General features: G+C 62.4%; 54 protein-coding genes, 2 tRNA genes and 1 pseudogene (1 of these 57 only partly in view). 29 read left to right on the top strand and 28 right to left on the bottom strand.

The window, feature by feature from the left end; translation table 11 throughout:
- On the bottom strand, positions 1 to 1485 hold the 5' portion of the coding sequence (locus ACCO56_RS09330; RefSeq protein ID WP_433639972.1) for an AAA family ATPase. 93 nt of this gene lie to the left of the window's left edge; only the first 1485 of its 1578 coding nucleotides appear in the window; the start codon lies at positions 1483 to 1485; the stop codon falls past the left edge of the window.
- Between the two features lie 321 nt (positions 1486 to 1806).
- Between ACCO56_RS09330 and ACCO56_RS09325 the strand changes: the two genes are divergently transcribed.
- Entirely contained in the window at positions 1807 to 2637 is an 831-nt protein-coding gene (locus ACCO56_RS09325; protein ID WP_433639971.1) for a universal stress protein, read from the top strand.
- A gap of 70 nt (positions 2638 to 2707) precedes the next feature.
- Positions 2708 to 3544 (top strand): universal stress protein, encoded by an 837-nt coding sequence (locus ACCO56_RS09320; protein ID WP_433639969.1) that lies wholly within the window; start codon positions 2708 to 2710, stop codon positions 3542 to 3544.
- A 66-nt stretch (positions 3545 to 3610) separates the two neighbouring features.
- On the opposite strand, the gene ACCO56_RS09315 is transcribed toward ACCO56_RS09320, so the two are convergent.
- The 10 genes and pseudogenes from ACCO56_RS09315 to ccoN all read right to left on the bottom strand — a co-directional run bounded on the left by ACCO56_RS09315 (position 3611) and on the right by ccoN (position 12265).
- Positions 3611 to 3934, bottom strand: coding sequence for a type II toxin-antitoxin system PemK/MazF family toxin (locus tag ACCO56_RS09315; protein WP_433639967.1), 324 nt, complete (start codon positions 3932 to 3934; stop codon positions 3611 to 3613).
- The gene (locus ACCO56_RS09310; protein WP_433639964.1) at positions 3931 to 4167 is read right to left on the bottom strand and encodes an antitoxin MazE family protein; all 237 of its coding nucleotides are present in this window, start codon (positions 4165 to 4167) and stop codon (positions 3931 to 3933) included. The genes ACCO56_RS09315 and ACCO56_RS09310 overlap by 4 nt, the downstream gene beginning before the upstream one ends.
- A 128-nt stretch (positions 4168 to 4295) precedes the next feature.
- A pseudogene (gene ccoS / locus ACCO56_RS09305) lies at positions 4296 to 4439 on the bottom strand (cbb3-type cytochrome oxidase assembly protein CcoS); the annotation flags it as partial.
- Positions 4436 to 6709, bottom strand: a complete 2274-nt coding sequence (locus ACCO56_RS09300; RefSeq protein ID WP_433639963.1) for a cation-translocating P-type ATPase — start codon at positions 6707 to 6709, stop codon at positions 4436 to 4438. The pseudogene ccoS and the gene ACCO56_RS09300, both read right to left, overlap by 4 nt.
- Positions 6706 to 7203 (bottom strand): FixH family protein, encoded by a 498-nt coding sequence (locus ACCO56_RS09295; RefSeq protein WP_433640852.1) that lies wholly within the window; start codon positions 7201 to 7203, stop codon positions 6706 to 6708. The genes ACCO56_RS09300 and ACCO56_RS09295 overlap by 4 nt, the downstream gene beginning before the upstream one ends.
- Positions 7194 to 8753 (bottom strand): cytochrome c oxidase accessory protein CcoG, encoded by a 1560-nt coding sequence (gene ccoG, locus ACCO56_RS09290; RefSeq protein WP_433639961.1) that lies wholly within the window; start codon positions 8751 to 8753, stop codon positions 7194 to 7196. Before ccoG ends, ACCO56_RS09295 begins: the two co-directional genes overlap by 10 nt.
- A gap of 126 nt (positions 8754 to 8879) precedes the next feature.
- Positions 8880 to 9743 (bottom strand): cytochrome-c oxidase, cbb3-type subunit III, encoded by an 864-nt coding sequence (gene ccoP / locus ACCO56_RS09285; protein ID WP_433639959.1) that lies wholly within the window; start codon positions 9741 to 9743, stop codon positions 8880 to 8882.
- A 2-nt stretch (positions 9744 to 9745) separates the two neighbouring features.
- Positions 9746 to 9895: a cbb3-type cytochrome oxidase subunit 3 gene (locus ACCO56_RS09280; RefSeq protein WP_433639956.1), complete on the bottom strand. Its 150-nt coding sequence runs from the start codon at positions 9893 to 9895 to the stop codon at positions 9746 to 9748.
- 11 nt (positions 9896 to 9906) lie between these two features.
- Entirely contained in the window at positions 9907 to 10638 is a 732-nt protein-coding gene (gene ccoO / locus ACCO56_RS09275) for a cytochrome-c oxidase, cbb3-type subunit II (RefSeq protein WP_433639953.1), read from the bottom strand.
- A 10-nt stretch (positions 10639 to 10648) separates the two neighbouring features.
- On the bottom strand, positions 10649 to 12265 hold the full coding sequence (ccoN, locus tag ACCO56_RS09270; protein ID WP_433639950.1) for a cytochrome-c oxidase, cbb3-type subunit I: 1617 nt from the start codon (positions 12263 to 12265) through the stop codon (positions 10649 to 10651).
- 182 nt (positions 12266 to 12447) lie between these two features.
- Here ccoN and ACCO56_RS09265 point away from each other — a divergent pair, with 182 nt between their 5' ends.
- Entirely contained in the window at positions 12448 to 12930 is a 483-nt protein-coding gene (locus ACCO56_RS09265; protein WP_433639948.1) for a hemerythrin domain-containing protein, read from the top strand.
- 9 nt (positions 12931 to 12939) lie between these two features.
- On the opposite strand, the gene ACCO56_RS09260 is transcribed toward ACCO56_RS09265, so the two are convergent.
- Positions 12940 to 13668 (bottom strand): Crp/Fnr family transcriptional regulator, encoded by a 729-nt coding sequence (locus ACCO56_RS09260; protein ID WP_433639946.1) that lies wholly within the window; start codon positions 13666 to 13668, stop codon positions 12940 to 12942.
- 144 nt (positions 13669 to 13812) lie between these two features.
- Here ACCO56_RS09260 and hemN point away from each other — a divergent pair, with 144 nt between their 5' ends.
- Positions 13813 to 15162, top strand: coding sequence for an oxygen-independent coproporphyrinogen III oxidase (gene hemN, locus ACCO56_RS09255; RefSeq protein ID WP_433639944.1), 1350 nt, complete (start codon positions 13813 to 13815; stop codon positions 15160 to 15162).
- 274 nt (positions 15163 to 15436) lie between these two features.
- Here the strand turns inward: hemN and ACCO56_RS09250 are convergent, their stop codons facing one another.
- A complete protein-coding gene (locus tag ACCO56_RS09250; protein WP_433639941.1) occupies positions 15437 to 16579 on the bottom strand; it encodes an HlyD family secretion protein in 1143 nt (380 codons plus the stop codon).
- A complete protein-coding gene (locus ACCO56_RS09245) occupies positions 16576 to 16890 on the bottom strand; it encodes a DUF3302 domain-containing protein (protein ID WP_433639939.1) in 315 nt (104 codons plus the stop codon). Before ACCO56_RS09245 ends, ACCO56_RS09250 begins: the two co-directional genes overlap by 4 nt.
- A 574-nt stretch (positions 16891 to 17464) precedes the next feature.
- Here ACCO56_RS09245 and ACCO56_RS09240 point away from each other — a divergent pair.
- Entirely contained in the window at positions 17465 to 18247 is a 783-nt protein-coding gene (locus ACCO56_RS09240; protein ID WP_433639937.1) for a hypothetical protein, read from the top strand.
- Between the two features lie 246 nt (positions 18248 to 18493).
- Here the strand turns inward: ACCO56_RS09240 and ACCO56_RS09235 are convergent, their stop codons facing one another.
- Positions 18494 to 19267, bottom strand: a complete 774-nt coding sequence (locus ACCO56_RS09235) for a sensor histidine kinase (protein WP_433639936.1) — start codon at positions 19265 to 19267, stop codon at positions 18494 to 18496.
- 236 nt (positions 19268 to 19503) lie between these two features.
- On the opposite strand from ACCO56_RS09235, the gene ACCO56_RS09230 reads away from it, so the two are divergent.
- Positions 19504 to 21525, top strand: coding sequence for a VTT domain-containing protein (locus ACCO56_RS09230; RefSeq protein ID WP_433639934.1), 2022 nt, complete (start codon positions 19504 to 19506; stop codon positions 21523 to 21525).
- A gap of 456 nt (positions 21526 to 21981) precedes the next feature.
- On the opposite strand, the gene ACCO56_RS09225 is transcribed toward ACCO56_RS09230, so the two are convergent.
- Positions 21982 to 23427: an aldehyde dehydrogenase gene (locus ACCO56_RS09225; RefSeq protein ID WP_433639932.1), complete on the bottom strand. Its 1446-nt coding sequence runs from the start codon at positions 23425 to 23427 to the stop codon at positions 21982 to 21984.
- A 32-nt stretch (positions 23428 to 23459) separates the two neighbouring features.
- Entirely contained in the window at positions 23460 to 24251 is a 792-nt protein-coding gene (locus ACCO56_RS09220; RefSeq protein WP_433639929.1) for an IclR family transcriptional regulator, read from the bottom strand.
- 204 nt (positions 24252 to 24455) lie between these two features.
- On the opposite strand from ACCO56_RS09220, the gene ACCO56_RS09215 reads away from it, so the two are divergent.
- From ACCO56_RS09215 to ACCO56_RS09190, 6 genes are all read left to right on the top strand, one after another.
- Positions 24456 to 26144, top strand: coding sequence for a thiamine pyrophosphate-requiring protein (locus ACCO56_RS09215; RefSeq protein WP_433640850.1), 1689 nt, complete (start codon positions 24456 to 24458; stop codon positions 26142 to 26144).
- An 84-nt stretch (positions 26145 to 26228) separates the two neighbouring features.
- Positions 26229 to 27398 (top strand): mandelate racemase/muconate lactonizing enzyme family protein, encoded by a 1170-nt coding sequence (locus ACCO56_RS09210; protein ID WP_433639928.1) that lies wholly within the window; start codon positions 26229 to 26231, stop codon positions 27396 to 27398.
- A 53-nt stretch (positions 27399 to 27451) separates the two neighbouring features.
- Positions 27452 to 28447 carry a Bug family tripartite tricarboxylate transporter substrate binding protein gene (locus ACCO56_RS09205; protein ID WP_433639925.1) on the top strand — a complete coding sequence of 332 codons (996 nt, stop codon included), beginning with the start codon at positions 27452 to 27454 and terminating at the stop codon, positions 28445 to 28447.
- A gap of 87 nt (positions 28448 to 28534) precedes the next feature.
- Positions 28535 to 29032, top strand: coding sequence for a tripartite tricarboxylate transporter TctB family protein (locus ACCO56_RS09200; RefSeq protein WP_433639923.1), 498 nt, complete (start codon positions 28535 to 28537; stop codon positions 29030 to 29032).
- 10 nt (positions 29033 to 29042) lie between these two features.
- Entirely contained in the window at positions 29043 to 30536 is a 1494-nt protein-coding gene (locus ACCO56_RS09195; RefSeq protein ID WP_433639921.1) for a tripartite tricarboxylate transporter permease, read from the top strand.
- Between the two features lie 9 nt (positions 30537 to 30545).
- Entirely contained in the window at positions 30546 to 31670 is a 1125-nt protein-coding gene (locus tag ACCO56_RS09190; protein WP_433639918.1) for an alpha-hydroxy acid oxidase, read from the top strand.
- Between the two features lie 172 nt (positions 31671 to 31842).
- Here ACCO56_RS09190 and ACCO56_RS09185 read toward each other — a convergent pair whose 3' ends face one another.
- The gene (locus tag ACCO56_RS09185; RefSeq protein WP_433639917.1) at positions 31843 to 31974 is read right to left on the bottom strand and encodes a hypothetical protein; all 132 of its coding nucleotides are present in this window, start codon (positions 31972 to 31974) and stop codon (positions 31843 to 31845) included.
- Between the two features lie 268 nt (positions 31975 to 32242).
- On the opposite strand from ACCO56_RS09185, the gene ACCO56_RS09180 reads away from it, so the two are divergent.
- Together ACCO56_RS09180 and ACCO56_RS09175 are read left to right on the top strand one after the other, a co-directional pair.
- Entirely contained in the window at positions 32243 to 33169 is a 927-nt protein-coding gene (locus tag ACCO56_RS09180) for a manganese catalase family protein (RefSeq protein ID WP_433639915.1), read from the top strand.
- Between the two features lie 190 nt (positions 33170 to 33359).
- Entirely contained in the window at positions 33360 to 34748 is a 1389-nt protein-coding gene (locus tag ACCO56_RS09175) for a PLP-dependent aminotransferase family protein (RefSeq protein WP_433639913.1), read from the top strand.
- A gap of 15 nt (positions 34749 to 34763) precedes the next feature.
- On the opposite strand, the gene ACCO56_RS09170 is transcribed toward ACCO56_RS09175, so the two are convergent.
- Genes ACCO56_RS09170 through ACCO56_RS09160 form a run of 3 tightly spaced genes read right to left on the bottom strand, consistent with a single transcriptional unit; the run spans position 34764 to position 37355 of the window.
- Positions 34764 to 34907: a DUF2474 domain-containing protein gene (locus tag ACCO56_RS09170; RefSeq protein WP_433639910.1), complete on the bottom strand. Its 144-nt coding sequence runs from the start codon at positions 34905 to 34907 to the stop codon at positions 34764 to 34766.
- A complete protein-coding gene (gene cydB, locus ACCO56_RS09165; protein ID WP_433639907.1) occupies positions 34907 to 35914 on the bottom strand; it encodes a cytochrome d ubiquinol oxidase subunit II in 1008 nt (335 codons plus the stop codon). The genes ACCO56_RS09170 and cydB overlap by 1 nt, the downstream gene beginning before the upstream one ends.
- Before the next feature lie 4 nt (positions 35915 to 35918).
- Positions 35919 to 37355 carry a cytochrome ubiquinol oxidase subunit I gene (locus tag ACCO56_RS09160; protein ID WP_433639905.1) on the bottom strand — a complete coding sequence of 479 codons (1437 nt, stop codon included), beginning with the start codon at positions 37353 to 37355 and terminating at the stop codon, positions 35919 to 35921.
- A 451-nt stretch (positions 37356 to 37806) separates the two neighbouring features.
- Here ACCO56_RS09160 and ACCO56_RS09155 point away from each other — a divergent pair, with 451 nt between their 5' ends.
- The 3 genes from ACCO56_RS09155 to ACCO56_RS09145 all read left to right on the top strand — a co-directional run bounded on the left by ACCO56_RS09155 (position 37807) and on the right by ACCO56_RS09145 (position 39581).
- On the top strand, positions 37807 to 38238 hold the full coding sequence (locus ACCO56_RS09155) for a DUF983 domain-containing protein (RefSeq protein ID WP_433639903.1): 432 nt from the start codon (positions 37807 to 37809) through the stop codon (positions 38236 to 38238).
- 73 nt (positions 38239 to 38311) lie between these two features.
- Positions 38312 to 39037: a class I SAM-dependent methyltransferase gene (locus ACCO56_RS09150; protein ID WP_433639901.1), complete on the top strand. Its 726-nt coding sequence runs from the start codon at positions 38312 to 38314 to the stop codon at positions 39035 to 39037.
- A 121-nt stretch (positions 39038 to 39158) separates the two neighbouring features.
- A complete protein-coding gene (locus ACCO56_RS09145) occupies positions 39159 to 39581 on the top strand; it encodes a VOC family protein (protein ID WP_433639899.1) in 423 nt (140 codons plus the stop codon).
- 42 nt (positions 39582 to 39623) lie between these two features.
- Here the strand turns inward: ACCO56_RS09145 and ACCO56_RS09140 are convergent, their stop codons facing one another.
- On the bottom strand, positions 39624 to 40373 hold the full coding sequence (locus ACCO56_RS09140) for a 2OG-Fe(II) oxygenase (protein ID WP_433639898.1): 750 nt from the start codon (positions 40371 to 40373) through the stop codon (positions 39624 to 39626).
- Between the two features lie 616 nt (positions 40374 to 40989).
- Positions 40990 to 41226 carry a PepSY domain-containing protein gene (locus ACCO56_RS09135; protein ID WP_433639895.1) on the bottom strand — a complete coding sequence of 79 codons (237 nt, stop codon included), beginning with the start codon at positions 41224 to 41226 and terminating at the stop codon, positions 40990 to 40992.
- Between the two features lie 170 nt (positions 41227 to 41396).
- Between ACCO56_RS09135 and ACCO56_RS09130 the strand changes: the two genes are divergently transcribed.
- The 3 genes from ACCO56_RS09130 to ACCO56_RS09120 all read left to right on the top strand — a co-directional run bounded on the left by ACCO56_RS09130 (position 41397) and on the right by ACCO56_RS09120 (position 42396).
- Positions 41397 to 41654 (top strand): type II toxin-antitoxin system Phd/YefM family antitoxin, encoded by a 258-nt coding sequence (locus ACCO56_RS09130; protein WP_433639892.1) that lies wholly within the window; start codon positions 41397 to 41399, stop codon positions 41652 to 41654.
- Positions 41651 to 42037, top strand: a complete 387-nt coding sequence (locus ACCO56_RS09125) for a type II toxin-antitoxin system VapC family toxin (RefSeq protein WP_433639890.1) — start codon at positions 41651 to 41653, stop codon at positions 42035 to 42037. The genes ACCO56_RS09130 and ACCO56_RS09125 overlap by 4 nt, the downstream gene beginning before the upstream one ends.
- A 230-nt stretch (positions 42038 to 42267) precedes the next feature.
- On the top strand, positions 42268 to 42396 hold the full coding sequence (locus ACCO56_RS09120) for an autotransporter outer membrane beta-barrel domain-containing protein (RefSeq protein WP_433639889.1): 129 nt from the start codon (positions 42268 to 42270) through the stop codon (positions 42394 to 42396).
- Between the two features lie 60 nt (positions 42397 to 42456).
- Here the strand turns inward: ACCO56_RS09120 and ACCO56_RS09115 are convergent.
- Positions 42457 to 42531, bottom strand: a tRNA-Asn gene (locus ACCO56_RS09115).
- Positions 42532 to 42696: 165 nt separating this feature from the next.
- Here ACCO56_RS09115 and ACCO56_RS09110 point away from each other — a divergent pair.
- Complete coding sequence (locus ACCO56_RS09110) at positions 42697 to 42981, top strand: PGPGW domain-containing protein (protein WP_433639886.1); 285 nt, start codon at positions 42697 to 42699, stop codon at positions 42979 to 42981.
- Positions 42982 to 43191: 210 nt separating this feature from the next.
- Positions 43192 to 43704, top strand: coding sequence for an HD domain-containing protein (locus ACCO56_RS09105; RefSeq protein WP_433639884.1), 513 nt, complete (start codon positions 43192 to 43194; stop codon positions 43702 to 43704).
- 71 nt (positions 43705 to 43775) lie between these two features.
- Here the strand turns inward: ACCO56_RS09105 and ACCO56_RS09100 are convergent, their stop codons facing one another.
- The 4 genes from ACCO56_RS09100 to ACCO56_RS09085 all read right to left on the bottom strand — a co-directional run bounded on the left by ACCO56_RS09100 (position 43776) and on the right by ACCO56_RS09085 (position 45634).
- Positions 43776 to 44270, bottom strand: a complete 495-nt coding sequence (locus tag ACCO56_RS09100; RefSeq protein WP_433639883.1) for a DUF2243 domain-containing protein — start codon at positions 44268 to 44270, stop codon at positions 43776 to 43778.
- Between the two features lie 158 nt (positions 44271 to 44428).
- Positions 44429 to 44734 (bottom strand): hypothetical protein, encoded by a 306-nt coding sequence (locus tag ACCO56_RS09095; RefSeq protein ID WP_433639881.1) that lies wholly within the window; start codon positions 44732 to 44734, stop codon positions 44429 to 44431.
- 102 nt (positions 44735 to 44836) lie between these two features.
- Positions 44837 to 45235, bottom strand: a complete 399-nt coding sequence (locus ACCO56_RS09090; RefSeq protein ID WP_433639878.1) for a cupin domain-containing protein — start codon at positions 45233 to 45235, stop codon at positions 44837 to 44839.
- A gap of 177 nt (positions 45236 to 45412) precedes the next feature.
- Positions 45413 to 45634, bottom strand: a complete 222-nt coding sequence (locus ACCO56_RS09085; protein WP_433639877.1) for a hypothetical protein — start codon at positions 45632 to 45634, stop codon at positions 45413 to 45415.
- A gap of 178 nt (positions 45635 to 45812) precedes the next feature.
- Here ACCO56_RS09085 and ACCO56_RS09080 point away from each other — a divergent pair.
- The 7 genes from ACCO56_RS09080 (at position 45813) to ACCO56_RS09050 (ending at position 55124) form a co-directional block, all read left to right on the top strand.
- Positions 45813 to 45886 (top strand) — tRNA-Cys (locus ACCO56_RS09080).
- Positions 45887 to 45967: 81 nt separating this feature from the next.
- Complete coding sequence (locus ACCO56_RS09075) at positions 45968 to 46642, top strand: protein-L-isoaspartate O-methyltransferase family protein (protein ID WP_433639874.1); 675 nt, start codon at positions 45968 to 45970, stop codon at positions 46640 to 46642.
- Positions 46643 to 46813: 171 nt separating this feature from the next.
- Positions 46814 to 48205 (top strand): TolC family outer membrane protein, encoded by a 1392-nt coding sequence (locus ACCO56_RS09070; protein WP_433639872.1) that lies wholly within the window; start codon positions 46814 to 46816, stop codon positions 48203 to 48205.
- 153 nt (positions 48206 to 48358) lie between these two features.
- Entirely contained in the window at positions 48359 to 49063 is a 705-nt protein-coding gene (locus tag ACCO56_RS09065; RefSeq protein WP_433639870.1) for a PopZ family protein, read from the top strand.
- Positions 49064 to 49276: 213 nt separating this feature from the next.
- Complete coding sequence (locus tag ACCO56_RS09060) at positions 49277 to 52060, top strand: valine--tRNA ligase (RefSeq protein WP_433639867.1); 2784 nt, start codon at positions 49277 to 49279, stop codon at positions 52058 to 52060.
- 486 nt (positions 52061 to 52546) lie between these two features.
- Complete coding sequence (gene ilvD, locus ACCO56_RS09055; RefSeq protein WP_433639865.1) at positions 52547 to 54271, top strand: dihydroxy-acid dehydratase; 1725 nt, start codon at positions 52547 to 52549, stop codon at positions 54269 to 54271.
- The gene (locus ACCO56_RS09050) at positions 54258 to 55124 is read left to right on the top strand and encodes a tetratricopeptide repeat protein (RefSeq protein WP_433639863.1); all 867 of its coding nucleotides are present in this window, start codon (positions 54258 to 54260) and stop codon (positions 55122 to 55124) included. The genes ilvD and ACCO56_RS09050 overlap by 14 nt, the downstream gene beginning before the upstream one ends.
- Positions 55125 to 55311 lie beyond the last annotated feature (187 nt).

Genomic DNA, 55311 nt, shown 5'->3' with positions numbered 1-55311 from the left:
GACGATCTCGCCCGGAGTTTCTCTCGCGTCGACTTGGTGCCAGGTGATCTCGCCGAGGTCGCTATCAAGCTGCCGCTGCAGTATTTCGAGAGTGGCATCCGATGGGCCGCCCCGCCGCGCACCCACACGCTGCCGCAACAAAGTAGGTTCGGCCGTCAGCCAGATGCCGGTGAAGCGGGCGCCGACGTGTAGCGCCGCTGCCTCCAACAGGTCGCGTTTGCCGGGTTTGTCGAACACGGCGTCAGCGACCACCGATCCGCCACGCCGAAGGATAGCGCCTGCGCGGCGCGCCATTTCGTCGTAAACCTTGTCGGAAATCTCCGGGCGATAGGCGCTGTCCGGGAGCCGTGTCTCGGTGGACACGCCGTGCATGGCCTTGCGGATTCGATCGCTTTCGACGATGCGCGCGCCGGGCGGCGTACCGATACGGCTGGCCAGCGCTTCGGCGACCGTCGTTTTTCCGGTGCCGCTGAGCCCTCCGATGACCATCAGGCCCGGCGGTGTTTTCAGAAGAAGCCGGCGCGCCAGATCGAAATAGGAGCGGGCCTCGGTCGACAGTTTGCCGGCGGGATCGCCACCTTCGGCCTGTGTGGCTGTGACGTGCGCACGGACCGCGGCGCGCAAAGCCATGAAGAACGGAAGGAGCACGAAACCGTCTTCTTCGTCCGATAGATCGAAGTATCGGTTCGCGACGAGATTGGCGATGTCCTCCAGGCCGCGATGCCAAAGATCCATGAGCAGGAAAGCAAGGTCATAGAGCGTGTCGATCGTCGCGATCTGGTCGTTGAATTCTATGCAGTCGAACAGGCGAGGCTTTCCATCGAGCAGACAGATGTTCCTGAGATGCAGGTCCCCATGGCAGCGCCGCACCTTGCCATCCGTTTCACGGCGGTCGAGCAAGGCGGCATGTTCGTTGAGCGCGACACGGAAGAAGCGGTTGAAGTCCGAGATCTCCTCGGCATCGAAGACGTGGCTGGTGCCGAAACCGGCTTCGTTGATGTCGAGCACGCCGGCGATGTTCGCGGCGCCACCAGTCGCGTGGACGACAGGCGCAGCGTGATGGAACACTACGATCATCTCCGCGACCTCAGTCGCGAGCTTCGGCGTCAACCGTCCGGCGAGTGCGATCTTGTCGAACAGCGCGTCTTGCTCGAACCGTCGCATCTCGACAACCGCGTCGACGAGGTCGCCGGGACCGTCGAATGCGATCTCGCCGTCCTGTTCCTTCGTCAGACGTCGAACTCCGAGGTAAAGCCCTGGCGCCGTTTTCGAATTCAATTCGACCTCCTTGACGCAGGCCTCCAGGCGCAATTCAGGTGTCGAGAAATCGGCGTAGGGCAGCTTCACAGCCCGCTTCATCTTGTAGACCCGATCCCCGACAAGGAAGATCCGGGAGATATGCGTCTCTATCGTCTCGGCTGGCCCAGTGCCGGCGGGCAGAGATTCGACAAAGGAGATCGCCGGCGCCTGGCTTTCGTCGGTCATGATGAAACCTTTCGCTGCGTTTGACGTGAGAAGGCAACAGATGGGGCGTTCAGCTTGCCTGACAATGGCAAGCTGAGGCGCGTTGGTGTCTGGCTTGGCTCATAGTCGTGGCTCTCCTGCATCAGCGGTCGGCGTTTTCATGCACCGCTTTCCTCTGTAGGATTTCCCTGCGAGCTTAATTCCACATCGGGGTCACTCCTTGATGCGGGTCAAGAGCGCGCCAGTTTCTGATTATCGTTCCGGACGGGAGGATTTGATCCAGCGCAAGGATGCGCTCCACCAGCAGATTTAGATTTATGTATAAGCAAAGGAGCAGTCGGCATGGCTTACAAGACTATCTTGAGCGTAACCGGGGTCGATCAAGGGGATCGTGATCTCAAGCTCGCGGCGGAACTATGCGGGCAAGTCGACGCGCATCTCTCTGCGCTCGTCGTGGCGATCGCAGCACCACCTCCCATGGGCGACGCCGTCCTGATGGCCGATGTATGGGCGAAGGAAAGACAGGCCGTCATGGACCGTGTCACCGAGCGGGCATCGGCGGTATCGGCGTTCCTTGCCAAGAATGAGCTCCGCGGAGATGTTTCGTCCGAATATCCGGACATCGCCTGGGTCGACGAGGCCGTGGGACAGAGGGCGCGGTATGCCGATCTGACGGTGATCGGCCCCGAGATCTTGAAGACCGAGACCCTCAAGTCCAAGATCGTGGAGGGTGTGTTGTTCTCGTCGGGCAAACCGCTCCTTCTGGCGCCCGAAGGGTCCCACGCAACTCTGAAACCGAAACGCGTCGTCGTTGCCTGGGACTCGAGCTTCGAAGCCTCCAGGGCGTTGCGCGAGTCGCTCGACATGCTCGACGATGCAGAGGTGCGCATTACGCTGGTCGATCCGATCGCAGACGATCTCGGGCAGGGTGCCGAGCCGGGCACCGATGTCGCCGCCTATCTGGTGCGCCGGGGGATAAAGGTGGATGTCGACCGCCTGCCGAGTTCCGGACGGTCGGTCGCCGAAGTGCTGACGCGCCACGCCGGCGATATGTCAGCGGACCTCCTGGTGATGGGTGCTTACGGCCACTCGCGCTTGCGCGAGCGCCTGTTCGGTGGGGTCACGAAGTCGATCTTGGCGGCGCCGCCGCTGCCGATCCTGCTGGCGCGCTAACAGGGGATGCCGGCTCCATTGGCCGCCGGCTGCCAGGTTGCTGATATTTTGCATATTCAGGAGAATAGCCATGAAACTTCAAGCTGTTCTGCCCCTCGTGACCTACCCGGATCCCAATTCCGACAAGGTCGCGGCAAATGCGGTGGCGGTGGCGCGGCAACTTGGCGCCAGTCTGAATGCGCTTGCCGTGAACGTGGACATCCCCCAGGTCTCCAGCGCGCTGTCACGGGTGTTGCTCGATGTCCCGGCCATGGTTCGCGAGGCTAAGGCGCTGAGCCATGATCGTGGCAGGCATCTGTTGGACACCGTGGTGAAACAAGCCGACCAGGCTGGTGTCGAATTGACCACCGGAGAGATCGCGGCTGCGCCGGCCATGCTCGGCGAATGCGCGGCCACGTCGGTGCGTTATTTCGATTTCGCCCTGATCGGATGGGAAGGACGGAACCCAGGCTCCCGCCTGATGGCCGAGGCCGTCGTGTTCGGCTCGGGCCGGCCGACGATCCTGTTGCCGGACGCCAGCGACGTCGCGGCATTGGATCATGTGGCGATCGCTTGGGACGGCAGCCGTGTAGCGGCGCGAGCGGTGGCGGACGCCAGGCCGCTCCTCGAAAAGGCAACCAAAATCTCCATCCTGACTGTGCTCGACGAGAAGCCGCTTGCCGAATCCGGGATCGGTGAGAGGCTTGCCGATCGGCTGCGCAAGGGCGGCTTGCCGGCCGAGGCTCATAACGTGCGTGCGACGGGTCGTCCGATTGGGACCGCGCTCCAGGACGATGCTCTCGAACTGGGCGTCAATCTTCTCGTGATGGGCGGCTATGGACATTCCCGCGTCCGCGATTTCGTTCTCGGCAGCGCCACCGAAGGGGTGCTGGACGAGTTGCGGCTGCCGGCGCTTCTGTCGCACTGAACGGGAGGATCAGCGCGTTTAATCCGCCGGCGCAAGTAGCTCTTCCCATTTTGCGGAGGGGCGATGTCAGGCGAGACCAAGGAACGCAGCCAGCGATCGTGTTACCGAAAGCATAGTTTCGTCGTCGAGACGGCCGAACGCCGCACCAAGTTTGTCTCGTTTCACCGACATGGCCTTGTCCACCATCACCTGTGATGGTTTGTTGAGGGCGTTTTCTGGCCTCGGCTGAACGGTCAACCGGATCAATGGGGCGTCCACCAGCGTTCCCGATATCAGCAGCACCGTGACGGTGCCGGTATGCTCGAAAAGGTCCGACTGAATCACAAGAGCGGGACGCGGTTTGCTGAAGTCGCCGGAAATGGCAACGGTCACCAGCTCGCCGCGCCTCACGCGTCGTCCTCGTGATCCATGTCGGCGAAGGCGGCGTCCATGAACGCCTCGAGATCGCGGTCGGCCGCATCGGCCGCTGCTACCACAAGGGATTGACGACGGCATTCTTGCGCAAAGCCCGGACGGCGAGTGTCCGGAACCCAGATTTGAACCGGACGCAACCCGGCCGCACGCAGCGCGTCCCGGCGCTTCTGTACCCTTTCGCTGACAGGTGCAGGCACCAAATCCTCCATATGTCCTGTTACATGTAACATTAGGTGAGCGATGCCACACCGTCAAGATGCCGAAGGAATCAGTCATGGGAGAGCTGGCCAGCCGACACAAGGCTATGCCTGTTCCAGACTATCGCGGCCCTGCTGGTCGGCGGTTCCTCCTCGGTCAGAATTCGCACCGCGGCTCCATCGAGGTCGTCGTACTGGCCGCTCTTGAGCGCCCACAGGAAGCCGGCCAGCCCGGCTCCTCCCAGGAACAGGGCGACGGGAATGAGGAGCGCGAGCATTGTCATTCTGCGGGCACCAGCTTGCCGCTGTTCATCGCGGGCACGGTCTCGGCCTTCGTCTTTCCGATACGCAAGCCGAGGCGCAGGGCGTTGCCGATGACGATGAGGGAAGAGCCGGACATTGCGATCGCGGCAATCAGCGGCGTGACGTAGCCCAGGATCGCAATCGGAACCGCGATCGCGTTGTAGGCGATCGCCAGCGCGAGATTCTGGCGGACAAGGCGGTCTGCCTTGCGCGCTACTTCGATTGCCAGTGGCACCGCGGAAAGGCTGGAACGCAGGAAGACGAAGTCGGCGGCGTTGCGCCCGATGTCGGCCGCCGTCGCCGGCGCGATGGAGACATGCGCCCCTGCCAGTGCCGGCGCGTCGTTCAAGCCGTCGCCGACCATGGCGGCCTTGCGCCCCTGGGCCGCCAGCCCGGCAAGGCGCTCCACCTTGTCGGCGGGCAGCAGGTCGGCCGAAACGGTCTCGATACCAAGCACCTTGGCGACGCTCTCGGCAACGGGCGTCCGGTCTCCGGACAGGACCTCGAGCGCGTAGCCCGATTGATGCAGGCTTCGGACCGCGGATGCGGCGTCGGGGCGAAGCGCGTCTTCGAAGTCGAAGCGCGCCCGCAATACGCCGCCCTCGGCAAGAACGGTTCCGTCCTGCCGCTCCGCACTGGTTTGGTCGACACCGCTCAGGGCCCACGCGGCCCGGCCGAGCCGCCAAGTCCTGTCGCCAACAATGGCCTCGATGCCCAGTCCGGGCTGCTCGACGATCCTCCGGCACGAGACGCCGGCGTGTCCGGTCGAAGCCCGTGCAATGGCCGCGGACAGGGGATGGCGCGAGTGACGCGCGAGCGCCGAGGCAATGGCCAACGCATCCGGGTCGATCGAGGCGACGTTGACGAGGCGAGGGTGGCCAAGAGTCAGCGTTCCGGTCTTGTCGAAGACGACGGTGTCGACTTCCGCCAGGCGTTCCATGGCCGAGCCATCCCTGACCATGATGCCGTTCTCGAACAGCCGACGCGCCGCGACAACCTGGACGATCGGCACGGCGAGACCCAGGGCGCAAGGGCAGGTGATGATCAGCACCGCGATCGCGATTGTTATGGACAGGTGCCAGTCGCCCGACACGATCATCCAGCCGACGAATGTGGCCAGCGCCGTCAGATGCACCACCGGTGCGTAAAGCGTGGAGACACGATCGGCGATGCGGCGATATTGCGCGCGGCCGCCTTCCGCCGCTTCCATCATGCGCAGCATCTCCGAAAGGAAGGAATCCCTCGCGGTCGCTAAGGCTTCGACCGTCAATGGACCGGTCAGATTGTGCGTGCCCGCGCGGACGATACTGCCGGGCGCCACGGCCTGCGGAGCGCTTTCGCCAGTGATCAGCGAGGCGTCGAGTTCGGAGCGGCCGTCGATCACGCGGGAGTCGACGGGAATACGATCGCCCGCGGCGATGAACAGGCGCATGCCAGCTTCGATCTCGGCAAGCGGACGGTAGTCGCGTGCGCCGTTGGCCCCAATGGTGACGGCGCCGCGCGGAGCGAGCTTTGCCAGGCCGAGCACGGCGGCGCGGGCGCGATTGCGCATGACATGATCGAGAGTGCGCCCGATCAGCAGGAAAAAGAGCAGCGACACGGCCGCGTCGAAATAGGCATGCGGACCGTGGTTGATGGTCTCGTAGAGGCTCATGCCATAGGCGAGCGAGACGCCCAGCGCGATCGGTACGTCCATGTTCATGCGCCCGTGGCGCAGCGCCGACCATGCGGAGCGGAAGTAGATGCGGCCCGCGAAGGCGAGGGCGGGGATCGCGATCAGCGCGGAGACCCAGTGGAAAAGGTCGCGCGTGGCGTCCTCGGCGCCCGACCAGACCGAAACCGAAAGAAGCATGATATTGCCGGCGGCGAAGCCCGCGATCGCGACGGCGCGGATCAACTCGGCGAGCGTTTCATCCTTTTCCGCGCCGGCGATGTCGAACAGATTGGCCTCGTATCCGAGCCCCCCGATCGTATCCGTTATCGGCGGCACGTCGTCGCCGCGCCAGCGCACGGATACGCGTCGGGTCGACAGGTTGACGCGAGCGCTCTCGACCTGATCGAGCCGCCCGACCGCTTCTTCGATCTTCTGGATGCAGGCGCCGCAATGAACGCCCGGTACGGAAAGATCGACCTGATGGAGCCCGTTGCCCAGTGCCCGGGAGGCGAGCTTGAGTTCGTCCGTCGAAGGCAGTCCGTGGGTGGGCCGATCAAGCTCCAGGCCCGCTTCGGCGCCGGGTGCGCAGCAACTCATTCGACCACTCCGTTCGAGATCACGATGCGGCGCACCTCACGATAGGGACGCTCCCGTCCGATGTCGGCATCGGTTTCGATGATCCATATCCCGTCGCGCGGTGTCTGCGAGGCTACGAATGTGCCGTCGTCTGCGCGTTCGAGCGTCAATGTCCAGTCTTCCGCTTCGTAGGCAGGGCGGCGGAAGGTCACGATCACCGCCTTTGGCTCGATCCTCGTGCCGGCGGCATCGACCAGGCGATAGCGGATCTCGCCATCCGCTATCCTCAACGTGCTCTTCCATCCAAGTGCCGCCTGGGCGCGACCTTCCCTGGCCTTGCGGTTGAACTGCTGGCTTGCGACGTAGGAATTCTTCACGACGAAGCCCGTCCAGCTCGTGCTGGCGAAAGTCGCCATGGTCAGATTGACGGCAATGATCGTGCCGAAGAAGGCAAGCATCAGGCCGATCATGTGTCGTCCGGTGAACTCACCCTTGCCTTGACGCGTCATCTCGATTTCTCCGGCGCCCTGAAGGTCGCGACATATTCGTCTTGTTCGAAACTGGCCTTGTCCTCGACGACGAATTTGAAGCTGGCCGTGGCGTCGCCGACCTGTTCGCGAGGCTGGCGCACGAAGACCTTGAGGGTCTTCAATCGATCGGGCTCGAGCAGGACGGCCACCGAACGGTCCGCGGGCTGATCAATCCCGGCCACGCTCATTTCGGCACCCGGCAGGCCTTCCAGGCTGAGGATGACGGTGCGCGGCTCGGGAACCATGTTGAGCAGCTTCACCGTGTAGCCATTTCGGATCGAACCGTCCGACAGCCTGACGAATTGCGGATTGCGGTCATGGAGTACGTTGAGTTCGAGCCTGTCGCGGGTGAGCAGGGCGTAAAGCATGGCCAGGCCGATCAGGGTCCAGACACCGAAATAGACGAACGTCCGTGGCCGCAGGAGCTTGCCGATGCGGAATTGTGCGATGTTGTCGGAGAGCCTGCCATCGGCGCCGCGAACGCGCGTCGGGTCGATCGGCTGGGTTACTCCTGCCGTCGCGAACGCCATGTTGGCGTTGTAGTCGGCGAGGGTCGCGTAGGAAATGAGGCCGCGCTCCTTGCCCAGCTTGTCCATGACCGCATCGCAGGCATCGATGCAGAGCGCGCAGGTGATGCATTCCATCTGCTGTCCGTCGCGGATGTCTATGCCCATCGGGCATACGGCGACGCAGGCGTTGCAATCCACGCAATCGCCGACCGACTTGCCGGCAGCCAAGGCTTTCTTGGCATGGCGCGAGCGCGGCTCGCCGCGCCAGTCATTATAGGTGACCGTGAGGGATTGGTCGTCGAGCATGGCCCCCTGTATGCGCGGCCAGGGGCACATATAGGTGCAGACCTGCTCGCGCATCAGACCGCCGAACGTATAGGTCGTCGCGGTCAGAACCCCGACGGTCGCGTAGGCGACGGGAGCGGCATCACCCGTGAAGAAATCCAGGAAAAGCGTGGGGGCATCGGCGAAATAGAATATCCAGGCACCGCCGGTCGCCACCGCGATGGCGAGCCAGGTCGCGTGCTTGGCGGTGCGCAACGCAAGCTTGCGAACGTTCCAGGGTGCGGCCTCCAGCTTCATGCGCGCGTTCCGATCGCCCTCGACCCACCGTTCGACGACGAGGAAAAGGTCGACCCAGACCGTTTGAGGGCAGGTATAGCCGCACCATGCGCGGCCGATCGTCGAGGTGACGAGGAACAGGCCGACGCCGGCCATGACCAGAAGGCCGGCCACGAAGAAGAATTCCTGCGGCCAGATCTCGATCGGGAAGAAATAGAAACGCCTGTGCGCGATATCCACCAGAACCGCCTGGTCCGGTGCGTAAGGGCCGCGATCCCAGCGAAGCCATGGCGTCAGATAATAGATGCCGAGCGTGACCAGCATCACCAGCCACTTGAAACGACGAAAGCTTCCCGAGGCCCGTTTGGGGAAGATCTTCTTGCGAGGCGCATAGAGAGGCTGGCGCTTCTTCGCGGAATTCACCGCCTCGGCTTCCAGCCTCTCGACTTCCATCTGATTCAGCATTTGAACGTTCCGGGCCTTTTCCTGCGCGGGCGATCCTCCCCGAGGCCGCGGCTTCCGAAATATGATCGCGCAGGGCTCGGCCGGGCGCGTTGATTCAGCTCAAGGGCACGACCAGTCATGTTCACTTTATTCGCCGCCACCCAACGAATGGACATAGACGGCGAGCTCCTTGACGGTGATGTCGCCGAGGCGCGAGCCCCATGCCGGCATCACGCCATGCCGCGGGGCGCGGACCTGCCGTGTGACCGACGCCGCGTCCGAGCCGTAGAGGGAAATCGCGTCCGTCAGATCCGGCGCGCCGAGTTCGCGATTGCCCTTCGCGTCGTCGCCATGGCAGGCGACGCAGTTCTCGGCGAATACCGTGCGGCCGGCTTCCGCCAATTTCGCATCGGCTTCTCCACCCGACAGCCCCGCTACATAGGCCGAGACCTCCGCAATCTGGGAAGGATCGAGCACGTCGGCAAAAGCCGGCATCTCGGATGTCCTGGTATCATCATCCCCGGAGAAACGAACGCCATGGGTGATCGTGGTGTAGATCTGCTCGGGGCTGCCGCCCCATAGCCATTCGTCGTCGTTGAGGTTCGGATATCCCTTCGCCCCCTCCGCGCCGGAACCGTGGCACTGCACGCAATTGACCTTGAATGCGGCGCCTCCCGCTGCGATAGCGAATTCGCGCAGGGCCGGGTCGGCAATGATCCCGGCGACATCCGTGGACTGTATCGCGGCGACGTAATCGCCTTTCGCGGCTTCAGCGGCCGCCAGTTCGGCCTTGATGTCGGCCCGGCTCGAGTAGCCGAGGAGGCCGGACGTCGCGGTCCGCAGCATGGGCCAGGCGGGATAGGCTATCGTGTAGGCCAGCGCCCAGACGACTGTGGCATAGAAGGTCCAAAGCCACCAGCGCGGCAAGGGGTTGTTGAGCTCCTTGATGCCGTCCCATTCGTGGCCGGTCGTGGCGACGCCCGAGACCTCGTCGATTTGTTTCTCGCTCATGCTCAATCTTCCTTGAAAGGAATGCGGGCAGCTTCGTCGGCGGTCTTCCGGCTTCCCGGCCGGAAGGCGAAGAAGGCGATGCCGACGAAGAACAGGGTCATGCCCAGCAGAGCCCAGCTGTCGGCGAATTCCCGCAGGGTGTGGTAGTCCATTGTGGTTCTCCTCAGCGGTAGCCGGCGGCCTCGTCATAGGTCGAGAAATCGACCAGCGTGCCGAGCATCTGAAGGTAGGCGACCAGCGCATCCATCTCCGTGACCACCTGCGGATTGCCGTCGAAGTCGCCGACCTTCGCCTTGGGATATCGGGCGAGCAGATCCGTCGTATCGGCATTGGGGTCGGCCTGGGCCTTCAGATCGGCGTCGGCATTGGCGATCATCTCCTCGGTGTAGGGCACGCCGACCTTCACATTGGCGACGAGCTGGGTGGAGAAGTCCTTCACCGACAGCGAGGTGTCCTTAAGGAACGCGTAGCTCGGCATGATCGATTCCGGCACCACCGACCGGGGCTCGATGAGGTGCTGAACGTGCCACTCGTTGGAATAGCGGTCGCCGACGCGGGCGAGGTCGGGTCCTGTCCTCTTCGACCCCCATTGAAACGGATGGTCGTACATGGACTCCGCGGCCAGGCTGTAGTGGCCGTAGCGCTCCACCTCGTCGCGGAACGGCCGGATCATCTGGCTGTGGCAGTTGTAGCAACCCTCGCGGATGTAGATGTTGCGGCCGGCAAGCTCGAGCGGCGAGTAGGGCCGCATGCCTTCCACCTTCTCGATCGTGTTCTCGAGATAGAAGAGCGGTGTGATCTCGACGATCCCGCCGATCGTCACCACGAGGAAAGATCCCGCCAGAAGCAGCGTGGCGTTCTTTTCCAGGATCGCGTGTTTGTCCATCAAGGCCATTGGTGGGCTCCTATTCAGCCGGCTGCAGCGCAGGTATCGAGCCGGCTACCGGCTCCTCGTCGCGCTGGTGGCCGAGGATGGTCATGGTGACGTTGAAGGCCATGATCAGCGCACCTGAGAGATAGAGGGCGCCGCCGAAGGCGCGCATGACGTAGTAGGGATGCATGGCCGCGACGGTTTCGGCGAAGGAGTAGACCAGGAAGCCCTGCTCGTTGTACTCGCGCCACATCAGGCCCTGCATGATGCCGGACACCCACATCACGGCCGCGTAGACGACGATGCCGAGGGTTGCCAGCCAGAAGTGCCAAGTCACCATGCGCACCGAATAGAGCCGCTCGCGGCCCCACAGGCGCGGCACCAGGAAGTAGACGGCGCCGAAGGTGATCATCCCGACCCAGCCCAGCGCGCCGGAATGCACGTGGCCGATCGTCCAGTCGGTATAGTGGGACAGCGAGTTGACCGCCTTGATGGACATCATCGGACCTTCGAAAGTCGACATGCCGTAGAAGGCGACCGCCACCACCATCATGCGGATGATCGGGTCCGTGCGGATCTTGTCCCAGGCGCCGGATAGCGTCATCAGTCCGTTGATCATGCCGCCCCAGGAAGGCATCCACAGCATGATGGAGAACACCATGCCCAGGGTCTGCGCCCAGTCGGGCAGGGCGGTGTAGTGGAGGTGGTGCGGACCGGCCCAGATGTAGAGGAAGATCAGCGACCAGAAATGGATGATCGAGAGCCGGTAGGAATAGACCGGACGCTCGGCCTGCTTCGGGATGAAATAATACATCATGCCCAGGAAGCCGGCTGTCAGGAAGAAGCCCACCGCGTTGTGGCCGTACCACCATTGCGTCAGTGCGTCCTGCACGCCGGAGAAGGCGGAGTAGCTCTTCGTACCGAGGAAGGAGGCAGGCACCGCCAGGTTGTTCACCACGTGCAGCATCGCGATGGTTACGATAAAGGACAGATAGAACCAGTTGGCGACGTAGATGTGCGGTTCCTTGCGCTTGAGGATGGTGCCAAGGAAAACGACGAGGTAGGCGACCCAGACGACCGTCAGCCACAGATCGACATACCATTCCGGCTCGGCATATTCGCGGCTCTGGGTGATGCCGAGCAGGTAGCCGGTCGCCGCCATGATGATGAAGAGCTGATAGCCCCAGAACACGAACCAGGCGAGATTGCCGCCGAAGAGCTTCGCCCGCGACGTGCGCTGCACGACGTAGAGGGACGTAGCGATGAGCGCGTTGCCACCGAAGGCGAAGATCACCGCCGAAGTGTGGAGCGGACGCATCCGGCCGAAGCTGAACCACGGTTCGACATTGAGGTCGGGGTAGGCGAGTTGGAGCGCCACGATCACGCCGACGAGAAAACCGACGACACCCCAGAACACGGTCGCGACCGTCCCGTAGCGGATGGGGCCGTCCATATAGGGGGAGTCTTCCACGAACTTTTGGCCCGCATGGGCGAAGGTGGTGTTGCGCATGAGAAGCACCGTTCCCGCGATCAGAGCGAAAAACAGCACCCACATATGCGCGCGAAAGAGGTCGTCTGCGGCGAAGGCTGCTCCCAGCAGCGCAAAGAAGGCCGCAAGGCCTACGCCGACGATTTCGGCTCCGTATTTCATGTGCGAGTCCCCAGCGGCAGAATCGTTGGGCGGAATCGAAAGGCCGGTTCCGCGCAAGCAGCTTCTGTCTTCGGGCCGCACTACCGTCCTTGATCTGGGTCAAGGCGGGGTCGCCATGTCAGGTTAGCGTTGCTCGGACCCGCGGCCTCCCACTATTCGGGCGGTTCGGGCAGGAGCAGCTTTTGACGAGGATCGGAATCCGCGACGGGACCCATCACGCCGGGCATTCGGCGGGCCATCCCTTGTCGTTGCTGCGGCAGGCGCATGCAACGAAACTTGCCATGTGCGATCGTCTGGAGGCGATTGCCGATTCATTGCCTTTGGATGTCAGCCGTTTCGAGTGCGAGGCGGTTGCCCGCGCTATCGTGCCGTTGCTGGAAAGCGCCCAGCGCTTCGAAGAGGAGGTGGTGTTCCCTTACTGCGAAGAGCTTTCGTCCGGATGTCCATCCATCGCGGCGTCTTTCGAGCGGCTGAAGGCCGAGCATCGCGAGGATATGAGTTATGGCGAAGAGGTCGCCGAGGCCCTCCTGATGGTCGGAACGCAGAGGCCCGTTTCTGGAGCCGAGGCGCTCGGCTTCATGCTGCGCGGTTTCTTCGGCGCCTTGCGCCGCCATGTCTCCTTCGAGGAGGACTATGTCGGTGTGATTGCCGTGCGGGAGAGATAGGCGGGAAGATCAGTCGCCAGCGCGCCGGCCCAGCCGTTCCATGTCGCGCACGGTGACATGGCGGTTGTTTTCGATCGCGATCACGCCGTCCTTGCGCAGGATGGTCATCTGCCTGCTCACCGTCTCGATGGTCAGCCCGAGGAAATCGGCGATATCCGCACGCGTAAGAGGCAGATCGAACACCACCTCCTTCTGTGGTGCCGGGCCAGCGGGGTCGATGTTGCGCGCAATCAGCAGAAGGAAGCTTGCGACTTTTTCGGACGCGGTCTTGCGGCCGAGCGTGACCATCCAGTCGCGCGCCTCATCGAGTTCCTTCAGCGTCTGCACGAGCAGGCGATGCTCCAGTTCGGGCGATTCCTTCATCATCCGCTCGATCGATGCTTTCGGGAACGAACACAGCGACACTTCGGTCGCCGCTTCGGCGTTCAGCGCGCTTTCTGCCTTGAAAGGGCGACCGAGGAAGTCGGGCGCGAACTGGAGGCCGACGATCTGCTGGCGGCCGTCGGCAAGGGTCTTGGAGAGCTTGATGACCCCGGACAGCACATTGGAATAGCTGGCGACCTTCTCCGCGTCGCCCACCAGTTCGGAGCCCGTTTCGACCTGCTGCTTCCACGACTGCTTGGCCAGCACGACGAGTTGCGATGGCTCCAAAGCGCCGCAGAGGCCGCGATGCCGGGCCTCGCAGGACTGGCACAGGACGGGGATTTCGGAGTTGTGTATGTCTTGGCGGATGGTCATGGTGATGGGCCGGCACATTACTCGCTTTGTTCAGGCCCACCTATCGGCTTAGTAGCGGCTTTTTGTCTCTCGCGCCGCCGCTTGATCGAAGTCAAGGCACCTTGGCCGCCTTGCTCTATCGCTGAAGCGAAAAGGAGCTTCGCAATGGACGAGGATCTCATCAGGAAATACGCGACGCCGGCGCCGCGCTACACCAGCTACCCGACAGCTCCGCACTTCCATGCCGGTATTTCCGCCGGTATCCATCGCGGCTGGCTGGCCGCGCTTGACCCGGACGCGACGGTCTCGCTCTATATCCACGTTCCGTTCTGCGACAGACTCTGCTGGTTTTGCGCCTGCAACACAAAGCAGGTGCGCCAATACGCCCCTCTGTTGCGGTATCTCGAAGCGCTTCATTCCGAGATCGAGACGGTCGCGACCGTGCTGGACGGCAGGGCACGTGTCGGAGCCGTACATTACGGAGGGGGCTCGCCCACGATGCTGGAACCGCGCGACCTTATCGCAGTCGATGAACATCTGCGCAGCCGTTTCCGCTTCCTGCCCGATGCCGAGATCGCCGTCGAGATCGACGCCAATGACATGGACGAAGCTCGCTTCGACGCGCTTGCGGCGATTGGCTTGAGCCGCGCGAGCCTGGGCGTGCAGGATTTCGATCCCAGGGTGCAGAAGGCGATAAACCGGGAGCAGAGCTTCGAGGATACGCGGACCGTGGTCGAGGCGGTGCGCAGGCGCGGGGCGAGGTCGGTCAATCTCGATCTTCTCTATGGCCTTCCCCACCAGACCGAGGTTAGCGTCGCATCCACGGCGGAACAGGCCTTGGCGCTCGCGCCGGACCGTCTTGCCCTGTTCGGCTACGCCCACGTGCCCTGGATGAAGAAACACCAGGCCATGATAGACGAGGCGGTGCTTCCCGACCCCGTCGAACGCTTCCGCCAGTTCGGCCGGGCAGCCTCGCTGATTTCCTCGGCGGGCTACGAAGCGATCGGCCTCGACCATTTCGCCAGGCCTTCCGACGCGATGGCGCTTGCCAGCCGGGAGCGCTGGCTGCGGCGCAATTTCCAGGGCTATACCTGCGATCGTGCGGATGCGCTGATCGGGCTCGGAGCATCCTCGGTCAGCCAGTTGCCTCAGGGCTATGTCCAGAACGCGCCTGCCGCCGCCGACTATGAGCGTCGCGTCTTGTCGGAGGGGCTGGCAACCGTCCGCGGCATCGAGCTTACGGCCGCCGATCGTGTGAGATCCTGGGTGATCGAGCGGCTGATGTGCGATCTCGCTTTTTCGCGCTGCGAACTTCTGACGAGGTTCGGCGAAGCTGCCAGTCCCATCCTGGACGAGGCGGACCATCTGGCTGCTTCCGACAGCGACGGACTCTTCGAGCGGCGGGGAAACCGCTACGCCGTGACGGAACGCGGCCGCCTTTTCGTGCGCAGCATCGCCGCTGCCTTCGACCGCTATCTGCAGACTGGCGCTGGACGGCATTCCGCTGCGGTCTAGGTAGGTTAGGTCAGACGGATTGGCTGGGCGGGCTTTTACGACCGCTTCGAGCTCATATGGAGCTTTGCAGTGGAGGGGCTGGTAACATGGAGAAGGTGGCTCTTTGCCGCAGTCACGGTATTCAAGGAGCGCGACCGCCGCAGACGAGCACAAGACCTACACGGTCCGGGAGCTTCGCTCCGGCCAACGCGAGGCGCGTGTCGAAGCAGCGGCCAGCGGGCGAGGGAGCGACCTGCCCGGGGTCGCCCGTGTCGATGCCGCGCAGTGAACCGCCTCATCGGTCGAATGTGGCATAGTTCAGCCACGCCCTCATCCGGATCAGAATTTTCCGGATTTCCGCGAAGCTCTTCCAATGGTTGGTGTAGACGGCGACTTCTGCAGTCGATCCGCCGGGTAGCTGGAATGCCGAGAGATCATCGACAACATCGATGACGGCGAGAAAGCGCCCCGGAGGGATGTTCTCGGGCGGCGACATCAGTCTGCCCGATGGCTCCAGCTGCCCTTCGGCCATCGCCTGAAGGATCCTGTCGACCTTTCCGTGGAAGACCCGTCCCGGTATGGCCGCAAAGGAGATTTCCGCCAGGTCTCCCGGTGCGACCCGCTGAAGCGCCGCCTGTTTGAAAGCGGCCGCAAAAACATACCGGTCGGAGTGCACGAAAGTCATGATCGGCACTAGCGGCAAGTTGACCGCCCGCATCCCGGGCCGCAGGAATATCTGGGTCGCATAGCCATCGGTCGGAGCCCGGTATACACTCTGCTCCAGTTCGAACGCCGCGCGTTGAAGCTGTGCTTCCAGCTCGGCGACGTTGGTGTCGGTTCCATCGATCTCCGAGGTGGCTGCTAGGCGTGCCTGATCTTCCTGGGCAATCGCAGTGGCAAGGGCAGCCTCCGCGCTTAGATACACTTGCCGCCGATTCTCGACCTGTGCTTCGGAGAAGGGTGCCGCCCGACCGCCGCGCAGGTCCGCGTCAGCGTAGCGCTGGTATTCATCCTTGGCCTGGTCCCGGGATGCTTGGGATTGGGCAACGAGCGCGGTTGCCGCCTTCAAAGCCGCCTTGCGCTCCAGGACTTCCTGCTTCGCCTCCGCAAGCGCTGCCTTTCGTTGCGCGACCGCATACTCGAATGGTCGAGGATCGAGCCTGAAGAGGACGTCCCCTTTCCTGACAGGAACATTGGGTGCCACGGGCACTTCGATGACCTCGCCATTGACGGAGGGCGTAATGGGAGTGGCGTAGAAATAGAGACGGGCTTCCGTTGTAAACGGATGATTGTAATTCATCATAATCAAAATGCCGCCGACGATGAACAGGCCTGCGACCGCAGCCGTCGTCACCGTCCATTTGTTAAGCCGCACCCTGAAAACGCGGAACACCACGATGCAAGCGGAGAGGTAAATGAGGAGAAGGAGCGTTGTCATTTATCCGCTCCCTTACTCGGGAAAACCTGCTTCTCAAGTTCCGCGATTCGGCTCTCGAGCCTCTCGCCAGCTCCTGACCCCATGCCCCAGCCGCGATCGGGCCGGTACATCATCGCCCAGATCCATAGCAACGGCCAAATGGCGTGAAGCGTGAACAAGCTCACCCATCCTGCTGCTTCGATGGCATCCTGATGTGGATGATCACGCGATCTGGCGATCTGGTAGGGTATGTCGTGGATGGCAATCAGGCCGTAAGCCAAAACGACAACGATGAAAATGAGCAGTGCAAGCGCAATGTAGCTGAGGACCATCTCTGCCTCATAGGTTGAACTCAGGAAGTGCCGCGGTCGTGGTAGTCTTCAGCCGTCTTATTTGTATTGGTGAGAGGGCATCGAACGGTCGTATCGAAAACCGTCTACTGAACCAACGACGCGCGTTCGTCTCGGACTGCTACCGGGCCGCACCGGTAAACCGGTGGTCGAGCCGAATGCACCAGTTTGCGTATTCAATTCCGCGAGCTGTGGCGCGAGAAACCTCATATAACGATCCCGGCAGGCTATCATGGTGGTGGTCTCTGGCAAAGCTGTCGTCGGATTCGGATTTGCGCCGCCGGATAACTTCGGGAGTAGTTGAAAGTAGATCGTAATCTTCGGGCGTGGCGGGTCGTTCGCCCTGTTGAAGTCCGCGTGTTCCGGGAGCCGCTGCGGCGGTCGAGCAATAGGCCGCTACGCCTGAAGGGCTTTAGCCCCAACGACGTCTAGGAATGCGCTATCTTATCTAACGGCCTGTCCGAAATAGCCGGCGATAGGACGCGGCAGGACTTTGAATTTAAAGATAGCCTTGCCGTTGTTAAGCAAATAAGGTTTGCCACTGTGGCGGGCTGCATTGGCGCTCTTTGTGGCGTCGTCGTTGTTAATTGGTCTCGCATCGCCCGCCCGGGCCCAGGACCACAACGCGATTAATGAAGCGAACAACCCACTGACGCCTAAGGTCACGATCAACCTCCACAACTATTACGTGCCGGAACTGACCGATCTCGACGGTCGACGAGCCAATCAACTCCTATTGCGTGGCCTCATTCCGTCTGACCTTTTTGGCGTACCGCAACTATTCAGGTTCACGCTTCCGATCGCCACTGCGCCGGAATTACCGAATGGCTATATGACAGGGCTGGGCGACCTGACCCTGATGGATATGTTCGTTTTCCCAAAGGTAGGCGCAACCACCTTCGCAGCCGGTCCATTGCTGGTCGCGCCGACCGCGACCGATGACTTGCTTGGAGCCGGCAAATGGCAGGCAGGTGCGGCGGGAGTGGTGATCGCCCCTCAGCGTTGGGGCCTCCTCGGCGGTTTGGTGACCTATCAGGCCTCCTTCGCGGGGGACGACGACCGAGAGGATGTGTCATTGGTGACCCTCCAGCCGATCGTTAACTTCAATCTTTTCGACGGCTTCTATCTTCGTTCCACCGCGATCTGGAATTTCGACATCGAGGGTGGCGACTATTCGATCCCGATCGGCTTCGGCATCGGCAAGGTCATCCCGATCAACGACAAGGTGACGATGAACGCCTTCATCGAACCGCAATACTCCGTCTTCAGCCATGGCTCAGGCCAGCCGGAGTGGCAGATCTTCGCCGGTGTGAACTTTCAGTTCTCGATCGGTAGATGAGGCTGCAGTTGCCAAAGCTTCGGCGAGCGCCATTGAATTGGGTAAAAGCAGCACCGGGTATTCTCAAGTTTGAAATGGCAATGGGGAACACTGCCGTGCAAAAGCAGCCTTATCTCGACCAATGGCCGACTGTTTGCTCCTTTGCGTGATGGCATTTATGTCCGCGACAGTTGCATATCATTTTGAGGTGGAGAGCGGGAAAAATCGACGCACTTCGCCGCAGCAAGGATGCCGGAAAGGTGGTGTTCAGCCTAATGCGTCCCTTGGCGCAAATACTACGCAACTCACCCCATGCGGCGCGTAGTCGAGCTTGACTGACCCGTTGATTTCCGCGGCGAGATTGTCTTCGATCAATCGCGTCCCGAACCCCTTACGGCTGGGGGGCGCGACATCTGGCCCGTTCCGTTCTTGCCACAGCAGCCGGAACTCTTCACCACCGGGCCCAGGTTCCAGCGTCCATGTCAATTCGACGTGCCCATCATCATCCGAAAATGCGCCATACTTTGCCGCATTGGTCGCAAGCTCATTCATCGCGAGCGCGAGCGCGAATGCCTGTCTGGAGCCAAGGGTAAGCGCAGGACCGGTAGTCCGGAATCGGCGCGCATGGGATTCTACGTAGGGGCCAAGAACCTCTCCGACGAGCGTCGATAGATCGGCGCCTGACCAGCCGGAGTCGATAAGAACCTCCTGAGCACGAGCATAGGCTTCGAGGCGGGCGTTAAACGCGGTCCGAGCTTCCTCGATGGAAAGGCCGGAGCGGAGCGTTGCGTTGGCGATCGCCTGGACGACAGCAAGGTTGTTCTTCAACCGATGCCGCACTTCACTGGTCTCGGCTTTGGCGGCCAATGTTCGCGCGCGTTCTTTCTTCATTTCCTTGGCATGCAGCCGAATTTCCGTTGCACGGTCGGCGGCAACATCCAGAGCGTCGGTGTCTGCCTGCCGGAGCAGCGCCCGCAAGCGGGCGAGCTCTTGCACAAATTCCGCATCTCTCGCAGAAATTTCGTCGTGCGGCTTGCTCATCCATCGCCTCTGGCGCCCACGATAGTCTGTCATCGGGTTGCCTTCAATCCAGACCCGGCGAATCGCCGCCGGCCAAATCTGCCCCGCTCGAATCCAGGTCGCGGTTGCCGCTTATCCGACCAGAGGACTGACGGCGGTTACTGCAAGCGTCTCGCCGCCGAGCGAGGATCATCTTCCGTCAGTATCAGTGGTATTGCATCGACCGATTCATCGGCACGATCTATATGCATCCCGGCATGATGACCTCGCTGCTCACCTTGATTGTCGATTTCCTCACGGCGTATCCTCATGTCGCCTATCTTGTGGTTTTCCTGCTCGCCGTTTCCGAAGCAATCCCCGTCGTCGGCGTCCTGATCCCCGGTTCGGCTGTCATCGTCGCCCTCAGCGCCCTGACGCCCAGCGGCGTCCTCGTGCTGTGGCCGCTGCTGGCCGCCGCGACGACCGGCGCGATCATCGGCGACGGCGTCGCATTCTGGTTGGGGCGACGATACCAGCGCCAGATCCTCGGTGTCTGGCCGATCAGCAGCTATCCGGATCTGGTCAAGCGTAGCGAGGCCTTCTTCGCCCGGCACGGCGACTGGAGTGTTTTCCTGGCCCGTTTCACGCCCGGTGTGCGTGCGCTCATTCCACTGCTGGCCGGGGTGCTTGGCATGCGGGCCGCTCGCTTTTATGTCGTGAATATCGCTTCAGCGCTGGTCTGGGCTCCGGCTCATGTCATCCCGGGCATGCTCGTCGGCGCAACGATCGGTATCCTCGGGGCTGCTGCGAAACCCCTCGCCATTCTCGTCGTGGTCGTGGTCGTCACGGGTTGGCTGGCGCTCTGGGTGGTTCGACATGCATGGCGCCGGGGAATGCCTCTGCTCGCGGGGGGCGCGGAGCGGGTCAGGGACTGGGCCGCTGCCCGCGATAATCCGGCAAGCCGCATTTTAGCGGGCCTGCTCGATCCAGACCGGCGGGAGACAAGGGTGCTCGCGGCACTCCTGATCGTGGTCGTCGGCGCCGCCTGGCTTTTCACCGCGATACTGCGGGACGTGGTTAGGGGCGATCCGCTGGTCCTCATCGACAATGCGATTTATCTTGCCCTTCAGGAACTGCGCTCGCCCCCGGGCGACGCGATCATGATCGCCATTACAGAACTTGGCGACACGACGGTCGTCGTCGCGGTTACATTCATCGTCTTCCTCTGGTTCGCGTGGAAGCGTGCTTGGCGTAGCGCTTCGTACTGGCTTGCAGCGGTCGCTGGGGCCTCGGCCATCAATACTGCGATCAAAGTCGCGCTCCATCGGGCGAGACCGGTCGAACTGCACTATACCGGATGGAGCGCCTTTTCGTTTCCGAGCGGTCACAGCACGGTCAACTGGGTGCTGTATGGTTTCTTCACCTTCCTGGTCGTGCGAGGCATCGCGCCGATCTGGCGGCTCCCCATCATCCTTGTTTTTGCCAGCCTTGCACTCCTCATAGCCTTTTCCCGACTCTATCTCGGCGCCCACTGGTTCTCCGACGCGGCCGGTGGCCTGGCCTTCGGTTCGGCCTGGATCGCGTTGCTTGCGCTCTTCTACCTGAGACGTCCCGCGGAACCTTTCAGGTCGGGCAGGCTGCTCGCGGTCGGCTGCGCGGCCCTCGTCCTTGCCGGCGGGCTCAACATATACGCCAACCATGCGAAGGACACCAAGCGTTACGCGGTCGAGCGTACGGTCCCGACAATCGCTGCGGAGGAATGGTGGACTTCCGACTGGCGGCAACTGCCGGCACGACGTGTCGATCTTACCGGCAGCACGAGGGAACCGTTGACCGTGCAATGGGCCGGAAGCCTCCACGACGTGGAGGATGCACTGGCGCCGCTGGGCTGGCGCATAGCTCCGGCTTGGACCGCGATTTCGGCCCTGTCGTGGTTGACCCCGACGCCCGATCCGCAGGTGTTGCCTGTGGCACCCTTGTTTGCCGGCGGACGTTTACCGGGCTTGAGCATGGTTCGGGACGGCGAAGCCGGGTCGCGCCTGGTGCTTAGGCTCTGGGAGGTCGATCTCAGGCTGGCAAACGGACAGGCCTCCCCGCTCTGGATAGGATCGGTACTCGAGGAGCGGTTTACGCATCCTTTCTCGATGGTGACGCTCGCGCGGGTTCAGTCGGATGTCGATGGACCACGCATGGCGCTTGCGAGCGCTGCTACGGAGCAGCGCCTGGTGGTGCGCAGCGAGGTGGGCGCCGATTGGGACGGGCAGGTCCTGCTTGTCCGTCATCGCAACCGAGAACCTTGATCGGAGCGCAAAAAAAGCCCCGCCGCGGGGGAGTAACAAGGGGCGAGCGCGGCAGGGCGAGTTATCTCAAGTCGAGCGATGTCTTTTGCCTAGGATGGTTCCATCATAGATGACACGCCTATACCCAGGGCGCTCCGGTGATCTTGTACAGGTGGCGGCCGTGAGGGTCTCTGCGGAAGATGGGGGCCGCTTCCGTATGTCCGGACTGTTATCCCTCCATACGACCCTCACAGCTACTACTTATGATGACATGAATTGCGGCAAATACAATCGGAACGATGAAATTTCGCACCGAAATAAATATCTTTTTGGGTGGGCTTTTTATTTTCTTTCGATTTTGCTGCGATTTTCTTTCGTTTTCTTGGTGCGGTATTTCGAAATGCCGGGAAAAGTGTTCGTGCCCAAGACATAGCGCGACCCGCGGCCAATGCCGCGGGTCGCAAGCCATTGACGATCCTAGAACGGATAGTGCTGCTTGGGGTCTTCGATCGTTACCCAGCGCAGCTCCGTGAACTCGGCGATGCCGGCATTGCCGCCGAAGCGGCCGTAGCCGCTCGCTTTCACACCGCCAAACGGCATCTGCGCCTCGTCGCCGACCGTCGGGCCGTTGATATGGCAGATGCCGGCTTCGATCCGGCGGGCCACTGCCATGGCGCGGCGCACATCCTGGCCGAACACGGCCGAGGAAAGGCCATACTGAGTGTCGTTGGCGAGCGCGATGGCATGTTCCGTATCGCGTGCGCGTACGACACAGACGACGGGTCCGAAGGATTCATCGTAGAAGAGGTTCATCTCCGGCGTGACCTTGTCGACAACCGTCGCCGGCATGATCGTGCCCTCGGCCGGGCCGCCGGCCACAACGACGGCGCCCTTCTTTACCGCGTCCTCCACGAGTTCGTTCACGCGGTCCACGGTCGAGCGGGAGATCACCGAGCCCAGCACGACATGATCGCGCGGGTTGCCATGAGGCAGCGCCTTGGCCTTGGCTGCAAAGGCCGCGACAAAGGCGTCGGCGACCTTCTCGTCGACTATGATGCGCTCGGTCGACATGCAGATCTGGCCCTGGTTCATGAAGGCGCCGAAGGCCGCGGCATTGACGGCGGCTTCGATGTCGGCGTCATCGAGGACGAGCAGCGGCGCCTTGCCGCCGAGTTCGAGCAGGACGGGCTTCAGATGCTCCGCCGCGAGCTTTGCGATGATCTTGCCTACCTTCGTCGATCCCGTGAAGTTGATCCGCTTGACCTGCGGATGCTCGACCAGCGCCGCGACTACTTCCGGCGCGTCCTTTGCGGCATGCGTGACGACGTTGATGACGCCGTCAGGCACGCCGGCTTCGCGTAGGACCTCCCCGATCATCAGATGGGTGTGCGGGCACATTTCCGATGCCTTGAGCACCACCGTGTTACCCGCCGCGATCGGCATGGCGACGGCGCGCACGCCCAGGATCACCGGCGCGTTCCAGGGTGCCATGCCGACGATGACGCCGACGGGCTGGCGCAGCGCCATGGCAAGCGAACCCGGCTTGTCCGAGGGGATGACCTCGCCCTTGATCTGGGTCGTCATGGCGGCCGCCTCGCGCAGAATGCCGGCGCCCAGCTTGACGTTGAACCCGATCCACGGCGCGGTGGCGCCGGTCTCGGCCATGGCGACTTTGATGAACTCTTCCGCTCGCGCCTCCATGAGGTCGGCGGCCTTGTTGAGGATGGCTCGCCGGGCGTTCGGGCCCGTTTCGGACCAGCTTTCGAAGGCGCGCGCCGCAGCCGCCACGGCGGCGTCGACATCGGCCTTGCGTCCGGCCACCGCCCGGGTAGCGACATCGCCGGTCACCGGATCGTTGCGCTCAAAAGTCTCTCTATCCTCCGGCCGCGCGCTTCCGCCGCCGATCAGCAATCCGATATCCAAGTTATTCTCCATTCCTCACGATTTTGGTTGCATCAGTCGGCATCCGCCGCCCGGATATCCGGGGATGGGGAGCCGTAAAGCCCGCTGATGACGGCTTGAGCCGCCGATCGCAATCGATCGGCGGCGGTCGAGAGCGTCGCTTCATTCAGACGGTGCGGCGGTCCGAAGACGGAGAGGCCGCAGATCAGCTTTCCCGTCCGTCCCAGGACCGGAACAGCGACTGCAACGATCCCGGCATCCCTTTCTTCGTAGTTGTAGGCTGTCTTGGTCCTGCGGACCTCGCGCAGTTCGTCAAGAAGCTTGTCGCGGTCCACGATCGACGCCGGCGTCGCCTGCTTCAGCACGACCGCATCGAGGTATTGATCGAGCTTGGCCTCGTCCATGAAAGCAAGCCAGAGCTTGCCATGGGCAGTGCAATAGGCCTCGAGCTTGCTGCCGACGCGGATGTCGACGAAGAGCGGATGGGGCGAAGCTGCCTTTGCGATGCAGACGACCATCTGGCCATCGAAGCCTGTCGCCATGCTCGCTTCCTGAATGTCCTTTGTCACCCCGATGAGTTGCGGTTGCAGGATGGCTGCCAGGTTTGTCTCTTCCGTCGCCTTCTGCGACAGGTCGACCAGCGCGTAGCCCAGCCGATAGCGCCCCTTGTCGACCGCGACCAGCGCTCCCACGCTCTCCAGCGTTCTCAGGAAACGGTGCGCCGTGATGAAGTTCATGCCCAGATTCTGCTGGACATAGCCGGCGGTGATCTCCGCCCGGGAGGCATGAAACAGGTTCAGGATGCCGAAGGCTTTCACCACGGAACCGTTCAACGGAGTCGTCATCTGCCTTCAGCCGCGTGTGGGAGGTTATTGGGGGCAAACCATGTTCGTCATCGTTTCGGATGTTGACGTCATTTTCCGATCGTGTCAATGTTTTTGAAATTGGCATTTCACATATTGAAATCAGGAGTTCGGGTGGTGCAATCGGCACGAGATGCTCGCCGGGAAACGTCCGGCGCGGAGCAGGCAGGAGTTCAGCGTGCGGACATGACCGCCGGCGGCGCCCTCCTCGCGCGGCTGAAGGCAATCGGGGTCGACTATATCTTCGCCAATTCCGGGACAGACTTTCCGCCGATCATCGAGGGGCTGGCGGAGGCGGAGGCGAAGCAGGTTCCGCTGCCGGAAGCCTTGGTGATGCCGCACGAATCGGCGGCGATGGGCATGGCATACGGCTACTATCTCGCGACCGGCCGTTCGCAGGCCGTGATCGCCCACACCAATGTCGGCCTGGCGAACTGCGCCATGGGCGCGATCAACGCGGCAGCCGAACAAATTCCTGTCCTGCTTTTCTCCGGCAGGACGCCGACCACCGAGAAGGGGCGGCTGGGCTCACGCACCGTGCCGATCGGCTGGGGACAGGAGATGCGCGACCAGACGGCGCTCGTGCGCGAGGCATCGAAATGGGACTACGAACTGCGCGAGCCCGAGCAGATCCTGGAGATCGTCGACCGTGCCTATGCGATCGCCAACTCGACGCCGCCCGGGCCGGTCTATATAAGCCTTCCGCGAGAAGTCCTTTGTGAGCCATGCCCGACAGGCGAGCTCGAGCGTCCGCTATCGATCGCTCCGGCTCGCGCCTTCGCATCGCCGTCCGGCCTGCAAGAGGCGGCCGCCGTGCTCGCCGCCGCGGAGCGCCCGCTGATCATCGTGCAACGAGGCTGCGGCAATGCAGACGGCTTTGCCGCGCTCCAGGCCATCGCCGAGGACTGGGGCATCCCCGTCCTGCAATATTGGGCGATCCAGCTCGGTTTTCCGACCGACCATCCGATGTCGGCCGGCGCCGATCCGGCGCCTTGGGTCGAGGAGGCGGACGCGATCCTCGTCATCGACGCCATCGCGCCCTGGTCTCCGGACATCCATCGCCCGGCGGCTGGCTGCAAGATCGTCCATGTCGGACGCGATCCGCTTTATGCTCGTTTTCCGATCCGCAATTTCCAGTCGGATATTTCGCTGGTCGGCGACGTCGGCGAGACGCTCGTGAGCCTGCGCGGCGCGATGGGACCGCACCTCGCGACCCGCCAAACCGCGATAGATGCTCGGGCAGCAAGTCTTAAGCCCAAGCTCCGCGCGATGCGGGCCCGCACGCTGGAAACCGCGCAGGCGGGCGGCGGCCCCTCGATGACGAAGGACTTCGTCAGTCTCAAGCTGTCCCAAGCCATTGCCGGCAAGGACGCGACGGTATTCTCCGAGCTCGGATGCCCGCTGATGCCGCTGTCTCTCGACCGCCCGGGAAGCTGGTATCAGGAGCCGCATTCCGGCGGGCTGGGCTGGTGTTTTCCGGCTGCGCTCGGCATGCAGCTTGCCGACCGCAAGCGCCTGATCGTCGCCACCATGGGAGACGGGTCCTACATCTTTTCCAATCCCGTCGCGTGCCATCAGATCGCCGAGGCGCTTGAGCTGCCGCTCCTCGTCCTCGTGCTGAACAATGCCGAATGGGGAGCCGTGCGCCAGTCGGTGCTGGGCATCTACCCCGGCGGCTACGCCGCAAAGACGAATCGCATGCCGCTCACATCGCTTTCGCCGACGCCCGATTTCACTGCCGTTGCAAGCGCGAGCCGCGCCTGGGCAGCTGTCGTGGAGAATGGCGAGGACCTCGAAGCGACCCTGGCCGCCGCGATCGACCACATCGAAACGAAGAAGACCCACGCATTGGTCGAGATACGCGTTCGACCATAATCATCCACCCATCTGCACATCGGGAACAGTCGCGCAGCGGCGATCGCAAGATGCCCGGACTTGAGGCGCGCCCAGGAGAGAGAATTGTCGGTTAAGGAAAACGCAATCACGAAGGTACTGGCGACGCCGGTCTACGTTCCCTGCACCCTGGAAATCGGCCCGATTTCGAAGCCGGCAAAGCTCTCCGGCCTCGTCGTTGAGCTCGAGACCGCCGACGGCTTGGCGGGACACGGCTTTACCGCCATCACCGACGAGGAGATCGTGGCAGCCGCAATCAACGAAGTCGTGGCGCCCAACCTCAAGGGGCGGGACGCACTGTCGCGCGAAGGCATCTCCGAGATGCTCTATTGGCTGCTTACGCCGCGTGGCCAGACCGGCTATGCCAGCCACGCCATCTCAGCAATCGATATCGCCCTTTGGGATCTTGCCGGCAAGCGGCTGAACCAGCCGGTGTGGCGGCTGATCGGCGGCGCGAGGCGGGAAGTGACCACCTATACGACTTTCGGCTTCGGAGCGCTCGACCGCGACGAACTGGCGGCCGCAGCGCGTCACCTGGCTGGAGCGGGGCATCGCCGGCTCAAGATGGTGGTCGGCCAGCATGCGCTTGCCCGCCGGGACGAGCCGCGCCCGCTGGAGAGCGTCATCGAGGAAGATATCCGCCGCGTCCGCGCGGTGCGAGAAGCTGTCGGCGATGAAGTCGAGATCTTCATTGACGCGAATTGCAGCCTGGACGCCTATCACGCGCTGCGTCTCGCCCGGGCGATCGCGGACTGCAACGTCTCCTTCTTCGAGGAGCCGCTGAAGGGCAACGACATTCCCGGCCTCGCCGAGTTCCGCCGGCAGGCTTCGATGCCGGTGGCAGCCGGTCAGAATGAGGGGCAGCTCTTCCGTTATCGCGACATGCTGGTGGCGGGTGCGGTCGACATCCTTCAGCCCAATGTCTGCATCGGCGGCGGCTATACGGGCGGCATGAAGGCAGCAGCGCTTGCCCAGGCCCACGGCATAACCATCGACAATGGCGGGGCTTTCCCGTTCCACAACATGCATCTGCATGCCGGCATGGCGAATGGCGGGCTTGTGGAATGGCACCTGGTTTCAGTCTCCATGTGCCAGCAACTGTTCAAATCCTTGCCGCAGCGCAGCGGCGACCAGCTCGTGCTCCCCGAGGCCCCCGGCCTCGGCTTCGAGCTCGATCAAGACGGACTTCGCGACATCGGGCGCCTGCCGACATCGTTCGGCAAAGGCAAAGGATGACGCGCGGCCGGTAACCGCCAACACCACCCCCATAAGTGGAGGAAATACCCAACATGAAGAGTATCGTGAAATCGGCGATCGCCGCGGGCCTGATGTCCGCCCTGCTGCCGGTCGCCTCTGCCCACGCGGAATGGAAGCCCCAAAAGCCGATCGAGCTGATCGTCTCGGCGGGCCCCGGCGGCGGCACGGACCAGTTCGCCAGGACGATCCAGTCGATCGTCCAGAAATACGAGCTGGCCGACGTGCCGATCATCGTCACCAACAAGGGTGGTGGCGCCGGCGCCGAAGCCTTCCTCGCCGGCAAGGCCGCAGGCAACGATCCGAACAAGCTGATGTTCGGCAACAACAATGCCTGGCTCCTGCCGATGAAGGCGAAGGTCGCCTACACCATGGACGATTTGACGCCCGTTGCGGCGATGGCCGGCGACGAGTTCATTCTCTGGGTGCCGAAGGATTCACCTTACAAGACCGTTGGCGAGTTGCTTGCCGCGGCGAAAGAGAAGCCGCTGAAGATGGGCGGCACCCAGTCGAAGGACGGTGACCACATTCTCACGGTGTTGATCAACGAGGCGAGCGGCAGCCAGTTCACCTACGTTCCCTTCAAGAGCGGCAACGAAGCCGCCGTGCAGCTCGCAGGCGGTCACCTCGACGCCAACACCAACAATCCGAGCGAAAATCTCGGCCAGTGGAAGTCGGGTGCCGTGCGCGCGCTGTGCGTCTTTGCTTCCCGTCCGATCCCGGACGAACGCAAGGTTGCCGGTGACATGGCGCTCTCCGACATCCCGACATGCGCTTCGCAGGGCCTGCCGATCGAGGACTACATCCTGCCGCGCACGATCTTCGCCGCGGGCAAGCTGACCGACGACCAGAAAGCATTCTATACGGATCTGCTCGGCAAGGTGCGCGAGACCGAGGAATGGAAGACTTTCCTCGAGAACACCGCGCAGGTAGACCTCTTCGCCACCGGCGAGAAGCTCGACACGCTCATCAAGACAGATGCGGATGCGTCCAACCGCATCTTCGAACGCGAGAACTGGCGGGTGAACTAACCCCAAGCTCGAAGCGCCGGCCGTGCTTGCCCTCCACAGGCGCGGCCGGCGCTTCCGTTTCCGTCCCATCCATCGAAGAGGCAGGCCATGCAACCGGATGATCGTCCGCTCCTCAGCCGCCGCACGGCGGAGCTTTCCCTTGCATTGATCGCCATTCTGGCAGGCGCGATCGTCATGGGGGGCGCGCTGGAGAACAATATCGGCTGGGACGCGTCCGGTCCCGAGGCCGGTTACTTTCCCTTCTATGTCGGCGGCGTAATCGTCCTGGCAGGCCTCGGCGTTCTTGTCGAAGCCTGGTTCAAGGCCGACCGTAACGAGTGCTTCGTGACACGCAGGCAGCTTTCACGCATCGCGTTTTTCTTTCTGCCGATCGTGGCCTATGTGATCCTCTCGGTCGTGCTCGGACTTTATGTCGGGTCGGCTCTCTATCTCTTCGCCGTGATGTGGCTGCAGGGCAAATACGGTGTCCTGCGCTCGGCCGCGCTCAGCATCGCCGTATCGCTTGCGTTTTTCGTGCTGTTCGAATGGTGCTTCCAGATGCCCCTGCTGAAGGGTCCGCTGGAAGCCGCGCTCGGCATCTATTGAGGTCCTTGCCATGGGCAATATCGAATATCTCATGCATGGCTTCGGCGTGGCGCTGTCGGGCTACCACATCGTCCTGATGCTGGCTGGCGTCCTGCTCGGCATCCTCGTCGGCGTGCTTCCCGGACTTGGCGCCCCCAACGGCGTGACTCTGCTCCTTCCGCTGACCTTCACGATGGAGCCGATCTCGGCGATCATCCTCCTCACCAGCATGTATTGGGGCGCGCTGTTCGGCGGCTCGACGACCTCGATCCTGTTCAACATTCCGGGCGAGCCGTCTTCAGTGGCCACCACGTTCGACGGCCATCCCATGGCCAAGCAGGGCAGGGCGGCCGAGGCGCTCACCTACGCTTTCTGCTCGGCCGGCGTCGGGGCGCTTGCCGGCGTCATCGTGATTACGCTGGTCGCGAGCTGGGTAGCCCAATTCGCATTGCGCTTCTCGCCGGTCGAGTTCTTTGCCGTCTACCTCCTGGCGTTCGCGAGCTTCGTCGGCCTGGGCGGCTCGTCGCCCGCCAAGACAGTTCTGTCCATCGCCATCGGACTCGCCTGCGCGACGGTCGGCATGGATACCGTGTCCGGTTCGCTTCGCCTCACCTATGGCATTGAGGACCTGATGCGTGGCATCTCCTTCCTCGTGGCTGTGATAGGCTTGTTCGGCATCGGCGAGTTGCTGCTCACCATGGAAGAAGACCTGCGCTTCGATGGCGTCTCCTCCAGGATCAGCCCGCGTGTGGTCTTTGCAACGATCCTGAAGCTTCCGCGCTACTGGCTCGCCTATTTGCGTTCGATCGCCATCGGTTGCTGGATGGGCATCACGCCGGGCGGCCCGACCGCGGCCTCCTTCATGAGCTACGGCATCGCCAAGCGCGCCTCGCGCAACCGCGAGAAGTTCGGCGCCGGCGAGCCCGAGGGCGTGATCAGTCCCGAGACGGCGGACCATGCGGCCGGTAGCAGCGCCATGCTGCCCATGTTGGCGCTCGGTATTCCGGGTTCGGCCACGGCAGCCGTCATGATGGGGGGGCTGTTGATCTGGGGCTTGACGCCCGGACCGATGCTCTTCATCGAACAGCCGGATTTCGTGTGGGGCCTGATCGCCTCCATGTATCTCGGCAACGTGGTCGCCGTCGTCCTGGCGCTTACAACGGTTCCGCTCTTCGCATCGATCCTAAAGGCGCCTTTCGCCATCATCGGGCCGGTTATCGTGATCGTCTGCGTCATGGGCGCGTACACGGTGGCGTCGGCCTCGTTCGATCTCTGGCTGCTCCTGATCTTCAGCGTACTCGGCTACCTCTTGAAGAAGCTGAGCTATCCGCTGGCGCCGCTGGTGCTGGCCATGATCCTCGGCGATAAGGCGGAGGACGCGTTCCGCCAGTCCATGCTGCTCTCGGACGGGTCGCTGCTGGTCTTCTGGTCGAATCCGCTGGCCGCCACCATCACGACGGCTGCGCTCATCCTGCTCGTCTCTCCGGCGATCGGATGGATGCGCCGCAAACGTCGCGCGGCATGAGGCGGATCGATGAGCGTCTATACTCTCGACGACGTCCGCGACGCCGCACGACGGCGCCTGCCGAAGCTTGCCTTCGATTTCGTGGACGGTGCGGCCGGCCGCGAATCCTCCAGCCGGCGGTCGGAAATCGCCTTTTCCGACTTGCTTCTCATGCCGCGCGTCTTGGCGGGGGCGGAGGTCCGTTCGACGGAGACCGAGCTTCTCGGCGCATCCTATTCCGCGCCCTTCGGCATTCCGCCGATCGGCCTGGCCGGCCTTTCCTGGCCGGGAACGGACGTCGCGCTGGCGCGGGCCGCCGGCAAGGCGCGTATTCCTTACATTCTTTCCACGGCGGCAACGACCTCGATCGAGGATATCGCCCGGGCCAATCCGGACAGCTGGTTCCAGATCTATGTCGGCAAGGATCAGCAAATCGTCGACAACCTGCTTGATCGCGCCGAGCAAGCCGGCCTGAACACCCTTGTCGTCACCGTCGACGTGCCGGCTCCGGGCAAGCGCGTTCGCGATCTTCGCAACGGCTTCACCTTGCCGCTGAAACTGACAGCGAAGAGCATGGTCAATCTGGCCATGCACCCGCGCTGGTGTCTGGCGGTTCTACGCCACGGCGCCCCGCGATTTGCAAATCTCGAGCGTTACGCCGAGAAGGGGTCCAGCACTCAATCGCTGGCCGCGTTGATGGCCGGGCAGAGTTCCGCCCGTCTGAACTGGGAACTTCTGGCGGCGATCCGCCGGCGCTGGTCGGGCAGGATGATCGTCAAGGGCGTGCTCAATCCGGAAGACGCGCTCCGGCTCAGGCAAGTCGGCGCGGACGGCATTGTCGTTTCCAATCATGGTGGACGCCAGCTCGACGCGGCCCCGGCGCCGATCTCGATGCTGCCTGCAATCCGGGCCGCGGTGGGAGCTGGCTATCCCGTGATGATCGACGGTGGCATCCGATCGGGCGAAGATATCGCCAAGGCTCTCGGACGGGGCGCGGATTTCGTCTTTGTCGGCCGTCCCTTCGTCTTCAGCGTCGCCGCCTGTGGCGCGGAGAAGGGGCCCAGGCTCGTCATCCGTACTCTGACCCAGGAGCTGGACAACGTGATGGCGCAGCTCGGAGCGACCAGCGTGGAGGCGCTCAAGTCCTTGAGCTGACGGAGTGACATTGATTCCTGTGGGCATTCTGTGGTCGCAGGCTCTCCGAAGCTGCGTGAACATACGCCACCACCGGAAAGCAGCCTAGCCCGACACCTCTATGAGTTTCCGGATCAAAGAGCACTCGAGTGATCGGCCGGTTGGTTTCAACAGGGATTTCGAACCGGGACCGTCAAGCACCGCCTGATCCGAGGACGAATATCAGAAAAAGAACGACAAAAATCACAGCGGCTGCTGCGACGCCCCACATCATTATTTTTCTGGTGCCGCTTTGCTCTTCTTTTCGCGATAGATCTTCCGGCATGGCCCTGATCCTTGTTGTGAAGCTCATGATCGAGCAACGCGCCTTGGCGGGGCTGGTTCCTAGCAGGTGAAGCCGAGCTCAAAGCGCTGGGCAACCAACGATCCCTGAATTTTGCCGGCGTGGAGAAGAGGGCTAGCTCGCCGCCCTCATTAGGCGAGGACAGCGGGTTCGGATCCGACCGCCACTCTCGGGCGGGGATCTATTCGCCGAGCGGCCGGAACAATACAGCTGGAGTGCTGTTCGGTCGGTTTCCCGAACGGAGGCTCCCATGTTCTTGCGCGTAGACAAGCTGCAGATCGAACTCCCCGCACCAGATCGACAAGACCCCAACGCCGCCGCGGCTCTTCAGGAGTTGCTGGGCGGGAAATACGGAGAGATGTCCACACTTGGGAACTATCTCTTCCAGAGCTTCAATTTCCGGTCAAAGAGCAAGCTGAGGCCATTCTACAGCCTGGTCGCGGCGATCACCGCCGAAGAGCTCGGCCATGTCGAGTTGGTTTGCAACGGAGTCGCCATGCTTGCGAACGGCCCGGATGTACCCGATCGCGATATGGTCGGACCGACCGATATCACCGGCGCCCCATTCGACAAGATGAAGGATGCCAGACTGGCCGCCGGCTTCCTGTCCCACGGCGGCGGCGCAGTGCCGATCGACTCGAACGGCCTGAGTTGGAACAAGGATTTCGTCACGACGACAGGCAACGTCATCTTCGATCTTCTGCACAATTTTCATCTCGAGTGCGGGGCCCGGCTCCACAAGCTGCGCGTGTACGAGACCCTCTCGGATCCAACCGGAAGAGAGATTTGCGGCTATCTGCTCGTGAGGGGCTCGGTGCATGCCCACTCCTACGCCCTTGCCCTCAAGAAGATAACTGGCGTCGAGATCGAGAAGATGCTTCCGACGCCCAACATCCCCCTGGCAAACATCCCCGAGAGCCAGAAATATCTGGAAGAAGGCTCACACCGCCGGCTCTACACGTTCAGCCCCGAGGATTACCGCGAAATATCAGGCATCTGGGGCAACGGAGAAATGGCTCTCCCTGATGACCCTCCGGGTGAGCTCGAGGTGGTCGAGGGAATGCCTGACGGCGGGAAAATCCAAGAACTGGTTGGCGAGCCATCCGCCTTCACGCCGGACTACGCGCCGGAGGAAATGTTCGAGATCGCAACCAAGCTCTACCAGGCATCGCGGTAGAACGACCGCGGGAGGGAAAGCCAGAAAACCCGTCGAGAAGGGCGGACGGCAACGCCGCCATTCTCGACGCCACAAATTCCGGCCGGGACAAAGCCGAAAAAGTGGCCGCCTGCGTTCGCGTGGCCGACGCTTGTCTACTCCGTACATACAATCTACATACATGTGAGCGGATGACGACAGCGGCGGAACGATGACTGGAACAAGCTGGACACCTTCCATCTCCAGAGGCGCGGGGCCTCTCTATCTGGCGATCGCCGATGCACTGTCGGCCGACGTCACGTCGGGCCGGTTGCCGGCTGGCTTCCGGCTCCCTCCACAGCGGGCGCTTGCCGAACAACTTGGGATCGATTTTACCACAGTGAGCCGCGCCTATGCCGAGGCCCAAAGGCGTGGCCTTGTCGAAGGACGTGTCGGGCAGGGCACTTATGTCCGGGCCCGGCGGCCCGCCAATTTCTCGCCGACGCCAAGCGGGCATATCGACATGAGCATGAACTTGCCGCCGCGGTTCGACGATCCGGATCTTGTCGCCCGGATGTGGGACGGCGTGGCGGATCTCGGAATGCATGACGGGCTGGATCTCCTGCTTCGCTATCAGGAGGCTGGCGGCGCGGTGCGCGACAGGGCGGCAGGTGTCCAGTGGCTTGCGCCGCGGTTGGGGGGCATCGACGTCACTCGGCTGGTTGTCTGCCCAGGCGCGCAAGGAGCGCTGCTGGCCTTGCTGGGATCGCTCGCCGCACCCGGAGAAACGATCCTTGCCGACCAGTTGACCTATCCGGGATTCCGCGCGGTCGCCGATTACCTGCGGATCCGCGTGGTCGGCGTCGGCATGGATGACGAAGGCTTGGTTCCAGAAGCACTGGAGGAACATTGCCGGGAGGGAGCGCCGAAGGCGCTCTACATCAACCCGACGCTACACAACCCCACCACGATCACGCTTTCGCCAGCGAGGCGCGAGCGCATCATCGCGATAGCGCGGCGGCACGATTTACCGATCGTCGAGGACGATGCTTACGGGGCTTTGCCCGCCGAGCCGGTGCCGCCCTTCGCGGCGCTCGCCCCGGACATGGTCTATCATGTTGCCGGGCTGGCGAAATGTCTGGCGCCGGCCTTGCGGGTTGCCTATCTGGTCGTTCCGCGGGATCGTGGCGCGGGGCAGGTCGCAAGCGCGGTCCGCGCCACCGCGGGCATGGCATCTCCTTTGACGGCGTCGATCGCCACCCGATGGATCGAGAGCGGGATCGCCCAATCCGTGCTCGCGGCGATCAGGAAGGAAGCAGGTGAGCGGCAGCGGATCCTGTCGCGAATCCTACCCCCCAGCCTGGTTGAGACAGATCCGGCGGCTTTCCATGCCTGGCTCAGGCTCCCGGCGCAGTGGAGCCGCGCCGAATTCGCGACCCGTCTTCGCTCGGCTGGGATCGGCGTGGTGACCAGCGATGCCTTCGCAGTCTCGGGACCGGCGCAGGAAGCCGTGCGCCTCGGGCTCGGCGCTGCCTCCGACCAGCAGGCCCTCGCGACGAGCCTGCGCATCGTCGCCGATCTGCTTGGCCAGCAGCCCGCCATGTCGGCGATGGTGGTCTAGCGGATCGGCTCGCTGTCAGGCCGTCAGGCCGGCGAGGTTCATCAGGAACCGGAAGGCGAGTGCGACCGCGCCGAGGGCCAGCACGCTCGCCGTCCAGATGAGGATGAGCCAGCCGATGCGTTTCGGTAGGGAAGCCGGTGCTTCGGTCGGCTCGCGCATCAGTGATATCCTTCCCCAGCTTTCACCTTGCCGCGGAAAACATAATACGACCACGCGGTGTAGGCGAGAATGATCGGGATGATGAATAGCGCCCCGACGAGCGTGAAGCCCATGCTCTGGGCCGGGGCGGCCGCCTCCCGGATCGAAACGTCCGGCGGGATGATGTTCGGCCAGAGGCTGATGCCGAGCCCGCTATAGCCGAGGAACAGCAGAAACAGCGCGAGCAGGAACGGCGCGACGTGCGGCTGACGGTCGAGCAATCGCAGGATCGCCCATCCGCTCACCAGAACCAGGATCGGAACCGGTGAGAAGAAGACGATGTTGGGGTAGCTGAACCATCGCTCGGCGATGTCGGGATGGGCGAAAGGCGTCCACAGGCTGACGATGCCGATCACCACGAGGAGAGCGAGCGTCGCCGGACGCGCCAGCGTCACCATGCGTTCATAAAGCGGGCCTTCGGTCTTGATGATCAGCCAGGTGCAGCCGAGCAGTGCGTAGGCGACGAGCAGGCCGGCGCCGGTGAACAGGCTGAAGGGGGTGATCCAATCGAGCGCGCCGCCGGCATAGGCGCCGTTCTCGATCGGGAAGCCATCGAGAAAAGCGCCAAGCGAAACGCCCTGGAAGAACGTCGCCACATAGGAGCCCCCGGCGAACGCCTTGTCCCAGAAAGCCTGGTGATGCACGTCCGCCTTGAAGCGGAACTCGAAGGCGACACCACGCCAGATCAGGCCGAGCAGCATGAGAATCAGCGGCAGGTATAGGGCACTCAGGATTACCGAATAGGCCAGGGGGAAGGCGGCCATGAGCGCGGCACCGCCCAGGACCAGCCAGGTCTCGTTGCCGTCCCATACCGGTGCGACCGTGTTCACCATCACGTCGCGGTCCCCGCGGTCGCGCACGAAGGGGAACAATATGCCGATGCCGAGATCGAAACCGTCCATCACGACATACATCATCAGGCCGAACGCAATGATGACGGCCCAGACAACCGGAAGATCGATACCCATGGGCTCAGGCCCTTTCATGCTGATTGGCGGGGATGTCTGAATCCACCTGATCTGGGGCGGCGGAAAGCGGACGGGCCGGCCGGCCGCTGCTGTGGCGTTCGTCCTCCAGGGAATCCTCCTCCTCGACCTCAGGCCCCTTGCCGACGAGCTTCAGCATGTAGCGAACGCCTATCCCGAAAACGATGAAGTAGACCACGACGAAAGCAATGAGCGTGACGCTCATGGCGAGGGCGGAATGGTTGGAAACCGCGTCCTTGGTGCGCATGACGCCGTAGACGATCCAGGGCTGGCGGCCGATCTCGGTCGTGTACCAGCCGGCGAGAATAGCGACGAGCCCGGCCGGCCCCATCCAGGTTGCGAAATGCAGGAACGGCCGCGAGGCGTAAAGTTTCTGGCGCCAGCGCAACCAGGCCGCCCAGACGGCGAGCGTGAGCATCAGCAGGCCCAGGCCGACCATGATGCGGAAGCTCCAGAACACCACCGTGGAATTCGGTCTGTCTTCGGGGGCGAATTCCTTCAGCCCGGGAAACTGGCCGTTCCAGTCATGGGTGAGGATCAGGCTGCCGAGATGTGGGACCTTGAGGGCATAGAGTGTCTCCTCCGCCTCCATGTCGGGCCAGCCGAACAGCGTCAGGGGCACGGCCTCGCCCGGCTTGTTTTCCCAATGGCCCTCGAGCGCGGCGATCTTGGCGGGCTGGTGTTTAAGCGTGTTGAGGCCGTGCAGGTCGCCGATCAGGATCTGGACCGGCGCCGTGACGAGCAGCATCCACATCGCCATGGAGAGCATCGTGCGCACGCGCCGATTGTCGTTTCCGCGCAGCAGGTGCCACGCGCCGGAGGCGCCGACGAACAGCGCCGTGGCGAGGAAGGCGGCGACGGTCATGTGGGCGAGGCGATAGGGGAAGGACGGGTTCAGAATGACCTCGATCCAATTCACCGGCACGACGACGTTGTCGACGATCTCGAATCCCTGTGGGGTCTGCATCCAGCTGTTGGACGCCAGAATCCATGTGGCGGACAGGAGGGTTCCGAGCGCCACCATGATAGTCGAGAAGAAATGGAGCCCCGGTCCGACCCGGTTCCAGCCGAACAGCATGACCCCGAGAAAGCCGGCCTCCAGGAAGAAGGCCGTGAGAACCTCATAGGCGAGCAGAGGGCCGGTGATACTCCCGGCAAATGCGGAGTAGTAACTCCAGTTCGTGCCGAACTGGTACGCCATCACCAGGCCGGAAACGACCCCCATGGCGAAGTTCACGGCAAAGATCTTCGACCAGAAATGATAGAGGTCGCGATACACGGTATCGCGCTTCCAGAGCCACAGCCCCTCCAGCACGGCAAGATAGCTGGCGAGGCCGATGGTGATTGCAGGGAAGACGATATGGAAGGAAATGGTGAAGCCGAACTGTATGCGGGCCAGTTCCAGCGCTGTCAGGCCGAACATCAAGGACCTCTCTATCTGGTCGATCGCGTGGCGACCGAAGATTGCTCCGCCCGCTTCCGGTTTCCCGGCTGCGTTCCTCCCGCGGTATCGAAACTATAGTGCCCTCCACCAATGACTAGGAGAGCCGGGGGAAGCGGCGAGAAGCCGCAAGGGCGATCTTTCCTTTCTTTTCCGAGCGCCGACCGCGCGCGAAAGCTTGAAATTGCCCGCCTCCTCCTGGTTCCGGCGGCGTGTGCGACTTTCCGGCGCAACCCGAAGGCGGATTGATTTCGCTCGATGCGTGTGCCTCGCCTATCGCCAAGATGCATACAATTATCGGCCGCGTAGAAAATTGATAGGAATGTATGTTGATTATAGGGCGATTGTTCTTGCCTTGGGCGCGACCGGCTCCTATTTGTGAAGTCGATGAGCCCGGACGGGCCCAGGCCCGTTCATGGCCATGGAGACCGACATGAAGGACAGCAGATATTCGGCCGAAGGCTACACGCCTACCGACAACCCGATGAAAACCGGCATTCAAGGGCTATGCCCGCGTTGCCAGACCGGGCATCTTTTCTCCGGCTATCTCAAGCTGGCTGAGCGCTGCGAGGTCTGCGGGCTCGACTATTCCTTCGCGGATCCCGCGGACGGCCCTGCTTTCTTCGCCATGACCATCGCGGCCGTTCCGGCCCTGGCCTTCGGCGTCTGGATCCAGGTGACCTTCGATTCCCCGCTATGGGTGCATCTGTTCACGACCTTGCCTCTTACGGTCCTGAGTTGCATGGCGCTGCTCCGCCCGCTAAAGGGCTGGCTTGTCTCCTCGCAGTATTTCCACAAGGCCGAGGAGGGCGCGATCGACTTCGACTGGCATGAGAAGGCGAAGCACTCGGGTCACAAAACCTGATCGCTGAAGGGGTTTCCTGGGGAGAACGCCTGTCGTAAACGCAGCGTGGGCTGTGCTTTGCGATGGACGGATCATGACAGGGACCAAGCTGGACGAAGCGCATTGGACTGAAGTGGCCGAGCAATGGATCGCCTGGGCTCGCCTGCCGGACCATGATGCTTTCTGGGCATATCGCGACAATTTCACACGATTTGTCGGGTTCGGCAGTGGCCGCGTACTCGAAGTCGGATGCGGCGAAGGACGCATCAGCCGCGAGTTGAAGGCTCTCGGCTATCGGGTCACTGCGACCGACGCGGTGGCCGCCATGGTGGAGGCTGCACGGCAAGCCGACTCCGCCGAGGAATATCGCGTCGCCGGCGCCGGCGCGCTGCCCTTCGCCGACGCGCAGTTCGATCTGGTGATGGCTTACAACGTTCTGATGGATATCGAAGACGTGCCCGCGGCGCTTCGCGAGATGCGCCGTGTCATGAAAAGGGACGGCGTGCTGTTCATTTCTCTCGTCCATCCGTTCCGCGATCGCGGCCGCTTCGCGGGGCCGGAACCAGACGCCCCGTTCGTGGTCGAGGGCAGCTATTTCGGCCGCGAGCGTTTCGAAGGCGAGGAACGACACGGCGGGCTGACCATGCACTTTGCCGGCTGGTCCCAGCCGCTGGAAGACTACATGGCCGCGCTCGAGCAGGCAGGATTGGCCGTAGTGGCGCTGCGTGAACCGGTTCCCGACGATACGGCTGACGATCGCTTGCGCAGCTACCGCCGGATTCCCCTCTTCCTCTGGCTCAAGGCGCGTGCCCTGGGATAGTCGTGTTATCTTGCAGCGAGCCGGGCACGGTGCGCCTGGCTTCAGGCGCATCCACCTCGTTCCTGAGGAACGCGGCGACCGAAGGACGATAATGGCATATGTATGAGAGGAGATCCGACCGATGAAACCGAGGATCAGTGTGCTTACGATCGGGGTCGACGACCTCGAGGCGTCGCTTAGGTTCTACCGTGATGGGCTCGGCCTATCGACGGAAGGAATCATGGGCACTGAGTTCGAGCATGGTGCGGTCGCCTTCTTCGATCTCCAGCATGGAATGAAGCTCGCCATCTTCCCGCGGGAGAGCATTGCCAGGGATGCCGGGATCGACCAGTCCGCGCGCAGCCCTACCGAGTTTACGCTTGGCCACAACGTCGGCAGCGAGCAGGAGGTCGATGCCGCGATGGAGCAGGCGATCGCTGCCGGTGCCCGTCTGGTCAAGCCAGCTCAGAAAACGTTCTGGGGAGGTTATGCGGGCTATTTCCAGGACCCCGATGACCATTTGTGGGAGGTCGTCTTCAATCCTGCGTTTCTTCCACCGGAGTGACGGCATCGCCCCGCGGGACACCGTCATGCAGCGCGCGCGAGGCTATTTCGCGTCGTGGAAGATGATGCCCATGGTGTGGCGCATGCCTGAGCGGACCCGGCTTACGCCGTGCCGCAGGTTGACGCGATAGTGCCCTTTGGTGCCCTGGACCGGCCGGTTGTGGACGGCAAAGGCGACCGCGTCGCCCTGGCGCAGCGGGACGACTTCGGCACGGCTCTGCATTCTGGGGCGTTGTTCGGTCAGAACGAACTCGCCCCCAGTAAAATCCTTGCCGGGTTCGGAGAGCAGGATGGCCACCTGCAGTGGGAAGGCAAGATCGCCATAGAGATCCTGATGCAGGCAGTTGAAGTCGCCCGCAACATATTGAAGTAGAAGTGGAGTCGGGCGCGTCTGGCCTTGTTCGTGGCATTGCCGCAGGAAGGCGGCGTGCTCCAAGGGATAGCGCAGGTCCACGTCCATCTTCCTGTTCCACTCATTGGCCACCTCGGCCAGAGGTGGGTAGAGCGCGGTGCGCAGCTCCGCGAGCAGGCGGGGCAAGGGATATTTGAAATATCGGTATTCGCCCTTGCCGAAGCCGTGTCGAGCCATGTGGATATGGCTGCGGAAATGGCTTTCCTCCGAATAGAGGGCGGCGATTTCCCGGCATTCTTTGGGGGCAAGGAGATTTTCCATCACGGCGCAGCCGAAACTGTCGAGTTCGCCGGATAGTGTTGGCCAATCATAGAGGGCCATCCGCGCCGCGGCCGATTGGCTTGGGGCAGCGAGAGATGTGGTTTCGCGGGGAGCGTCCATCTTAGCCTCCATTTCGACCATGTCGGAATCTTCCTGCTACCGCCCGCGTCAATGCGGACAATGTCGTTTTATGGCACCGGTGAACCACGGGGCCACCCGCTTCTTGCCTGCCGGTCAGATAGAAAGCGCCGATTGCGAGCAGGGTTCCGGCGGAGCCATCAGCGAAGGATCGACCTCGGGAAAGCGACCTCGAGAATTTTTCTCGGCTGCCGAAGCGGTGCCGATTTGTGATCGCGAGGCGCGAAACTCGGCGAAAACTTGATCGAAAGTCGGAGGAAACTCGTTGAAATCGCGTCGAAAAACACAATTAAATCAAACGAAATTTGGAAAAGTTACCCCATAAGAGAAACAGAATCAGAATAAAAGAAAATAGTCTCTTATGTAGCGCTCTGTATCAGGTGAGAGGGGAAGGAAGTCTTGCGCGCCGCCATCCCCGCGGAAGAACAGGCTGCCAGGACAAAGCCGCCAAGCGCAAGCTCAACCATCTCTGCACGCGCGTCGGCTGGACGGTCACATGGCACGGCACGGCGTGGTCGACCGCAAGCTGGGCGCCGAGCCGATGCCCTGGCTCAAGATATATTGTTCGATCTGCTCCGCCGCTCACGCGTGCAGCAACCTATCGGCGGTTGATTATGGTGCCGGCGGGATCTACGCGCAGCTCGATTTCAGCGCCGTTCACATAGCCTTCCACTTCCCAGAAGCCACGATCGCTCCAGTCGATGTCATCGATGACTATTCCCGGATGCGCCTCTTCGACCTTGGCTATGAGTGTCGACAGCTTAGTGCCGGCTGGTGGCGCAGCCAGAGCAACGCTGGCAGTAGCGGCGATGATGATGGCGATCAAAAAACGCATGGTGTTTCCCTCGTATAGCAGCCCGCCACTATACCAATGGTAGAGACTTCGAAGCTGCCTCGATAGTGGCGGGTTGTAGCATTGTTGGCGGCAAACGTTCCGAACCGTTGAAATGGTCCAGTTAATGGTCTAATTTTCGGAGCCGCATCCAAATGGGCAGGCGCTTTGTCGTGCAGATATCGGTCACAGAAGCCAAAGGTCAGCTGACGGAATTGGTCCGCCGTGCTGAGGCAGGAGATGAGGTCATCCTGACTCGCCACGGCCATCCCGCTGTGCGGCTCGTGCCGGTGAAGACGATGCTCGACAGAAAGTCTCGCAAAGCCTTGCTCGAAGCGGTTCGCGCCGCCGCTGCCGAAAAGGCGACCGATGGCCCGAACGCCGCACGCAGCCAGGATTTTCTCTACGGTGAAGAGGGGCTGCCCGGATGATCGCGGTCGACACGTCCGCACTGATGGCGATCGTGCTGAATGAGCCTGAGGCCAACGCCTGTTCTGCAAATCTCGAGACGGAGGATCGTCTGCTTATCTCCGCCGGCACGGTGGCCGAGGCGTTGATTGTCGCGGCCCGCCGCAACGTCGGAGAGGAAATGGCGCAGCTGATCGAGGGGCTCGGCTTCGAGATCGTCAGCGTGACGCCTGCCTCCGCCCGGCGCATCTCTCAAGCCTATGAGCGGTGGGGGAAGGGAATTCATCCAGCTGCGCTGAACTTCGGGGATTGTTTCGCCTATGAAGTGGCAAGAGAGCACGCCTGCCCGCTGCTCTATGTGGGCGAGGATTTCTCGGGGACGGACATCGAGGCCGCTCTCGGCTAAAGTGGCTCGTTTGCTGGAGGATAAAAGCGCTCGAAGACCGGGCAGTTCGCTCTGTGCCCGCGCCAGCGCGCCCGAGACACCCGCGCCGCCGTTGGGGCCGGAGTGATCCAATAAAGCGGGGGGCTGCGCGCCAGCTACGCCTATCGGTTTCTAGAATCGCCGGTGACGGCATTTTCCTCGGATGAAGGCCCCCTGCCATTCGATTCCGATTTTTCCGGGTCCGCGATTATTTGAACGCTGGACTGGGTGCTGACCTTCGCGAAAACATCGCGGTCTATGCCAATGTCGACTATCAGATCGAATTTGATGGCTTGGGCGAGGCGATCGGCGGCGAGATCGGGTTGAGGGTCCGTTGGTGACCGGATGGCTCATTGATAGCCGAGGAAACGCTCGCGCTCGCTGCCGCCGCTTAAAAAGAATGGCTCCCCGGGCCGGATTCGAACCAGCGACCAACCGGTTAACAGCCGGTTGCTCTACCGCTGAGCTACCGGGGAACGATAGGGCTCGCGAAAACGTGGCCGGCCTATAGCAAACCATTTTCCCCTTTGCAAAGAACCAATCTTCAATTCGCGAGGTTTTTTTCAAAATGGTCCTCGCAATCGCCCGCAAGCACGATCATATGCGGACTTCCAGGAAAGCAGGCAGGCCGACAGCGGCCCATGAAGAGAGGCAGAGCACTGAAACACGATCATAGGCCACCGCGCGGGCCGAAGCTTTCCCTGCTCGGCCGCGATTATGAACTTCCGAGATCGCGTCCACTCCGCGTTGCGATCGGTATCGTGCTCGTATTCCTGGGGCTGCTGGGGTTCCTGCCGGTGCTCGGTTTTTGGATGATTCCCCTTGGCCTGCTCGTGCTTTCCTATGAATTCCACGTTGTCAGGCGCCTGCGCCGACGCACGGTCGTGCGTTGGGAGCGTCGCAAGGCGCGGAAGAAGAGACCCTGAGGCGGGAGCGATTCGGGCAACCAGGGCCGCCCGATGCCCCGACTCCTGCTGGCGGAAAGACTGCTTAGCCGCCACGTTCCAATTCGCCACCGCAATCGAGTGGGATCATTCCCCAAGGCGGCGCGTCGGGCGGCATGGTGTTTGAGGGGTCTAGCGAGGTTCGGGCCGAACGCTCGCGGCTGGATCTCCTCAATGGCAAGGGAGCCGCAGGTGACGAAAGATCTCTGCGAACGCGCGCTGGAATTTGCCACCAGGGCTCATGAATCCATAGATCAGCGGCGGAAGTACACGGGCGAACCCTACATCGTGCATCCTGTTGCCGTGGCGGAAATCGTCAGGACCGTTCCGCACACGCCGGAGATGATCGCCGCAGCCTATCTTCATGACGTTGTCGAGGATACGCCCATTACAATTGACCAGATCGAAGCAGAGTTCGGGCCGAAAGTGGCGGAACTCGTCGACTGGTTGACCGATGTGTCGAGACCGGAAGATGGAAACCGCCGTACCCGCAAGGCGATCGATCTCGAACACAGCGCAAAGGCACCTCCTGAGGCCAAGACCATCAAGCTCGCCGACCTGATCGACAACACGAAGGCAATCAAGCCTCACGATCCAGGCTTCTGGAGAGTTTACCGGCGGGAGAAGCAAGCGCTTCTTCGCGTACTCAGGGAAGGCGACCCCGCTCTTTGGAGGCGAGCGCAGCAAGACAGCGCGGAGGCCTGAGCGCTACGCATCGCCTGCACGCGATGCGACCTGGAGATAAGGGGGTAGACCATCTTGTGCCACCTAACCATCTATGCGGCCCCAGGTGGGGATTCGCGTCGGCCGACTCGGAGCAGAATCCAGCCTACGCCGACCATGATCGCGCCCCAGACCAAGAAGCCTATGTCCCAATAGATCCACTGGTGTCGGGGAACGGTTTCGTTCACGTGGTGAAGGCCGAGCAGCTGGTGGTTCACGAACCCTTCCACCAGATTGAAGATGCCGAAACCGATCAGGATCGATCCAGCTAATAGCTTTCCGGACCATCGTAGATGCGACCGATGGGCGGTCCGCCACAGCAGCAGCAGGCCAATGAACACGAAAACGTAGGTGCTGGCGTGAAAGAGCCCGTCCAGCAACGTGTTGAACTCCAGGTTCTCGACGCTATCGGCCGGGTAGCCGGCACTGGTGACCATGTGGTGCCATTGCAGGATCTGGTGAAACACAATCCCGTCGAAGAAGCCGCCGAGACCTAGGCCGAAGAAGACACCGGCCGCGACGGGAAATTTTCTGTCCGGGTCAGCCATGTTCTCTCCTCTCCGTCGAACCGACGCCCGTGCCAACTGTTCCGACACAGAGGCGCAATCTGAGGGTCGATCGGTTATTCGGTCGTGCAGGTGAGCCGCCCGTCGTCGAGACATAGCAGCCAGCCGCTGGGCCATAGCCGGGCTGGCCGACACTGACTTCACATCTGGTCGTTGTAGGGCCTTTTCAATTGCCCGACCATTTCAGCGAGTTCCGAAAACGGCGGTATATCAGCCTCCGGCTGACAACGGTTTGCCAACTGCAATAATCTGATCGGGAAATTGACTGCGTCGCGATTGGCCGGCGACAAATCTTCCGAGCGTTCCTCACCGGTCCCGCTCGCCTCGGCTTTCCGTAAGGCGATCTCTATCTCTTGAGCCGACAGAACTCCCTTCCGGACGAGGGCGTGATTGATCGACGCAATGGCCATCAGTAGGCCCTCGAGTTGTAGGTTGGCGACATTCATTGCTCTTGCTCCCATTGCGTAAGAGCCAAACGCGCGAACCTCTGAACTGATCCGGAACCATGATGCCCGGGCGCATGAGATCAAGCGGCCATCTCGGAAAGCTTAGCGGGCGCTTCGGCGGAACCACTCCACAATACCCGTCATGTTTTTTTCGAATCCGCCCGGGATGAAAACGTTGAAGAGACCGGCGGGCGCGGTGGTGCGATTCTCGAAGTCGTGGGTTGTTGATGCGGGAATCAACAGAAACGAACCCGCCGGGGATTCGTGCCAAGTCTCTCCGATCAGGATGCTTGGCTGGCCTTCGATGACAAAAAACAGTTCGTCATTCTCCTCATGAGAATGTGCGCCCGGCCCTTTGGAGTTTGGCTCCAGCCACCACTCCGAGGCGCAGTAACGATCAGCGGTTTCGATCCCGTCCGCTTTGAAGACGGCTGTCATCGTGCCGCAATCGTAAATCCGCCCCTGCTTGAGAGAAAGAACAATCGGCTTGCGTTGAAGCATCCTAGCCTCCTTGTCACTCGACTGGTGGGTAACGCGCTGGCGGCCATATTGCTTGAACGTTTGTTACCAAGCCCGGCATGCATTTCAGGCGCGGGGCATGGAACGCCGAGCGCCGTCGGGAGCAGGGTGCGCGAGGCCAGCGTCCATCGAGGACGAATAAGACGGCGGCCTGGTATGTTACTCGGCGCCCTTTTGGGAGAGCTCGATTTCCTCGTCGACTTCACGCTTGAGTTTTTGACGCGGAGTCTCGCGAAGCGATTCTTTCGCATGCTTGATCTGGTCGTCCGTAGCCTCCACAGGTCGGGAAGTGTCGTCAGGCAGCCCCGGGCCGGTCTGCGCAATCGTGTCGTCCTTCGGCCGATCGTTCGATCCGGTCGTAATCTTCGGTCTTGCAGTCATCGCACTGTCCTCCTTGCAACAGGAAAGGCGCGCCGGCGCAAAAGTTCCGATCGTCCATCGGACGGCCGGGAACAGGCGCTCAGTCGCCATTGAGGAAAACGTTTAGAATGAGCGGTGCCGACTTGACGCCAAATTTCGCGCAACCTATTGAAGCCGCGTAGAACGCCGGGAGCGGCGAGGCCTCGTGGCGGAGTGGTTACGCAGAGGACTGCAAATCCTTGCACCCCGGTTCGATTCCGGGCGAGGCCTCCAATCCCAGCAACAAATGACGATCAAGGTGTTCTACCCGGATTGATACGCACGGTTGCGCGTAGAAAAAGCTGGGCGACAGGAATGAACGCCGATTTTTCCCAACACCGCGCGAAAATGGTCGATGGTCAGTTGCGCACAACCGACGTGACGAACCAACCCTTGCTCGCGGCCATGGGTTCGGTACCGCGCGAGGCTTTCGTCGACGCCAGACGCCGGGCCCTGGCCTACATCGACGAGGATATTGAGATCGCTCCGGCCAGCGCCGATGGCGGCGCCCGCTACCTCATGGAACCGTCGCCTTTTGCCAAGCTGCTCCAACTTGCCGACGTAAGGCAGGGAGACGTCGTGCTCGATGTCGGCTGCGGCACGGGCTATTCCTCGGCGGTCCTGTCGCTGGTTGCCGGATCGGTGATCGCGCTGGAGAGCGAATCGGGGCTCGCTGAGCGGGCCGGTTCGTTGCTCGGGTCGCTCGGCTACGACAATGTCGCGGTCGTGCAGGGGGCGCTCCGGGAGGGTTACCCGGACGAGGCGCCCTATGACGTGATCGTGATCGAGGGCGCTGTCGGCGAAATCCCCGAGGCGCTGTTTGACCAATTGAAGGAAGGCGGCAGGTTGGTCGCCGTCGAGGGTATCGGCAATGCCGGGGTCGCCAAGCTGTATGTCAGGGACAGCGGTATCGTGACTGGCCGAAGGGGCTTTAATGCGGCAGTAAAGCCACTACCGGGATTCGAAAAGGCCCCGGTGTTCGAATTTTAAGCGCGATTCTCTTGCGATCCGCGCATATCCATGGTGCGTTGCAATTTCGACGGTGTCTGCTGATTCAGGGCCAGGGGGAGGGCCGGAATCGGAATGGCCGGAAGAGTTACAGTCGGCTGAGTTTGACGGTGGGCCGGCGCAGCCGCTCCACCAATTGGATAGGGGTATATCGTGAGGGTATTGCGCAAAAGTTTATTTGCCGCCGCAATTCTGGCTACGACGGCGCTTTCGCCGGCGTTCGGCGAGACCCTGTCCGGCGCCCTGGCCAAGGCTTACAAGCTTAATTCGACGCTCAACTCGACCCGTGCCGGCCTGCGCGCCACGGACGAGAGCGTAGCGATCGCCAAGTCCGGCTATCGTCCGAGAATCGCGGCCACCGCTTCAGGCAGCTACACATCGACCAGCGGCGTCACGTCTCCACAAAGGATAACCGTTGGCACCTACGGCATCGAGCTCCAACAAACCCTGTTCGATGGCTTCCAGACCAGGAACAACGTCCGCGCCGCGGAATCGCAGGTGCGCGCTTCGAGAGAGAGTTTGCGAAATACCGAGCAAACGGTGCTGATCGACGCTGCGACGGCGTATATGGACGTCATTCGCGACCGACAGATCGTGAGGCTACGCCAGAGCAATCTCGAGTTCCTGGAAGAGCAGGTGCGAGCGGCAAGGTCACGCTTCGATGTCGGCGAGGGCACACGTACCGACGTTGCCCAGGCCGAGGCCGACCGCTCGCTGGCCGTGTCGCAATTGTCCTCCGCCCGCGCCCAGGCACTTACGAGCGAGGCGATCTACCGCCGCGTCATAGGCGAGGCGCCTGGTCAACTCACGCCTCCCGGCCCGGCAAAGAATCTGCCGAAATCCCTGGATCAGGCTTTTACCCTGGCCGAGACGCAGCATCCGGCCATCCTCGCTTCTGAGCACTTGGTTGACGCAATCGCTTTCCAGGTGAAATCGACTGAAGGACAGTTGCTGCCGCAGTTGAGCGCCTCGGTCGGTGTTTCCCGCACCAATCGGAACATCTCGCCAGACGTGGGCGCACTCGAATCGCTGTCAGGCGGCGGTTCGGGTCAAAGCGATTCGGCGAATATCGGAGCGACGCTGACGGTGCCGCTCTATCAGGGTGGGCGCGTCGCGGCACAGGTCCGTCAGACTAAGGAGCAGCTTGGAGAGGCGCGCATCCAGGTGGACGTGGCGCGTGACCAGGTCCGTTCGAATGTCGCCTCGGCGTGGAGCCAGTTCGTCGCTGCGCAGGAGGCAACGGTTGCCAATCGGGCCGTGGTTTCTGCTTCCCGCCTAGCCCTCAACGGCGTGATCGAGGAACGCAACGTCGGTCAGCGCACGACGCTCGACGTGCTCAATGCCCAGGCCGACGTGATCGGCGCCCAGATCAACCTGGCATCCACCGAGCGTGACGTCGTAGTGGCAAGCTACGCGATCCTGGGCACGGTCGGTCGTCTTTCGGCCGGCAAGGTCGGCTTGGCGGTCGAGGAATACGAGCCGAAAGAGCACTACAACGCCGTCAAGGACAAGTGGTTTGGGCTGAGGACCCCCGACGGCCGCTGACGCCAAAATCAATTTGCTGTGTGAAAGCGCGCGGCCTCCCTGCCGGGGGATTCTATCGAAGGCCGTGCTCCGCTACCCTAATGTTTGATTCGGAACCACTTTCCGGCAAACGCTATGAGCGGCAATCAGGTCACAAGGGCGGCGGATGTGACGATGGCACAGGCAAGCAGCGCGCAGCGCGAACCTTCGATGGAAGAGATCCTCGCATCCATCCGTCGGATCATTGAGGATAGCGATCAGGTTGGGCGGAAGCCCGGCGATGGTTTGCAGCGGCTCGACCACCCAGGCGAGCGCAGCGAAGGCGCAGTCATCGAGGTCGATGCCTTCAGGGCAGAGTTGCGCGGCAGAGCGGAGCGCGATCCCGCATTACGGCTTGCCGAGAGCGCGCTGGCCGACGCCGCGGCCACGTTGGGCGAGGTTAAAGAGCAAATGGCAGGGGAAGCTAAGCCTGACGACGAGCCCTTCGGCGCTCTGTCGTCGAGCGAGCGCACCGAGAAAGCCTTCAGCACTCGGCAAGCGGCTGCCAGTGAGCTCAACGTCGAGCCGGTGGCAGGCGAGGCCATGCAACAGGCCCCAGACGCTCCTGTCGAAGGAGGCGAGCCTGCGGCCGCGCCGGCTGAGCCGCGTTCGCTCCAGGCCTCGCGGCCTGCTATCATCTCCGAACAGCCAGGGCGGCAGGTCGCGGCTGCGTTCAGCGAGCTTTCCGAAGCTTTCGCCGCGAGCCGGCGTAAAAGCTTCGACGAGATGGCCGAAGAAATGCTGCGGCCAATGCTGCAGGACTGGCTGGACAACAACCTGCCGACCCTGGTCGAGCGTCTCGTTCGCGAAGAGATCGAGCGCGTCGCGCGCGGAGGGTAAGCCGGATCGCTTCGACGAATCCACGCCCTACGACACCTCTCTGTCCTGCCGGACAGAGGGGGGTCGTAGGGCGCAGCCTATCAACTATAAGGATGCGGTTATTCGCGTACAGGCCCTCCGACTGCGAGGCGTGATCGACGCGCCTTGTTGACTCGCGCCGACCCATCCGGTTTACAGCCAGTCGACAATTTCCCCCAGTTGCGGAAAACCCCCATGCTTGACAAGACCTACGATGCCAAAGCGATCGAACCGCGGATCGCTCGGACCTGGGAAGCGACAGGCGCGTTCAGGGCTGGCGCAGGTGCCGAACCAGGCGCCGAATCCTTCAGCATCGTCATTCCGCCTCCCAATGTCACTGGCTCGCTGCACATGGGCCACGCGCTGAACAACACGCTGCAGGACATCATGGTCCGGTTCGAGCGCATGCGCGGCAAGAATGTCCTCTGGCAGCCGGGCATGGATCACGCCGGTATTGCGACGCAGATGGTGGTCGAGCGCCGCCTCATGGAGCGGCAAGTCCATCGCCGGGATATCGGTCGCGACGAATTCGTCCAGAAAGTGTGGGAGTGGAAGGCCGAATCCGGCGGCATGATCTCCAACCAGTTGCGGCGCCTCGGCGCCTCCGCAGACTGGTCGCGGGAACGCTTCACGATGGACGAAGGCCTGTCGAAAGCGGTCGTCGAGGTCTTCGTCACCCTCTACAAGCAGGGATTGATCTACAAGGACAAGCGCCTTGTGAACTGGGATCCCAAGCTGCTGACAGCCATCTCTGATCTCGAGGTCGAGCAGCAGGAACTCAACGGGAACCTCTGGCACTTCCGTTATCCGCTCGAAGGCGCAACCTTCGACCCGGAAAACCCGACCACCTTCATCACCGTCGCAACGACGCGGCCCGAGACCATGCTTGGGGACACAGGCGTTGCGGTGCATCCCGAGGACGAGCGGTACCTTCATCTGATCGGCCGCAACCTCATACTGCCGCTGGTGGGACGACGGATCCCCGTCGTCGCCGACGAGTATTCCGACCCGGAGAAGGGAACCGGCGCCGTCAAGATCACGCCTGCGCATGATTTCAACGACTTCGAGGTTGGCAAGCGACACCGCCTGCCGGCCATTAACATCCTGACCACAGAGGCCGCCATAACCCTTAGGGAAAACGAGGACTTCCTGGCGGGACTTAAGGTCGACTCGCAACTTGAGGAAACCCTTGCCGCCCTGCATGGGCTCGATCGCTTTGCTGCCCGCAAGAAGATCGTGGAGATGATGGAAGCCGGCGGCTACCTTGCCAAGGTCGAGCCGCACCGCCATGCCGTTCCGCATGGCGACCGGAGCGGCGTGCCGATCGAGCCGTTCCTCACCGACCAGTGGTATGTCAACGCCGCCGAGCTCGCCAAGCCCGCGATTGCTTCGGTGCGCGAGGGACGCACCAAATTCGTTCCCAAGAACTGGGAGAAGACCTACTTCGAATGGATGAAAAACATCCAGCCGTGGTGTGTCTCGCGTCAGCTGTGGTGGGGACACCAGATCCCGGCGTGGTATGGGCCGGACGGCCATGTCTTCGTCGAGAAGACGGAAGAGGAGGCCCTCGACGCCGCGGTCGAATATTACCTTGCTCTCGACGGACCGTGGAAAGCATGGGTCGAGGACCAGCTCGAGAATTTCGAACCCGGCAACATCCTGACGCGCGACGAGGACGTGCTGGACACTTGGTTCTCCTCGGCGCTTTGGCCGTTCTCCACGCTCGGCTGGCCGGACGAGGCGCCTGAGCTGAAGACCTATTATCCGACCAGCGTGCTGGTCACCGGCTTCGATATCATCTTCTTCTGGGTCGCCCGCATGATGATGATGGGCCTGCACTTCCTGGAGCAGGAGCCGTTCGACACGGTCTACGTGCACGCCCTGGTGCGGGACAAGAACGGCGCCAAGATGTCGAAGTCGAAGGGCAACGTCATCGATCCGCTCGAATTGATCGACGAATACGGGGCGGATGCGCTTCGTTTCACCTTGGCGATCATGGCGGCCCAGGGCAGGGACGTGAAGCTCGATCCGGCTCGGGTCGCCGGCTATCGCAATTTCGGTACCAAGCTGTGGAATGCTACGCGCTTCGCGCAGATGAACGGCGTCGCCCGCAACGACGACTTCCCGCTGATCGACGCCAGGCTCACGATCAATCGCTGGATACTGACCGAGCTGACGCGCGCATCGAAGGAGATCACAGAAGGCATCACCTCCTATCGCTTCAACGAGGCGGCGGGGGCTGCATATCGCTTCGTATGGAATCTCTTCTGCGACTGGTATCTGGAGCTGCTGAAGCCGGTGTTCTCGGGAGAGGACGAGGCGGCCAGGGCCGAAAGCCAGGCGGTCGCGGCCTTCGTGCTGGATGAAATCTACAAGCTGCTCCATCCCTTCATGCCGTTCATGACGGAGGAGCTGTGGGCGCGCACGGCCGGCGAAGGCGGGGAGCGCTCCTCCCTCCTTTGCCACGCTGCCTGGCCGGCGCCGCGCTTCGAGGACGCCGAAGCCGCATCGGAGATTAACTGGCTCGTCGATCTGGTTTCAGGCATCCGCTCCGTCCGCGCCGAGATGAATGTTCCCCCGGCGGCGACTGCGCCCCTGGTCATGGTGGACGCGAATGCCGTGACCCGGGACCGACTTGAACGGCACGTCTCGGCGATCCAGCGGCTGGCCCGCATTGGCGAGATCAGCCATGCCGGGGAGGCGCCGAAAGGCTCGGCGCAAATCGTCGTCGGCGAGGCTACGGCCTGCCTCCCGCTCGGCAGCCTGATCGATCTCGCCGCCGAAGCTACCCGGTTGAAGAAGGAACTCGACAAGGTTTCAGGTGAGATCGGCAGAATCGAGAAAAAGCTCTCCAATCCTCAGTTCGTCGCGAAGGCGGCCGAAGAGGTGGTAGCGGCCGAGCGTGACAAGCTCGCCGAATTCCAGGAGGCCGCACTGAAGCTGAAGACGGCTCTTTCCCGGGTCGAAGAGGCCGGCTGACGCTTCCGCTTGCGATTTCGCACTTCCAGAATTTGTGCCGGGCGGTGTCCGCGGTCCGAACACCTGCGCGCGGGGTCTCCGCAAACCTGAAGGTCGGACGGTAGCCGCCTCCGGATGGACGGTGGCCCTCGGCAGCCGTGTGCGTACACATGGCCTCATGAAAATGCTGCGAAGACAAAGGTATAGGCGCCTTCCTGCATCCAACTGTCGAGATGAACGAAACGCTCCGGGCATCGGGCCGAGATTTCCTGGGCTTCCGCGACCGCGGGCGGGGTAAGTCAAATCTCGGCAGACCGCCTGGGATATCGCCCGGCGTGCTCAGTGACGATTCGGCAACACTCTCTCAAGAAGCTTCGCGTTATGGAGAGCGCGGAAGAGTTTGCCTACTTCCCGCCATAAACCCGGCGCACCCCGAAAGATGTCTTCGAGCGGGCACCTGAGGGGGCGCACCCGACGAAGAAGCCGCGTCCCGCGGCAGGGAAGAAGATGGACACTAAAGCTATCTCAAAGGCCAGGTTGCCGAGCCGACACGTGACCGAGGGTCCGGCCCGCGCTCCGCATCGCTCGTATCTTTATGCGATGGGCCTTTCCACACAGGAGATCGCCCAGCCGCTCGTCGGGGTCGCGAGTTGCTGGAACGAAGCGGCGCCCTGCAATATCTCGCTGATGCGGCAGGCGCAGGTAGTCAAGAAGGGGGTAGCCGCCGCCAACGGGACGCCGCGCGAATTCTGCACCATCACCGTTACCGACGGAATCGCGATGGGCCATCAGGGCATGAAGTCGTCGCTCGTGTCGCGAGACGTGATCGCCGATTCGGTCGAGCTCACCATGCGCGGCCATTGCTATGACGGCTTGGTCGGCCTCGCCGGTTGCGACAAGTCGCTGCCCGGCATGATGATGGCCATGGTCCGCCTCAACGTGCCGTCGATCTTCATCTATGGCGGCTCGATCCTTCCCGGCACATATCGCGGCCGGCAGATCACGGTGCAGGACGTGTTCGAAGCCGTTGGACAGCATTCGGTCGGCGCGATCAGCGACGACGACCTCCTTGAGATCGAGCAGGCGGCCTGCCCGTCCGCGGGGTCGTGCGGCGCCCAGTTCACCGCCAACACCATGGCCACGGTGGCCGAGGCTATCGGTCTCGCCTTGCCATACTCCTGTGGCGCGCCTGCGCCGTATGAGATGCGCGATCGCTTCAATTTCGCCAGCGGCGAGAAGGTCATGGAGCTGATCGCCAGGAACATCCGTCCGCGCGACATCGTCACCCGCCAGGCGCTCGAGAACGCGGCGGCCGTCGTTTCCGCGACGGGCGGCTCGACCAATGCGGCGCTGCATCTGCCCGCGATCGCCCACGAGGCCGGCATCAAGTTCGACCTTTTCGACGTGGCATCCATTTTCGAAAAGACGCCGTACATCGCGGACCTGAAGCCCGGCGGCAGGTATGTGGCCAAGGACATGTTCGAGGCGGGGGGCATTCCGCTCCTGATGAAGACGCTTCTGGAGCATGGCTATCTCCATGGCGATTGCCTCACGGTGACCGGCCGCACTTTGGCCGAAAACATGGACCATGTTTCCTGGAACGAGCATCAGGACGTGGTGCGTCCGGCGAATTTGCCGATAACCACGACTGGCGGAGTGGTCGGCCTCAAGGGCAATCTGGCCCCCGAAGGTGCGATCGTGAAGGTTGCGGGTATGTCGGTGCTTCAATTCAAGGGACCGGCGCGCTGTTTCGACAGCGAAGAAGAGTGTTTCGAAGCGGTCACGAACCGCGATTACCGGGAAGGCGAGGTTCTCGTCATCCGCTACGAAGGTCCGCGTGGCGGACCCGGCATGCGTGAGATGCTGGCGACGACCGCCGCTCTCTACGGACAAGGCATGGGAAACAAGGTGGCCTTGATTACCGATGGGCGGTTCTCGGGGGCAACGCGCGGCTTCTGCATCGGCCATGTCGGGCCGGAGGCGGCCGGCGGCGGCCCGATCGGATTGCTGAAGGACGGCGACGTCATCGCCATCGACGCCGTCAACGGAACGTTGAACGTCGAACTGACGGATGCCGAGCTGGCGGCACGGGCAAAGAAATGGAAACCGCGAGCGACGGACTACCAGTCGGGCGCTCTCTGGAAATACGCACAAACGGTCGGGCCGGCCCGCGATGGGGCCGTCACCCATCCGGGCGGCGCCAAAGAAACACACTGCTATGCGGATATCTGAAGTCGTACGTGTTGCCGCGTTTTCCACTGCGCTCGCTGCTTCGGTCGGCGGGACGGGAAGGGCATTGGCTTTCGATGATAAGGTCTTCGATGACAAGACCGGCGTGAAGGAGCAATCCAGCCCGTGGGACGTGTTCCGTTTCGGTTTTTCCGCCTACAAGAGCGGCCATAAGGAACAAGCCGTCGAAGCTTACAAATATGCGGCCGAGAAGGGGCAGCTTGGCGCAACCTGGAAGCTTGCCCGCATGTATGCCGAAGGGGACGGTGTCGCGCGCAACGACTACGAAGCTTTCAAGTTCTTCTCCGAGATCGCGCAGCAGGATGTCGAGCCTGGCAGCCCTGAAGAAAGTTATGTCTCGGACGCGCTTGTCGCCCTTGGCGCATATCTGAAGAAGGGAATTCCCGGCAGCCCGGTCGCCGCCGATCCCGTCACGGCGCAGGAGTATTACATGCGCGCCGCCGCCAATTATCGGAATCCGACCGCCCAGTTCGAAATGGGCAAGATGTTCCTCAGGGGCGAGGGTGGTGTGAAGGCCAGCGTCAGGCAGGCCGGCCGGTGGCTTCAGCTCGCCGCCGAGAAAGGCCATGCTGGCGCGCAGGCCACGCTCGGTCATCTGCTTTTCCAGAGCGGCAAGATGGTGCGGGGCCTCGCCATGATGACGGCTGCGCTCGAGCGGGCCGATTCGGCGGACCGGGTTTGGATCCGCAACATGCAGGAGGAGGCTTTCGCCGTCGCACCGGAAGCTGATCGGCGCACCGCTATCGCTTTGGCGGAAGACATTCTGAGCCAGGGAGACCGCGGCCTGGGCGACGGAGGCGGGAACGGCGTTGCCGCCAGCGGCGGCGGCCGCTAGGGGCGGTCACGCCTCGCGTTGCAACTCCCGCCGCAAGCTGCCTCGCCTAATGTCATGGGCGTTGATTTTTGACCGGTCGCGAGTAGCCCCTCACTGTCCTGCCGGACATCTCTCCCCGCTTTACGGCTACGACATTCACACATCTCACGGATCGTCGGCGGTCTCTGGAACACCCCTTGTATGAGGT

Origin of the sequence: Mesorhizobium sp. 1B3, from assembly GCF_050958605.1 — a bacterium.
GTDB lineage: Bacteria > Pseudomonadota > Alphaproteobacteria > Rhizobiales > Rhizobiaceae.
The sequence above is the reverse complement of the archived record's forward strand: the minus strand, read 5'-3'. Positions and strand labels throughout refer to the sequence as shown.

What these genes read in the sequence shown, in the direction of transcription:
- ACCO56_RS09280 (WP_433639956.1), bottom strand. Translation starts at nt 9,895, where the DNA reads ATGGACTACCACACCCTGCGGGAATTCGCCGACAGCTGGGCTCTGCTG.
- ACCO56_RS09310 (WP_433639964.1), bottom strand. Translation starts at nt 4,167, where the DNA reads ATGGAGGATTTGGTGCCTGCACCTGTCAGCGAAAGGGTACAGAAGCGC.
- ACCO56_RS09170 (WP_433639910.1), bottom strand. Translation starts at nt 34,907, where the DNA reads ATGCGCGAGCCGACCGAAGCACCGGCTTCCCTACCGAAACGCATCGGC.
- ACCO56_RS09085 (WP_433639877.1), bottom strand. Translation starts at nt 45,634, where the DNA reads ATGACTGCAAGACCGAAGATTACGACCGGATCGAACGATCGGCCGAAG.
- ACCO56_RS09245 (WP_433639939.1), bottom strand. Translation starts at nt 16,890, where the DNA reads ATGGTCCTCAGCTACATTGCGCTTGCACTGCTCATTTTCATCGTTGTC.
- ACCO56_RS09230 (WP_433639934.1), top strand. Translation starts at nt 19,504, where the DNA reads ATGATGACCTCGCTGCTCACCTTGATTGTCGATTTCCTCACGGCGTAT.
- ACCO56_RS09235 (WP_433639936.1), bottom strand. Translation starts at nt 19,267, where the DNA reads ATGAGCAAGCCGCACGACGAAATTTCTGCGAGAGATGCGGAATTTGTG.
- ACCO56_RS09195 (WP_433639921.1), top strand. Translation starts at nt 29,043, where the DNA reads ATGGGCAATATCGAATATCTCATGCATGGCTTCGGCGTGGCGCTGTCG.
- ccoP (WP_433639959.1), bottom strand. Translation starts at nt 9,743, where the DNA reads ATGAGCGAGAAACAAATCGACGAGGTCTCGGGCGTCGCCACGACCGGC.
- ACCO56_RS09220 (WP_433639929.1), bottom strand. Translation starts at nt 24,251, where the DNA reads ATGACGACTCCGTTGAACGGTTCCGTGGTGAAAGCCTTCGGCATCCTG.
- ACCO56_RS09325 (WP_433639971.1), top strand. Translation starts at nt 1,807, where the DNA reads ATGGCTTACAAGACTATCTTGAGCGTAACCGGGGTCGATCAAGGGGAT.
- ACCO56_RS09215 (WP_433640850.1), top strand. Translation starts at nt 24,456, where the DNA reads ATGACCGCCGGCGGCGCCCTCCTCGCGCGGCTGAAGGCAATCGGGGTC.
- ACCO56_RS09155 (WP_433639903.1), top strand. Translation starts at nt 37,807, where the DNA reads ATGAAGGACAGCAGATATTCGGCCGAAGGCTACACGCCTACCGACAAC.
- ACCO56_RS09065 (WP_433639870.1), top strand. Translation starts at nt 48,359, where the DNA reads ATGGCACAGGCAAGCAGCGCGCAGCGCGAACCTTCGATGGAAGAGATC.
- ACCO56_RS09125 (WP_433639890.1), top strand. Translation starts at nt 41,651, where the DNA reads ATGATCGCGGTCGACACGTCCGCACTGATGGCGATCGTGCTGAATGAG.
- ACCO56_RS09250 (WP_433639941.1), bottom strand. Translation starts at nt 16,579, where the DNA reads ATGACAACGCTCCTTCTCCTCATTTACCTCTCCGCTTGCATCGTGGTG.
- ACCO56_RS09050 (WP_433639863.1), top strand. Translation starts at nt 54,258, where the DNA reads ATGCGGATATCTGAAGTCGTACGTGTTGCCGCGTTTTCCACTGCGCTC.
- ccoO (WP_433639953.1), bottom strand. Translation starts at nt 10,638, where the DNA reads ATGGCCTTGATGGACAAACACGCGATCCTGGAAAAGAACGCCACGCTG.
- ACCO56_RS09145 (WP_433639899.1), top strand. Translation starts at nt 39,159, where the DNA reads ATGAAACCGAGGATCAGTGTGCTTACGATCGGGGTCGACGACCTCGAG.
- ACCO56_RS09060 (WP_433639867.1), top strand. Translation starts at nt 49,277, where the DNA reads ATGCTTGACAAGACCTACGATGCCAAAGCGATCGAACCGCGGATCGCT.
- ccoG (WP_433639961.1), bottom strand. Translation starts at nt 8,753, where the DNA reads ATGCTGAATCAGATGGAAGTCGAGAGGCTGGAAGCCGAGGCGGTGAAT.
- ACCO56_RS09095 (WP_433639881.1), bottom strand. Translation starts at nt 44,734, where the DNA reads ATGAATGTCGCCAACCTACAACTCGAGGGCCTACTGATGGCCATTGCG.
- ACCO56_RS09175 (WP_433639913.1), top strand. Translation starts at nt 33,360, where the DNA reads ATGACTGGAACAAGCTGGACACCTTCCATCTCCAGAGGCGCGGGGCCT.
- ACCO56_RS09260 (WP_433639946.1), bottom strand. Translation starts at nt 13,668, where the DNA reads ATGACCATCCGCCAAGACATACACAACTCCGAAATCCCCGTCCTGTGC.
- cydB (WP_433639907.1), bottom strand. Translation starts at nt 35,914, where the DNA reads ATGGGTATCGATCTTCCGGTTGTCTGGGCCGTCATCATTGCGTTCGGC.
- ACCO56_RS09180 (WP_433639915.1), top strand. Translation starts at nt 32,243, where the DNA reads ATGTTCTTGCGCGTAGACAAGCTGCAGATCGAACTCCCCGCACCAGAT.
- ACCO56_RS09200 (WP_433639923.1), top strand. Translation starts at nt 28,535, where the DNA reads ATGCAACCGGATGATCGTCCGCTCCTCAGCCGCCGCACGGCGGAGCTT.
- ACCO56_RS09300 (WP_433639963.1), bottom strand. Translation starts at nt 6,709, where the DNA reads ATGAGTTGCTGCGCACCCGGCGCCGAAGCGGGCCTGGAGCTTGATCGG.
- ACCO56_RS09185 (WP_433639917.1), bottom strand. Translation starts at nt 31,974, where the DNA reads ATGCCGGAAGATCTATCGCGAAAAGAAGAGCAAAGCGGCACCAGAAAA.
- ACCO56_RS09110 (WP_433639886.1), top strand. Translation starts at nt 42,697, where the DNA reads ATGAAGAGAGGCAGAGCACTGAAACACGATCATAGGCCACCGCGCGGG.
- ACCO56_RS09075 (WP_433639874.1), top strand. Translation starts at nt 45,968, where the DNA reads ATGAACGCCGATTTTTCCCAACACCGCGCGAAAATGGTCGATGGTCAG.
- ACCO56_RS09190 (WP_433639918.1), top strand. Translation starts at nt 30,546, where the DNA reads ATGAGCGTCTATACTCTCGACGACGTCCGCGACGCCGCACGACGGCGC.
- hemN (WP_433639944.1), top strand. Translation starts at nt 13,813, where the DNA reads ATGGACGAGGATCTCATCAGGAAATACGCGACGCCGGCGCCGCGCTAC.
- ACCO56_RS09205 (WP_433639925.1), top strand. Translation starts at nt 27,452, where the DNA reads ATGAAGAGTATCGTGAAATCGGCGATCGCCGCGGGCCTGATGTCCGCC.
- ACCO56_RS09140 (WP_433639898.1), bottom strand. Translation starts at nt 40,373, where the DNA reads ATGGACGCTCCCCGCGAAACCACATCTCTCGCTGCCCCAAGCCAATCG.
- ACCO56_RS09135 (WP_433639895.1), bottom strand. Translation starts at nt 41,226, where the DNA reads ATGCGTTTTTTGATCGCCATCATCATCGCCGCTACTGCCAGCGTTGCT.
- ACCO56_RS09090 (WP_433639878.1), bottom strand. Translation starts at nt 45,235, where the DNA reads ATGCTTCAACGCAAGCCGATTGTTCTTTCTCTCAAGCAGGGGCGGATT.
- ACCO56_RS09150 (WP_433639901.1), top strand. Translation starts at nt 38,312, where the DNA reads ATGACAGGGACCAAGCTGGACGAAGCGCATTGGACTGAAGTGGCCGAG.
- ACCO56_RS09160 (WP_433639905.1), bottom strand. Translation starts at nt 37,355, where the DNA reads ATGTTCGGCCTGACAGCGCTGGAACTGGCCCGCATACAGTTCGGCTTC.
- ccoN (WP_433639950.1), bottom strand. Translation starts at nt 12,265, where the DNA reads ATGAAATACGGAGCCGAAATCGTCGGCGTAGGCCTTGCGGCCTTCTTT.
- ilvD (WP_433639865.1), top strand. Translation starts at nt 52,547, where the DNA reads ATGGACACTAAAGCTATCTCAAAGGCCAGGTTGCCGAGCCGACACGTG.
- ACCO56_RS09100 (WP_433639883.1), bottom strand. Translation starts at nt 44,270, where the DNA reads ATGGCTGACCCGGACAGAAAATTTCCCGTCGCGGCCGGTGTCTTCTTC.
- ACCO56_RS09320 (WP_433639969.1), top strand. Translation starts at nt 2,708, where the DNA reads ATGAAACTTCAAGCTGTTCTGCCCCTCGTGACCTACCCGGATCCCAAT.